General features: G+C 68.4%; 55 protein-coding genes, 1 tRNA gene and 1 riboswitch (1 of these 57 only partly in view). Of the genes, 31 read left to right on the top strand and 25 right to left on the bottom strand.

The genetic code is table 11. The features are described 5' to 3' along the window. Positions 1-857 carry the 5' portion of a catalase gene (locus MKK63_RS09030; protein WP_244000805.1) on the bottom strand. 733 nt of this gene lie to the left of the window's left edge, so only the first 857 of its 1,590 coding nucleotides appear in the window; it begins with the start codon at positions 855-857; its stop codon lies off the left edge, out of view. Between the two features lie 135 nt (positions 858-992). On the opposite strand from MKK63_RS09030, the gene MKK63_RS09025 reads away from it, so the two are divergent. From MKK63_RS09025 to ilvA, 4 genes are all read left to right on the top strand, one after another. Next, entirely contained in the window at positions 993-1,928 is a 936-nt protein-coding gene (locus tag MKK63_RS09025) for a LysR substrate-binding domain-containing protein (RefSeq protein ID WP_244000803.1), read from the top strand. Between the two features lie 146 nt (positions 1,929-2,074). Beyond that, the gene (locus tag MKK63_RS09020) at positions 2,075-3,133 is read left to right on the top strand and encodes an AbrB family transcriptional regulator (protein ID WP_244000801.1); all 1,059 of its coding nucleotides are present in this window, start codon (positions 2,075-2,077) and stop codon (positions 3,131-3,133) included. Beyond that, positions 3,130-3,477 carry a diacylglycerol kinase gene (locus MKK63_RS09015; protein ID WP_243916940.1) on the top strand — a complete coding sequence of 116 codons (348 nt, stop codon included), beginning with the start codon at positions 3,130-3,132 and terminating at the stop codon, positions 3,475-3,477. Before MKK63_RS09020 ends, MKK63_RS09015 begins: the two co-directional genes overlap by 4 nt. Before the next feature lie 10 nt (positions 3,478-3,487). Then, entirely contained in the window at positions 3,488-5,095 is a 1,608-nt protein-coding gene (gene ilvA / locus MKK63_RS09010; protein ID WP_409564493.1) for a threonine ammonia-lyase, biosynthetic, read from the top strand. A gap of 13 nt (positions 5,096-5,108) precedes the next feature. Here the strand turns inward: ilvA and MKK63_RS09005 are convergent, their stop codons facing one another. From MKK63_RS09005 to MKK63_RS08995, 3 genes are all read right to left on the bottom strand, one after another. Then, positions 5,109-5,768 (bottom strand): MgtC/SapB family protein, encoded by a 660-nt coding sequence (locus MKK63_RS09005; protein WP_244000837.1) that lies wholly within the window; start codon positions 5,766-5,768, stop codon positions 5,109-5,111. Between the two features lie 82 nt (positions 5,769-5,850). Further along, entirely contained in the window at positions 5,851-6,792 is a 942-nt protein-coding gene (locus MKK63_RS09000; RefSeq protein ID WP_244000796.1) for an EcsC family protein, read from the bottom strand. 25 nt (positions 6,793-6,817) lie between these two features. Next, the gene (locus MKK63_RS08995; RefSeq protein WP_244000834.1) at positions 6,818-8,206 is read right to left on the bottom strand and encodes an AmpG family muropeptide MFS transporter; all 1,389 of its coding nucleotides are present in this window, start codon (positions 8,204-8,206) and stop codon (positions 6,818-6,820) included. Between the two features lie 270 nt (positions 8,207-8,476). Here MKK63_RS08995 and MKK63_RS08990 point away from each other — a divergent pair, with 270 nt between their 5' ends. Together MKK63_RS08990 and MKK63_RS08985 are read left to right on the top strand one after the other, a co-directional pair. Further along, entirely contained in the window at positions 8,477-9,481 is a 1,005-nt protein-coding gene (locus tag MKK63_RS08990; protein WP_244000832.1) for a histidine kinase dimerization/phosphoacceptor domain -containing protein, read from the top strand. Positions 9,482-9,549: 68 nt separating this feature from the next. Beyond that, the gene (locus MKK63_RS08985) at positions 9,550-9,981 is read left to right on the top strand and encodes a response regulator (protein WP_244000793.1); all 432 of its coding nucleotides are present in this window, start codon (positions 9,550-9,552) and stop codon (positions 9,979-9,981) included. A 238-nt stretch (positions 9,982-10,219) separates the two neighbouring features. Here the strand turns inward: MKK63_RS08985 and mutS are convergent, their stop codons facing one another. The 4 genes from mutS to MKK63_RS08965 all read right to left on the bottom strand — a co-directional run bounded on the left by mutS (position 10,220) and on the right by MKK63_RS08965 (position 16,503). Then, positions 10,220-12,934 carry a DNA mismatch repair protein MutS gene (mutS, locus tag MKK63_RS08980; RefSeq protein ID WP_244000791.1) on the bottom strand — a complete coding sequence of 905 codons (2,715 nt, stop codon included), beginning with the start codon at positions 12,932-12,934 and terminating at the stop codon, positions 10,220-10,222. A 147-nt stretch (positions 12,935-13,081) separates the two neighbouring features. Then, complete coding sequence (locus MKK63_RS08975) at positions 13,082-13,375, bottom strand: hypothetical protein (RefSeq protein WP_244000789.1); 294 nt, start codon at positions 13,373-13,375, stop codon at positions 13,082-13,084. Between the two features lie 218 nt (positions 13,376-13,593). Continuing rightward, entirely contained in the window at positions 13,594-14,451 is an 858-nt protein-coding gene (locus MKK63_RS08970) for an alpha/beta fold hydrolase (protein WP_244000787.1), read from the bottom strand. A 318-nt stretch (positions 14,452-14,769) separates the two neighbouring features. Beyond that, positions 14,770-16,503 (bottom strand): patatin-like phospholipase family protein, encoded by a 1,734-nt coding sequence (locus MKK63_RS08965; protein ID WP_244000785.1) that lies wholly within the window; start codon positions 16,501-16,503, stop codon positions 14,770-14,772. A gap of 327 nt (positions 16,504-16,830) precedes the next feature. Here MKK63_RS08965 and MKK63_RS08960 point away from each other — a divergent pair, with 327 nt between their 5' ends. The 4 genes from MKK63_RS08960 (at position 16,831) to mmsB (ending at position 22,012) form a co-directional block, all read left to right on the top strand. Continuing rightward, positions 16,831-17,580, top strand: coding sequence for an SDR family oxidoreductase (locus MKK63_RS08960; protein ID WP_244000783.1), 750 nt, complete (start codon positions 16,831-16,833; stop codon positions 17,578-17,580). A gap of 408 nt (positions 17,581-17,988) precedes the next feature. Beyond that, positions 17,989-19,059 carry a multiple monosaccharide ABC transporter substrate-binding protein gene (gene chvE / locus MKK63_RS08955; RefSeq protein WP_244000781.1) on the top strand — a complete coding sequence of 357 codons (1,071 nt, stop codon included), beginning with the start codon at positions 17,989-17,991 and terminating at the stop codon, positions 19,057-19,059. A 194-nt stretch (positions 19,060-19,253) separates the two neighbouring features. Further along, positions 19,254-20,789, top strand: coding sequence for a multiple monosaccharide ABC transporter ATP-binding protein (mmsA, locus tag MKK63_RS08950; protein WP_244000779.1), 1,536 nt, complete (start codon positions 19,254-19,256; stop codon positions 20,787-20,789). Next, positions 20,786-22,012, top strand: a complete 1,227-nt coding sequence (mmsB, locus tag MKK63_RS08945; RefSeq protein WP_409564492.1) for a multiple monosaccharide ABC transporter permease — start codon at positions 20,786-20,788, stop codon at positions 22,010-22,012. The genes mmsA and mmsB overlap by 4 nt, the downstream gene beginning before the upstream one ends. A gap of 155 nt (positions 22,013-22,167) precedes the next feature. On the opposite strand, the gene MKK63_RS08940 is transcribed toward mmsB, so the two are convergent. Further along, entirely contained in the window at positions 22,168-23,139 is a 972-nt protein-coding gene (locus MKK63_RS08940; RefSeq protein ID WP_244000775.1) for a polyprenyl synthetase family protein, read from the bottom strand. 156 nt (positions 23,140-23,295) lie between these two features. Between MKK63_RS08940 and mtgA the strand changes: the two genes are divergently transcribed. Together mtgA and MKK63_RS08930 are read left to right on the top strand one after the other, a co-directional pair. Beyond that, on the top strand, positions 23,296-23,946 hold the full coding sequence (mtgA, locus tag MKK63_RS08935; protein ID WP_244000830.1) for a monofunctional biosynthetic peptidoglycan transglycosylase: 651 nt from the start codon (positions 23,296-23,298) through the stop codon (positions 23,944-23,946). 404 nt (positions 23,947-24,350) lie between these two features. Then, entirely contained in the window at positions 24,351-25,001 is a 651-nt protein-coding gene (locus MKK63_RS08930; RefSeq protein WP_244000773.1) for a hypothetical protein, read from the top strand. A gap of 4 nt (positions 25,002-25,005) precedes the next feature. On the opposite strand, the gene MKK63_RS08925 is transcribed toward MKK63_RS08930, so the two are convergent. Beyond that, the gene (locus MKK63_RS08925) at positions 25,006-26,244 is read right to left on the bottom strand and encodes an argininosuccinate synthase (RefSeq protein WP_244000771.1); all 1,239 of its coding nucleotides are present in this window, start codon (positions 26,242-26,244) and stop codon (positions 25,006-25,008) included. Between the two features lie 199 nt (positions 26,245-26,443). Between MKK63_RS08925 and MKK63_RS08920 the strand changes: the two genes are divergently transcribed. The 7 genes from MKK63_RS08920 (at position 26,444) to MKK63_RS08890 (ending at position 33,319) form a co-directional block, all read left to right on the top strand. Next, positions 26,444-27,070: a 2-hydroxychromene-2-carboxylate isomerase gene (locus tag MKK63_RS08920; protein WP_243916988.1), complete on the top strand. Its 627-nt coding sequence runs from the start codon at positions 26,444-26,446 to the stop codon at positions 27,068-27,070. Positions 27,071-27,177: 107 nt separating this feature from the next. Next, positions 27,178-27,867, top strand: a complete 690-nt coding sequence (locus MKK63_RS08915) for a DsbA family protein (protein WP_244000828.1) — start codon at positions 27,178-27,180, stop codon at positions 27,865-27,867. A 217-nt stretch (positions 27,868-28,084) separates the two neighbouring features. Further along, positions 28,085-28,657, top strand: coding sequence for a F0F1 ATP synthase subunit delta (locus MKK63_RS08910; protein ID WP_244000769.1), 573 nt, complete (start codon positions 28,085-28,087; stop codon positions 28,655-28,657). A 54-nt stretch (positions 28,658-28,711) separates the two neighbouring features. Beyond that, complete coding sequence (atpA, locus tag MKK63_RS08905; RefSeq protein ID WP_243916995.1) at positions 28,712-30,244, top strand: F0F1 ATP synthase subunit alpha; 1,533 nt, start codon at positions 28,712-28,714, stop codon at positions 30,242-30,244. Between the two features lie 131 nt (positions 30,245-30,375). Further along, positions 30,376-31,266 carry a F0F1 ATP synthase subunit gamma gene (locus tag MKK63_RS08900; RefSeq protein WP_244000767.1) on the top strand — a complete coding sequence of 297 codons (891 nt, stop codon included), beginning with the start codon at positions 30,376-30,378 and terminating at the stop codon, positions 31,264-31,266. Positions 31,267-31,308: 42 nt separating this feature from the next. Continuing rightward, positions 31,309-32,766: a F0F1 ATP synthase subunit beta gene (atpD, locus tag MKK63_RS08895; protein ID WP_243917010.1), complete on the top strand. Its 1,458-nt coding sequence runs from the start codon at positions 31,309-31,311 to the stop codon at positions 32,764-32,766. Between the two features lie 151 nt (positions 32,767-32,917). Beyond that, entirely contained in the window at positions 32,918-33,319 is a 402-nt protein-coding gene (locus MKK63_RS08890) for a F0F1 ATP synthase subunit epsilon (protein WP_244000765.1), read from the top strand. A gap of 94 nt (positions 33,320-33,413) precedes the next feature. Here MKK63_RS08890 and MKK63_RS08885 read toward each other — a convergent pair whose 3' ends face one another. The 7 genes from MKK63_RS08885 to hrpB all read right to left on the bottom strand — a co-directional run bounded on the left by MKK63_RS08885 (position 33,414) and on the right by hrpB (position 40,481). After that, a complete protein-coding gene (locus tag MKK63_RS08885; protein WP_244000763.1) occupies positions 33,414-34,655 on the bottom strand; it encodes a CCA tRNA nucleotidyltransferase in 1,242 nt (413 codons plus the stop codon). Then, positions 34,652-34,909, bottom strand: coding sequence for a DUF6111 family protein (locus MKK63_RS08880; protein ID WP_244000761.1), 258 nt, complete (start codon positions 34,907-34,909; stop codon positions 34,652-34,654). Before MKK63_RS08880 ends, MKK63_RS08885 begins: the two co-directional genes overlap by 4 nt. 12 nt (positions 34,910-34,921) lie before the next feature. After that, positions 34,922-35,593, bottom strand: coding sequence for a CoA pyrophosphatase (locus MKK63_RS08875; protein ID WP_244000759.1), 672 nt, complete (start codon positions 35,591-35,593; stop codon positions 34,922-34,924). Next, the gene (locus tag MKK63_RS08870; protein ID WP_244000757.1) at positions 35,590-36,168 is read right to left on the bottom strand and encodes a DUF1285 domain-containing protein; all 579 of its coding nucleotides are present in this window, start codon (positions 36,166-36,168) and stop codon (positions 35,590-35,592) included. Before MKK63_RS08870 ends, MKK63_RS08875 begins: the two co-directional genes overlap by 4 nt. An 87-nt stretch (positions 36,169-36,255) precedes the next feature. Continuing rightward, on the bottom strand, positions 36,256-37,479 hold the full coding sequence (locus MKK63_RS08865) for an SMP-30/gluconolactonase/LRE family protein (protein ID WP_244000754.1): 1,224 nt from the start codon (positions 37,477-37,479) through the stop codon (positions 36,256-36,258). Between the two features lie 77 nt (positions 37,480-37,556). Beyond that, positions 37,557-37,982, bottom strand: coding sequence for a PaaI family thioesterase (locus MKK63_RS08860; protein ID WP_244000752.1), 426 nt, complete (start codon positions 37,980-37,982; stop codon positions 37,557-37,559). Between the two features lie 45 nt (positions 37,983-38,027). Further along, the gene (gene hrpB, locus MKK63_RS08855) at positions 38,028-40,481 is read right to left on the bottom strand and encodes an ATP-dependent helicase HrpB (protein ID WP_244000750.1); all 2,454 of its coding nucleotides are present in this window, start codon (positions 40,479-40,481) and stop codon (positions 38,028-38,030) included. A 156-nt stretch (positions 40,482-40,637) separates the two neighbouring features. Here hrpB and MKK63_RS08850 point away from each other — a divergent pair, with 156 nt between their 5' ends. The 4 genes from MKK63_RS08850 (at position 40,638) to MKK63_RS08835 (ending at position 43,033) form a co-directional block, all read left to right on the top strand. Further along, the gene (locus MKK63_RS08850; protein ID WP_244000748.1) at positions 40,638-41,276 is read left to right on the top strand and encodes a carboxymuconolactone decarboxylase family protein; all 639 of its coding nucleotides are present in this window, start codon (positions 40,638-40,640) and stop codon (positions 41,274-41,276) included. Between the two features lie 148 nt (positions 41,277-41,424). Continuing rightward, a complete protein-coding gene (locus tag MKK63_RS08845) occupies positions 41,425-41,658 on the top strand; it encodes a hypothetical protein (RefSeq protein WP_244000746.1) in 234 nt (77 codons plus the stop codon). Between the two features lie 105 nt (positions 41,659-41,763). Further along, entirely contained in the window at positions 41,764-42,153 is a 390-nt protein-coding gene (locus MKK63_RS08840) for a hypothetical protein (RefSeq protein WP_244000744.1), read from the top strand. A gap of 181 nt (positions 42,154-42,334) precedes the next feature. Next, positions 42,335-43,033, top strand: a complete 699-nt coding sequence (locus MKK63_RS08835; RefSeq protein WP_244000742.1) for a YoaK family protein — start codon at positions 42,335-42,337, stop codon at positions 43,031-43,033. Here MKK63_RS08835 and MKK63_RS08830 read toward each other — a convergent pair. From MKK63_RS08830 to MKK63_RS08815, 4 genes are all read right to left on the bottom strand, one after another. Beyond that, positions 43,023-43,271: a flagellar protein gene (locus MKK63_RS08830; protein WP_244000740.1), complete on the bottom strand. Its 249-nt coding sequence runs from the start codon at positions 43,269-43,271 to the stop codon at positions 43,023-43,025. The genes MKK63_RS08835 and MKK63_RS08830 overlap by 11 nt on opposite strands. A 121-nt stretch (positions 43,272-43,392) precedes the next feature. After that, positions 43,393-43,479: transfer RNA gene (locus MKK63_RS08825), tRNA-Leu, on the bottom strand. A gap of 34 nt (positions 43,480-43,513) precedes the next feature. After that, positions 43,514-44,707, bottom strand: a complete 1,194-nt coding sequence (locus MKK63_RS08820; RefSeq protein WP_244000738.1) for an FAD-dependent monooxygenase — start codon at positions 44,705-44,707, stop codon at positions 43,514-43,516. A 13-nt stretch (positions 44,708-44,720) separates the two neighbouring features. After that, the gene (locus MKK63_RS08815; protein WP_243917062.1) at positions 44,721-44,978 is read right to left on the bottom strand and encodes a zinc-finger domain-containing protein; all 258 of its coding nucleotides are present in this window, start codon (positions 44,976-44,978) and stop codon (positions 44,721-44,723) included. Between the two features lie 199 nt (positions 44,979-45,177). Here MKK63_RS08815 and map point away from each other — a divergent pair, with 199 nt between their 5' ends. The 6 genes from map (at position 45,178) to MKK63_RS08785 (ending at position 50,948) form a co-directional block, all read left to right on the top strand. Next, positions 45,178-46,005 (top strand): type I methionyl aminopeptidase, encoded by an 828-nt coding sequence (gene map / locus MKK63_RS08810; protein WP_244000736.1) that lies wholly within the window; start codon positions 45,178-45,180, stop codon positions 46,003-46,005. 6 nt (positions 46,006-46,011) lie between these two features. Beyond that, positions 46,012-46,758, top strand: a complete 747-nt coding sequence (gene radC / locus MKK63_RS08805) for a RadC family protein (RefSeq protein WP_244000734.1) — start codon at positions 46,012-46,014, stop codon at positions 46,756-46,758. Positions 46,759-46,854: 96 nt separating this feature from the next. Then, positions 46,855-48,294: a circularly permuted type 2 ATP-grasp protein gene (locus tag MKK63_RS08800; protein WP_244000732.1), complete on the top strand. Its 1,440-nt coding sequence runs from the start codon at positions 46,855-46,857 to the stop codon at positions 48,292-48,294. A 65-nt stretch (positions 48,295-48,359) separates the two neighbouring features. Continuing rightward, positions 48,360-49,307 carry an alpha-E domain-containing protein gene (locus tag MKK63_RS08795; protein WP_243917070.1) on the top strand — a complete coding sequence of 316 codons (948 nt, stop codon included), beginning with the start codon at positions 48,360-48,362 and terminating at the stop codon, positions 49,305-49,307. A 22-nt stretch (positions 49,308-49,329) separates the two neighbouring features. Beyond that, a complete protein-coding gene (locus MKK63_RS08790; RefSeq protein WP_244000730.1) occupies positions 49,330-50,157 on the top strand; it encodes a transglutaminase family protein in 828 nt (275 codons plus the stop codon). A gap of 41 nt (positions 50,158-50,198) precedes the next feature. Then, positions 50,199-50,948 (top strand): peptidase, encoded by a 750-nt coding sequence (locus MKK63_RS08785; protein WP_244000728.1) that lies wholly within the window; start codon positions 50,199-50,201, stop codon positions 50,946-50,948. 17 nt (positions 50,949-50,965) lie between these two features. Here MKK63_RS08785 and MKK63_RS08780 read toward each other — a convergent pair whose 3' ends face one another. From MKK63_RS08780 to thiO, 4 genes are read right to left on the bottom strand one after another with little or no spacing between them, the layout of a single operon-like run. After that, on the bottom strand, positions 50,966-51,595 hold the full coding sequence (locus MKK63_RS08780) for a thiamine phosphate synthase (RefSeq protein ID WP_244000726.1): 630 nt from the start codon (positions 51,593-51,595) through the stop codon (positions 50,966-50,968). Continuing rightward, positions 51,592-52,395: a thiazole synthase gene (locus MKK63_RS08775; protein WP_244000724.1), complete on the bottom strand. Its 804-nt coding sequence runs from the start codon at positions 52,393-52,395 to the stop codon at positions 51,592-51,594. The genes MKK63_RS08780 and MKK63_RS08775 overlap by 4 nt, the downstream gene beginning before the upstream one ends. Before the next feature lie 2 nt (positions 52,396-52,397). Next, on the bottom strand, positions 52,398-52,610 hold the full coding sequence (gene thiS / locus MKK63_RS08770) for a sulfur carrier protein ThiS (RefSeq protein ID WP_244000722.1): 213 nt from the start codon (positions 52,608-52,610) through the stop codon (positions 52,398-52,400). Beyond that, the gene (gene thiO, locus MKK63_RS08765; protein WP_409564491.1) at positions 52,607-53,824 is read right to left on the bottom strand and encodes a glycine oxidase ThiO; all 1,218 of its coding nucleotides are present in this window, start codon (positions 53,822-53,824) and stop codon (positions 52,607-52,609) included. Before thiO ends, thiS begins: the two co-directional genes overlap by 4 nt. A 70-nt stretch (positions 53,825-53,894) precedes the next feature. Next, positions 53,895-54,023, bottom strand: a riboswitch (TPP riboswitch). 215 nt (positions 54,024-54,238) lie between these two features. Between thiO and MKK63_RS08760 the strand changes: the two genes are divergently transcribed. Together MKK63_RS08760 and MKK63_RS08750 are read left to right on the top strand one after the other, a co-directional pair. Beyond that, positions 54,239-54,748, top strand: a complete 510-nt coding sequence (locus tag MKK63_RS08760; RefSeq protein ID WP_244000720.1) for a TIGR02281 family clan AA aspartic protease — start codon at positions 54,239-54,241, stop codon at positions 54,746-54,748. A 253-nt stretch (positions 54,749-55,001) separates the two neighbouring features. Continuing rightward, on the top strand, positions 55,002-56,174 hold the full coding sequence (locus MKK63_RS08750; protein ID WP_313901760.1) for a glycosyltransferase: 1,173 nt from the start codon (positions 55,002-55,004) through the stop codon (positions 56,172-56,174). Positions 56,175-56,319: the final 145 nt, after the last annotated feature.

Genomic DNA, 56,319 nt, shown 5'->3' with positions numbered 1-56,319 from the left:
GTGTCGTCCAGCGGGTCGAAAGACAGGTGATCGTTCGGGCCGTCCGGCATGATCTGCACCGCAAACTCCCACTCGGGGAAATTGCCGGCCTTGATGTTGTCGTAGAGGTCGCGGGTGGCATGCCCGACATCCTTGCCCTGGATCTCGGCGGCCTGGGCCGAGGTCAGGTTGCGGACGCCCTGCTTCGGGATCCAGTGGAACTTGCAGAGCACCGCCTCGCCCTGGTCGTTGACCAGCTTGTAGGTGTTGACGCCAGAGCCTTCCATCTCGCGGTAATTGGCCGGGATGCCCCAGGGCGACTTCAGGTGTGTCACCATGTGGATCGCTTCGGGGTGCTGGGCCACGAAATCGAAGAAGCGCCACGCCTCCTGACGGTTCGTCACCGGGTCCGGCTTGAACGCGTGGATCATGTCGGGGAACTTGATCGCGTCGCGGATGAAGAAAACCTTGAGGTTGTTGCCTACGAGGTCCCAGTTGCCGTCGACGGTCTTGAACTTCACCGCGAAGCCGCGCGGGTCACGCTCGGTCTCGGGGCTCTCCTTTGCGCCGGCGACGGTCGAGAAGCGCACGAACATCGGCGTCTTCACACCGGTCTCGTTCAGGACACGGGCACGGGTGTACTTGGAAGCGGGCTCGTTGCCGATCTTGCCGTAGGCCTCGAAGTAGCCGTGGGCGCCGGCGCCGCGGGCGTGAACGACGCGCTCCGGGATCCGCTCGCGATCGAAATGGGTGATCTTCTCGATGAACTGGTAGTTCTCAAGCGTCGCCGGCCCGCGCTCACCGACCGTGCGGGTGCTCTGGTTGTCGCGGACCGGATGGCCCTGGCGGGTGGTCAGGATCGGGCGTTGATCGGTCATACGTACCGTCTCTCCGTTTGCGAAGGCTCGTGGCTGACACCGGGGACAACCTGGAACCGTTCTCTTGATCGGTTATGACCCTGCCGTGACCCCGAGGCAAATGCATCGTCACAAACGTCGTGATAGAGGGGGTCTATGAACTTATCGGGCCTGTCCCTGCGCGATTTGGAATACGTCATCGCCGTCGCCGATGAGGGCCATTTCAGCCGGGCGGCGGAGCGCTGTAACATCAGCCAGCCGACGCTGAGCGTGCAGATCCGCAAATTGGAAACCGCCCTCGGGGTGGTTTTGTTCGAGCGCTCGAAGCGCCGGATCCTGCTGACTGAAGCAGGCCAGGTGATCGTGCGGCAGGCGCGCGTCGTCCTGGTCGAGGCACAGCGCCTGCTTGCCTTCGCCAGCGAGGGACGCGGCTCGCCGCTCACCGGGCGCCTGATCCTCGCCGCGATTCAGACCCTCGGTCCCTACCTCTTTCCGCTGGTGCTGCGGCCGCTGCGCGAGGAATATCCGCTGCTGACTCTCTCCCTGCAGGAATCCCGCACCGCCGACATCATCGAGGGCCTGCGTGACGGGCGGATCGACGCGGCCCTGGTCTCGCTGCCGGTGCCCCAGCACGGCTTGACCGCGTCGCCCCTATTCATCGAGCCCTTCTGGCTGGCCTGCCCGGCCGAGCACGCCCTCGCCCGCGGCGGCGCTCTGTCGGCGACCGAGATCGCGGGCCCGGACCTGCTGCTGCTCGACGAGGGCAACTGCCTGCGCGATCAGGCGATCGCGGCCTGTGGCGCCGGCTCCTCGATCGGCCGCCACGCCACGAGCCTGGAGACCCTGCGCTCCATGGTGGCGGCCGGAGCCGGATACACCCTGCTCCCCGCATTAGCGGTGCCGGCCGGACCCGACCCGAGCGGGCTGATCGTCACGCGGGCGTTCGACCTCGACGGTCCGGGCCGGACCATCGCCCTCGTCTGGCGTACCAGCGATCCCCGTGCGCCCGGCCTGTCGAGCTTGGCGGCCTTCTTCCGGGCCCACGCGCCGCCCGGTACGGCGGCCTGCCGCGACGGGACTCCACGGATCTGAGCGGCGTGCGCGAAACCTTGGAGGCGTAAGCCCTGACATCCGCGCGGGGCCGCGATGCCGAATCTTTGCCGTGACAGGGCCAATATTGCCGTGTAGCGCGCGGAGGAAGCCCGACCGTCCGTCCGGGCCCCGCCCCACCGATCGCCTTGCCCTCCCTTCGCTCCATCGGCCTCTGGGCCGCCCTCGTCGCCGTGTCCGCGGCCATCTCGTACGGCTTGACGCACGCGCATTTCCCGGCGGCTTTGCTGCTCGGGCCGATGATCGGTGCGATCGGCTTCGGTGTCGGCGGGTCGCGGCTCCACGTGCCGCGGCCCGCCTTCAACGCCGCTCAGGCGATGATCGGCTGCCTCGTGGCTCACGCCGTCACCGGGCAGATCGCCCAGACCCTGCTGGAGGATGGCCCGCTCATCGTCGCCGTCGTGTTCGTGACGGTGGCGGTCAGCGGCGTCGTCGGCTTGGTCCTGACGCGCCTGCGGGTGTTGCCCGGTACCACCGCGGCCTGGGGCTCCTCACCGGGCGGCGCCTCCGCCATGGTGGCGATGGCCGAGGATTTCGGCGCGGATCCGCGGCTCGTGGCTTTCATGCAGTATGTCCGCGTGGCCGCCGTGGTGTTCTCGGCCTCGCTGGCGGCCCGGTTCCTCATGGAGAACCCGGCTGCCGCCGGTGCATCGGGTGGTGCCGAGGCGGTCGAGCCGCTCTCCCTGCTGGCGACCCTCGCGGTGGCGGTGATCGGCGCGGGGGCGGCCCTCGCCCTGCGGGTGCCGGCCGGCGCTCAGATCGGCCCGATGGTGCTGGGGAGCCTCCTCCACGCCACCGGCGTCGTCCGGATGGCCCTCCCGGTGCCGATCCTCGAACTCGCCTATGCCTGCATCGGCATCTATGTCGGACTGCGCTTCACCCGCGAGACCCTGCGCCGCACCGTCACGGCGCTGCCGGGGATTCTGGTGGCGACCTTCTCGGTGATCGCGCTCTGCGGTGCCTGGGGCTGGGGGCTGACCCTGCTGCTGCCGATCGACCTGCTGACCGCCGTGCTCGCCACCAGCCCGGGGGGGCTCGACTCGGTCGCGATCATCGCGGTCGGCTCGAAGGCCGACGTCTCCTTCGTGCTGGCGGTCCAGACCCTGCGGTTGTTCGTGGTTCTGCTGACCGGCCCGCTGCTCGCCAAGTGGATCAGCCGGTCCGTGCCGGAGGGCGCGGCTCGATGAACGCTCTGGTCCTGGCCTTTCTCAACTCCTGGCGCGGCCTGCGCCATGGCGCGCGCACCGAGCGGGCGGTCCGGCAGGAACTGGTTCTGCTGGCGGTCGGCGTGCCGGTCGCGCTGCTGCTCGGCGCGACCCTGTGGGTGCGTGTCGCGCTGATGGTGAGCCTGCTGCTGATGCTGGCCGCCGAGTTCCTGAATACCGCCGTCGAGAAGCTCTGCGACCACGTCCATCCGAGCCACCATCCGATGATCGGCCGGGTGAAGGATCTCGCCTCGGCCGGGACGTTCATGGCGCAGGTGGCGGCGCTGTTGGTGTGGGTGGCCGCACTGGTCGAGCGGTTGGGCTGACCTGCCCTGCTTGTCCGGCGCTCGCTTCTCTGGCCGTGAGGGTCTATCTGCCGGGCCTATCAAAGCGCGCCGCCTGAGATCCCGCACCGTGACGGACTACATCCGCAAGATCCTCACCGCCCGCGTCTACGACGTGGCGATCGAGAGCCCACTCGATCCGATGCCGCGTATCACGAAGCGGCTCGGTCGACCGGTGCTGCTGAAGCGTGAGGATCTGCAGCCGGTCTTCTCGTTCAAGCTCCGCGGCGCCTACAACAAGATGTCGGGCCTGAGCCCCGAGCAGATCGCCCGCGGCGTGGTCTGCGCCTCGGCGGGCAACCATGCCCAGGGCGTCGCGCTCGCCGCCGCCAAGCTCGGGGCGCGGGCCGTGATCGTGATGCCGCGCACCACGCCGTCGATCAAGGTCGATGCCTGCCGGGCCCGCGGCGCCGAAGTGATGCTGCACGGCGACGCCTTCGACGAGGCGCTGATCCAGGCCAAGATCCTCGAAGCCGAGCAGGGCCTGACCTTCCTGCATCCGTTCGACGATCCGGATGTGATCGCCGGCCAGGGCACGATCGGTAAGGAGATCCTGGAGCAGCACACCGGTCCGATCGAGGCGATCTTCGTGCCGGTGGGCGGCGGCGGGCTCGCCGCCGGCATCGCCACCTTCGTGAAGTACCTGCGCCCGGGCACCAAGGTGATCGGCGTCGAGCCGGAGGACGCCGCCTGCATGGCCGCGGCGCTGGCTGCCGGGACCCGGGTCAGCCTGCCCACGGTCGGGCTGTTCGCCGACGGCGTTGCCGTGCGGCAGGCCGGCGAGGAAACCTTCCGCCTCTGCCGCGAGCACCTCGACGAGGTCATCACCGTCGATACCGACGCCATGTGCGCGGCCGTCAAAGACATCTTCGACGATACCCGCGCGGTGTCGGAACCCTCTGGCGCGCTAAGCCTCGCCGGTGCCAAGCTCTATGCCGAGCGCGAGGGCGGCGACGGAACGCTGATCGCCATCTCGTCGGGGGCCAATCTCAACTTCGACCGTCTGCGCCATATCGCCGAACGGGCGGAGATCGGCGAGCAGCGGGAAGTTTTGATCGGCGTTACGATCCCCGAGCGGCCCGGCGCCTACCGGGCCTTCATCAATGCCCTGGGGCCGCGCGCCGTCACCGAGTTCAACTACCGCCATGCCCCAGGCGCCGAGGCGCAGATCTTCGTCGGCATCAATGTCACCGGCGGCAGGCACGAGAAGCAGGCGCTGATCGGTTCCCTGCGCGAGGCCGGCTACCGCGTCCTCGACATGAGCGACAACGAGATGGCCAAGGTCCACGTCCGCTACATGGTGGGCGGCCGGGCGGTGGGCGTCGCGCACGAGCGGCTGTTCCGCTTCCAGTTCCCGGAGCGGCCCGGTGCGCTGATGAAGTTCCTCGACGTGCTGGGGCCCGACTTCGATATCACGCTGTTCCACTACCGCAATCACGGTGCGGATTACGGCCGCGTGCTGGCCGGCATCGCGGTCCCCCCGGGCGAGCGGGCGCGGTTCGATGCGGTCATTGAGGCGCTGGGATACCCGGCCACCGACGAGACCGAGAACCCGGCCTACCGTCTTTTTCTCGACGGCGAGATGGCCGGGGCGGCGTGAGGCTGGACCCGGTCTATTCGGACTCCTCCTCCACCGCAGTCACGTCCGGCATGGCCCGCAGCTTCTCGGCGATCGCGGCGACGCTCGTCCGCGACAGACGCACGAAGGTGACCGTAACGTCGTCGAAATCCGGGTTCACGCTCGGGCGGACCGCGAAGGTCCGCACCCGGGAGGCGCGCTCGCCCGTCGCCATCTGAAGGGTGTCGATCGACAACCTGCCCGCGCGTGCAGTTAAACGGAGCGTCCGCGCCCGCATCCGGTCGCGCCAGCGCTCTTCGAACGGCTTCACGCCGGCCAGGATACCGACGATCAGCGCCGTCGTGGCGATGGCCGGCACGTAGAGCCCGCTGCCGATCGCGAGTCCGATCGCGGCTACGCCCCAGAGGCTCGCCGCCGTGGTGAGCCCCTTCACCACCTCGCCGCGCAGCAGGATCGTCCCCGCCCCCAGGAAGCCGATCCCCGACACGACCTGGGCTGCGATACGGGACGGATCGAGCACGACATGCTCGGCGCCCAGCACGTCGCCGAAGCCGAAGGCCGAGACCAGCATGATCAGGCAGGAACCGACGCAGACCAGCATGTGGGTCCGCAGGCCTGCCGCCCAGAGCAACCGTTCGCGCTCGAGGCCAATCACGCTGCCGAACAGGGCCGCCAGCGCCAGCCGCGCCACCATCTCACCGTTGCCGATCAAGACCCTCTCCGCTCATCCGCGTGATGCGGAATGCGCCGATCCTGGACGATGATGAGCCGACTTATCAACTCGTTCCCAGCGCCGCCTTCTCGACCTCGTAGGCCGCCCGCACGACGTCCGGACCGTAGGCCCGCTCCAGGCGGCGGACCGTGAAGTGGGCCCGCGCCGTCGCCTGAAAGTGGTTCATGAACGCGGTGTTGACGGCTGCCCCCCCGAACGCCCCGAGGATCGGCACCGCTTGCGCGGCAACCTTCTGCGAGACGACGAGGCCGAAGCGGGCCGCGATCTGCGCGGTGAAGCGGATCAACGCGGGGGCCGACTGGTCGAGAAGGGTCTTGCTTCCGGCGTAGCGCGCGGCCTCTGCCAGTGTCTTGGCCAGGGCTGCACGGACCGCGAAGTAGCCGCTCTCGGTGAGCGCCGAACCCGCCTCCGTGATCGCCGGCGCCCGGCCGCCCAGGGCGAAGACCTGCACGCAGGCCAGCGCGCCTTCGGGCGTTTCCAGGTCTTCGCCCGCCTCACGGGCGATCTCGGCAATCGAGCGGAGCATCAGCGTCGTCGAGACCGGCAGTTCGACCGCCAGCGTCGAGAGGCCGAACGCGCCGCCGATGGCGCCGGACAGCGCCGCATAGGCCTTGTGCTTGGCATCGCCCGAGCCGAGCAGCCGCGTGATCCGGCTCTCTGCCTTGGCGCTCGCCGTGCCGAGGGTCTCGCCCGCCGTCGCCGGCGCGAGTTCCGTGCGGGGCAGCGTCGCCAGGGCGACTCGGAGGGCGCCGCGCATGGCGGCCTCGGTGCTGCGACTCACCACCTCGGTCACGGGTGCCGGCAGCGAGCGTCCGATGATGTCCAGCGGCGCCCCGGCGGCCGCGGAAAGGCGGGCTGCGAGGCTCGGCCGTTCCAGAGCCTGCACGGCCCGGCGCAGGGCGGCGAGATCCGCGTCGCTGAGGATTGTTTCGCCGGTCACCGTCGGCAGCGTCGTATCGGCGCGGGAGATATCGGTCGTGGTCATCCAAGGATCCCTGGATCTGTTCCGGTCACACGGCCCCCGGGGCGCGCGCCGTGGAAGGAAGTTCTGCGCCCGTCGCGCGGTTCCCCACCGCGTTCGGCCCAGATGCGAGCGGAGCCTCCCGGACCGTTTTGCCGCTGCGACGCCCGACGGCGAGGCACAGTGCCAGCACCGGAATGCCGACCAGCGAAGTCAGCACGAAGAAGGCCGGGTAGCCGATGGCCGCGACGATGAAGCCCGAGGCACCCGCGATCAGCTTGCCGGGCAGCGCGTAGAGCGAGGAGAACAGCGCGTATTGCGTTGCTGCGTAGGCCGGACTGGTGAGACTCGACATGTAGGCGATGAGCACGATGCCCGCGAAGGAGCCGCAGAAATTCTCGATCGAGATGGCCACCGTCAAGCGCCAGAGCTCCGGGGCACCGGCCGAGAGCCACGCGAAGGCGAGGTGCGAGGCGGCCGCCAGGAAGGCGCCGAGCAGCAGCGTCGGGAACAGACCGAGCCGAGCGAGCGCCCAGCCCCCCGCGAAGCCGCCCGCAATGCCGACCCAGATGCCGTAGAGCTTGGTAACGGTCGCGATTTCCTTTAGGTCGAAACCGAGCGTCCGGTAGAGCGGGCTCGCCATCACCCCCGAGAGGAAGTCCGGCAGGCGGAACAGCGCCACGAGCAGCAGGATGCCCCACAGGGCGTTCCCGAAGCGGCCCTGCAGCTCGATCAGCGGTTCCAGCACCGCACGGCGCATCGACCAGAGCCGCGAATGGCCGGGCGTGTCGGCCACGGTCGCCCGGGGCGCGTCGAAGGCGGGCGCCAGCAGGGCGGCCACCATGCCGACCAGCATGAGCGCGGCCATGATCAGGTAAGCCAGCATCCAGCCCCCGGACGCGGCGATGAACAGCGCGCCGGCGCCCGCGGTGATCAGTCCGAGGCGGTAGCCGAGGTTCGATGTCGCCGCCAGGATGCCCTGGAAGTCGCTGCCGGCGGCGTCGATGCGCCAGCCGTCGATGACCACGTCCTGGCTCGCCGCGCAGAACGCGACCAGGAAGGCCCCGAACCCGAGCAGCGCGAGGTTGGTCTTCGGATCCGAGAAGGCCATCAGGACGAGGCACAGCGCGACGGCGGCCTGCGTCGTCACCATCCAGGCCCGGCGGCGACCCAGCCGCGCGCCCAGGAACGGTACGTTCAGGCGGTCGATCGCCGGCGCCCAGAGGAACTTCAGGGAGTAGGGCAGCGCCACGTAGCTGAATAGCCCAATGGCGCGCACGTCGATATCCGAGAAGGCGAGCCGGAGCGTGAAGGTCCCCAGCACCAGCAGCAGCGGCAGACCCGACGAGAATCCGAGCGCAAGCATCAGGATAATGCGCCGGTCCTCTACGATGTCGCGGAGGCGGAAGCGGCGCAAAGCCTGTGGCTGGTTGCCCATGGCATGGAACTCCTGAGCGTTCATGGCCTTGATCCCGCGAAATCGTGGCAACTGTGCGCCGCGGTGATGCTCGCTGGATTGTGATGCAGGTCGCCTCGATCTTGATCGAAGCTTGGTTAACGCAATCTCCATGCGCCGTGGATCGGGGCTGGAGGCCGTTGGGCGGACGCGTCGCGTTACACGGTGTGGAATGATGCGGTGAGTGCCCGATTGGAGCCCACTCCGCCACCCGCGATCCTGGTCGACGCGTTCGCACGCAGCCTGTCGCCGATGGTGATCACCGACGCCCGCGCGCCCGATAACCCGATCGCCTGGGCCAACGATGCCTTTCTCCAGGCCACTGGCTACGACGCGACGGAGATCGTCGGGCGTAATTGCCGCATGCTTCAGGGGCCGGCCACGGATCGGGCAACGGTCGAGCGGATTCGCGCGGCCATTGAGGCGGCCGAGCCGATTTCCGTCGAGCTGCTCAATTACAGAAAGAACGGCACGGCGTTCTGGAACGCGATGACGATCACGCCGGTGAGCGACGCGAAGGGTGTGGCATTCTACTACGCCGCCCAGGCGGACATGACCCCCACCCACCAGCTCGAAGACACGATGCGTGGCACCAACGACGAGCTTGAGCGCCTCGTCGATGCCCGCACGCACGCCCTGACCGCGGCGCTGGAGCAGAAGACCGCGCTGCTGCACGAGGTCGATCACCGGGTGAAGAACAATCTCCAGGTGATCTCTTCACTGATGCTGCTGAAGGCCCGTCGTACCCCCGAGGGCGAGGCGCGTGATGCGCTTCAAGGCATGGCGGAACGGATCGGAGCACTGTCGACCGCGCACCGGCTGCTCTACTCGGAGGGGGACTGCGCCCATTTCAATCTCGGCGAATTCGCGTCCGAGTTCCTGTCCGACATGAATGCGGGCCTCGACCCGGAGCGGCATCGGATCGAGGCCGACGTGGAGTCGATCTCGGTGGCGGCCGCGATGGCGGCGCCGCTCGCTCTGTTGATCCATGAACTCACTGCCAACGCCCTGCGCCATGCCTTCCCGGACGCACGCGAGGGACGGGTCTCGATCGCGGCCAAGCGGACCGAGCGAGGGATGCACCTGACGATTCGGGACGACGGGGTCGGCCTCGCGGCGGCGCCGCCGAACCCGGCGGGTTTCGGGCGCAACCTCGTGGAAATGGTGGTGCGGCAGATGCGCGGGACCATCGCCTGGATGGATGCCGTGCCGGGCACGACCGTCGAGATCGACATCCCGCTGCAGCCTGCGTCTTGAGTATTCAGCGCCAACACGCCACGCTCGCCGAAGCGTCTGCGTTCGCGGTGTCGGAGCACGGAGACGGAATGGGGACCGGAAACGCGGGGGCCGCGCTGCGCATCCTCGTGGTCGAGGACGAAGCGTTGATCGCCCTGGAGCTCGAGTGCCTTCTGGACGATCTCGGTCATGTCACGGTGGGCATCGCCGGAACCTCGGCCGAGGCGATCGCGCTCGGCCGCTCCATGGCGCCCGACGTCGCCCTCGTGGATATTCATCTCGTGGATGGCCCGACCGGGGTCGAGGTCGCCCGGGCGCTTTCGAAGGACCAGCGCACCACCGTGGTGTTCATGACCGCCAACGCGAAGCGCATCCCGTCGGATTTCGCGGGCGCCATCGGGGTGATCGCCAAGCCGTATTCCGAGCGGGTGGTCGCCAGTACCCTCGACTACGTGGCCGACCGGCGCGCCGGCCGGAGCGGAGAGGTCTGCCCGGACGGCTTCTTGCCGGCGCCGGTGTGAGGTTTCCTGGGTTTATGGCAGGCCCTCCCCAGCCCCAGCGAAGGCCACACTGTTCACGCATCTCTGACGGAAATCGATGCTCGCGGCAGAGCGTGACCTGCCCCCTCTCCCGTTCGGGATAGAGGGACTTGCGCCCGATTTTGAATGGATGTGACCGGTCCTGATGGCGGATTCCGCAAGCCCGAAGAGGGTGAAGAAAAGACGCGGCGGCGTCTGAGCTTCCTTCGACATTCGCACCTCACCCCCTCCCCGCGCGCGCGCGCTTGAGCCGATAGAGTGCGTCCAGCGCCTCCCGGGGCGTCAACGCGTCCGGATCGATGGCGTCGAGGAGCGCCCCGAGCGGATCCTCGGGCGGGGGCTCCGGCGGCGGGGGTGGTGCGAGGGCAGCGAAGAGCGGCAGGTCGTCGATCCGGGCGCGGGCAGGTCGGCCGCGCTCCGCCTTCTCCAGACTCTTGAGAATTGCCCCGGCCCGCGCCACGACGCTGCCGGGCAGGCCGGCAAGCCGCGCCACCTGCAATCCGTAGCTGCGCTCGGCCACACCGGCCACCACCTCGTGCAGGAACACGACGCCGTCCCGGTGCTCGGCGACCTTCAGTGTCGCATTCTCCAGCCGGGCGAGGCGGTCGCCCAGTGCGGTCAGCTCGTGAAAATGGGTGGCGAACAGCGCACGGCAGGCGTTCACCTCGTGCAGATGCTCCAGGCAGGCCCAGGCAATGGACAGGCCATCGAAGGTCGCCGTGCCGCGGCCGATCTCGTCGAGAATCACCAGGGAGCGGCGGGTGGCCTGATTCAGGATCGCGGCGGTCTCGACCATCTCGACCATGAAGGTCGATTGCCCCCGGGCAAGATCGTCGGCGGCGCCAACCCGGGAGAACAGCCGGTCGAGCCGCCCGATCCGCGCCTCCGCGGCCGGCACGAAGGCCCCCATCTGAGCCAGCACCACGATCAGCGCGTTCTGGCGCAGGAAGGTCGACTTACCCCCCATGTTGGGGCCGGTGATCAGCCGGATCCGGCCCCGCGTGTCGCCCGAGAGATCGCACGCGTTGGCGATGAACGGCTCGCCCGCCCGGCGCAAAGCCGCCTCGACCACCGGATGGCGCCCGCCGACCACGACGAAGCTCAGGGAATCGTCCACGATGGGCCGGCGCCAGTCGAGCTCGACCGCCAGTTCGGCATGGCTGGCCGCCACGTCGAGACCGGCCAGCGCCTCCGCCACCTCCGCGATGTTTTCGGACTGTGCGAGCACGCGCGCCGCGAGATCGTCGAACACGGCTGCTTCGAGGGCCAGCGCCCGGTCGGCGGCCCCCGAGATCTTGGATTCGAGGCCCCCCAATTCGACGCTGGTGAAGCGCATGGCGTCCACCATCGTCTGTCGGTGGACGAACTCACTCTGGAGGCCCTTCAGACAGGCCTCGCCGACGGATTGCGGGACCTCGATGAAATAGCCCAGCAGGTTGTTGTGCTTGATGCGCAGGGTCCGGCACCCGGTCTGCTCGGCGTATCGGGCCTGGAGGGCGGCGATGACCTTGCGGGAATCCTGGCCGAGCGTCCGGGCTTCATCGATCTCCGGGTGATAGCCGGCGCGCACGAAGCCGCCGTCCCGCCGGTTCAGGGGAAGCTCGTCGGCGAGCGCGGCCGACAGCGTGGCGATCAACGCAGCGTCTGCTCGCGCCAGATGGTCGGCCAGTCGGGAGAGATCCTCGGGCAGGTCCGGGGTGTCGAACAATCGTGCACCAAGATCCGCCGCGACGGCCAGACCTGCGCCGATGGCGGCGAGGTCCCGTGGCCCGGCGCGGCCGAGGCCGGTGCGCGACAGGGCGCGGGCGAGGTCGGGCGCCCGGGCAAGCGCATCGCGCAGGCCGGCACGTTGGGAACCGTTCTCGGCGAGGTGCGCCACCGCTTCGTGCCGGCGGGCGATGGCCTCGAGGTCGGTCAGCGGGCCCGCGAGGTGCTCGGCAAGCAACCGTGCCCCGTTGGCCGTCACGGTGCGGTCGATCGTTGCGAGCAGGCTTCCCGTCCGCTCCCCCGACAGGGTGCGGGTGAGTTCGAGATTGGCCCGGGTGGCGGCATCGATGGCGAGCGTCGCGCCTGCATCCTCCCGGGTCGGGACCGCCAGGGTCGGGCGGGCCGCAAGCTGCGTGCGGGCGATGTAGAGGAGCGCCGCCCCGGCCGCCGCAATCTCGGCGCGGGTGAATTGGCCGAAGCCCTCCAGGGTCGAGACGCCGTACTGTTCGCGCAGGCGCCGCTCGGCGGCGGCGGGCTCCAACTCCGCCTGCGCCAGGGGGACGATGGCGGCGCGGCTCTCCTGCCAGATCCGCGCCAGCGCCGGATCGGCGTGGATCGCCTCCGACAGGACGATCTCCCGTGGGTCGTGGCGGGCAATGGCGCCAATCAGGTCGCCGGCCGGAACTTCACTCAGGGAGAAGCGGCCTGTCGAGATATCCACCGCCGCAAGCCCGTAGGCGACCGCGCCCTCCCCCGTCTTGCGGCGTCCGATCGCCAGCAGGAGGTTGGCCTGAGCCGGATCGAGCAGACGGTCCTCGGTGATCGTGCCGGGGGTGACGAGGCGCACGACCTCCCGCCGCACGACCGATTTCGGGCCGCGCTTCTTCGCCTCGGCGGGATCCTCGGTCTGCTCGCACACCGCCACCCGGTGCCCGAGGGCAATGAGGCGGTTGAGGTAGTCGTCGGAGCGCTCGACCGGCACGCCGCACATCGGGATCTCACCGCCCGCATGCTTGCCGCGCTTGGTCAGCACGATGCCCAGAGCCCGGGAGGCGATCTCCGCATCCTCGAAGAACAGCTCGTAGAAGTCGCCCATCCGGTAGAACAGCAGGCAGTCCGGGTTGGCGGCCTTGATCTCGATGTACTGCGCCATCATCGGCGTGGCGCCGACCGGATCGAGGCCCGGGGCGGGCGGTAGCTCTGCGGGGCGGACGGCGGTGCGGGCCATGGCGCGTCTTAGCAGAGCGCAGCCCGCGAATCAGGAGGCGCGCACCGCCGCGGCTGGGGAGAAGCCGCGGCGGCAGTGGATGGCGCTCACTCTTTGATATGGCCTGCGCTCTTGCGCCGGACCGGCATCCCCGTCAGCGGAGATCGCTCAGTAGCGGGGGCCGCCCGTGGTGTTGCCGAGCTGCTGCTGGTAGCCGGGCCGCGACGGGTTTCGGGCGTTCGGGTTACCGTGGCGCATCGTGTTGAGGCGTCGCATCCGGCGTTCGTGTCGGGTGGAATGATGGCGATGCATCCGGTGATGGTGATGCATCACGACGTTCTGGGTCAGGCCGCTATCGGCCAAGCCGGGCTGCGGCATTGCGGGGGCAGCATGAGCCACCGCCGAGCCGGCCAAGAGGCTGCCGGCGAACAGGCCCGCGGTCAGCAGGGTGCGAAACGACATGGTCTCAAATCTCCGATCGGCTTTCAGAAGCCATCCCCCAATCCGGAAACGATCGGACGGTTCCGTCTTAGTGCAGGAAACATTGAAATATACCTTGGAAAGAATATGGATTAAAGCAGTGCCTGCTGCGTGTTAAGGTTTGGCTCCCTGTCGACTTGCAATGACTGTAAAGTGAAATCGTTTTATCAGTGCAATTTTATGGAGCGGACAGCGGCGGCTCAGGCGAGAAAGGCGATGAGATCGGCATTCACCGCGGCCGGCTCCTCGTGTGCGAGCCAGTGACTGGCGCGATCGTACCAGCGAATCCGTCCTTCGTCGCAGATTGCGAGGCTCGCTTCCGCCAGGCCTGCCTGCAGGGCTGTGTCCCGCCGGCCCCAGAGAATCAGGGTGGGCACGCGAACCCGGGGCGGCTTCGCCCGGGGGAGCCGCACCAGGGCTCGGTACCAGTTCAGCATGCCGGTCATCGCCCCGGGCTGACGCCAGGCCTCGACGTAGCGGTCGAGATCGGCGGCTGCGAAGGCGCCGGGACGGCTGGTGGTGGTGAGCGCCCGCCGCAGCGCCCGGCACCGATCCGCGGTGAGCAGGCGTTCCGGCAGACCGGGAAGTTGGAACAGACCAATGTAATAGCTGCGGAGCATCTGGCCCGGATGGTGCCGCATATAGTCACCGACGATGCCGGGATGCGGCGCATTCAGGATCGCCAGTCGCTCGATCCGGTCCGGGTAGTGGCTCGCCACCCACCACGCGACCAGGCCGCCCCAATCGTGCCCGACCAGCCGCACCGTCGGGAAGCCAAAGGCATCCGCGAGCGCGATCACGTCGCCGGCCAAGCGGTCCAGCTGATAGGCTTCGAGGTCCGCCGGCTTGTCGCTGAGGCCATAGCCGCGCTGATCCGGCGCGATGACCCGCAGGCCCGCTGCAGCGAGTGGGCCGATCTGGTGGCGCCAGCCGTACCAGAATTCCGGGAAACCGTGCAGCAGGATGGTCGGCGCGCCGGCATCCGGACCGGCCTCGGCCACGTGCAGGCTGAGTTCCGGGAGCGCGATCCGCCGGAAGGTCACACCCGCAACATCCATCGTCGTCGATGCTCCGCTCCAGCGGGTGGCCTGCTTGGCCGTCAGAAGCCCAGAGTGGCGCAGGCGCCGGCTTCTGGCGAGAGTTGATTACGCAGGCGTTCCGGTGCTGTCCGGGTCCACAGGCAGAGCAGGACGAAGGCCGCTCCCTCGAGCAGACCCCGGGTCGGATCGGCGACGGGCGGGTTTCGGGGAGATTCGGTCATGGCGGGGGTGAGCACGATATTGAACTCCGATAGCGATCCTGTGGGAAAGATCGTTGCCGGGCCGACGGGGTTACAGGGGAGGTCATGCCCTTGTGCGCTGCCGCACGCGGACATCTCAACGCACCGGGTCCACCCAGCGCGCGAGGCTGCCGTTCTCCAGGCCGGCGCGGGTCTCGCGGTAGCCGAGCTCAGCTGATTCGCGGAACCGCGACCATGCCCGCAGGTCGATGCCAGAAAGCTGGGGTTTGAGCACCACCGTAGCATGAGTCGCCGCCATCAGGCTCTGCGCGTCGCCCGAAACGGTGGCGGCGCGCAGCAGCAGCGGCGCGAGGCCCGGCATCGCCAGCGGCGAGCCGATCAGCTTGCGCACGAAGCGGCCGGTCCAGCCGCGCGCGGGCATGTCCTGGAACGCGCGGTCGCTGCCGACATCGACGGCGAGCACCGGTCCGCGTTCCAGGTCGGCAGCGACGTCGGCCGGGAGGTTGTTCATCATGCCGCCATCGACCAGCACGCCCTCGTCGCAGAGCACCGGTGGAAGCAGGCCTGGGATCGCGATGCTGGCGCGCAGAGCCTGCGTCAGGTCGCCGGAGCGATGGATCATCGTGCTGCCGGTGGTGAGGTTCGAGGAGACGCAGAAGAACGGCAGCCACAGATCCTCGATGCGTGCGCCGCCGTAGCGGGCAGCGAGGCCCGCATCGACCTTGGCACCCCGGGTCAGGGCGTGGAGCGGCAGCGTGTAGTCGTTGATCGGGTTGCTGGTGGCGAAGAACGCCTCGATCTGCCTCTGGATCTCGGGGAGGCTCCAGCCCATGGCGACGCTTGCCGCGATGATTGCTCCCATACTCGTCCCGCCGACGAAATCAGGGGCGCACGACACTTCGTCGAGGGCCTTCAGGACGCCAAGATGGGCGAGCCCGCGGGCGCCACCGCCGCCGAGCACGAGGCCCCTGGCCGCGCCGCTGGCGAGCCGGGCGAGCCGGTGCAGATCGGCTTGCTCACCGTCGCGGAGCTGGATCCGCAGGGAAGCGGGCAGCTTGGCGACCGCCGGATGCAGCGGCTTCGGGCGCCGCGCCCCGGGATCCTGCCGGACGACGAAGTCCATGCGGATCCAGTCAGAGCGCACCCGCTCCAGATAGGCTGCCGCCGCGGGCTGCGGCGGGGCTCCGGGCTCGGCCAGCAGCAGCGCATGGTCGCCCCGGCGTTGGCTCTGCCGGCACCACGGGCAATCGATCTCGCGGGCCGCGAAGATCACGCGCGCATGCCGCGCCTCGTAGGCTTGGAACCACGCCTCGTCGGCGCCGTCCGGCCAATCCGTCAGGCAGCCGGTCTCGCCGGGCAACAGAGCGTCGAAGGCGGCGGCGAGCCGATGGGCGAAATCCGCCGGCTCCGGCCCGTCCGTCACCGACAGGATCGTGAAGATCCGGGGCGCGTGATGCACCGAGCGGCCGTCGTAGATGTGACGCAGGCGGTCGGCGAGGATGCGGGACAGGTAAAGGAGTGTCTGCGGATACTCGGCGATCACCGCTTCGAAGGCGCCGCGGGTGAGCTGCAGAAGTTGCGTATCGCGCAGGGCGATCACCGTCGCCGCCCGTGGGGCGTCGGAGAGAAGCGCCATCTCGCCGAAGATCTCCGGAGGGCGCAGCCGCGCGATCCGGGTCGGCATCCCGGTATGGTCGCGGGCCGAGACACCGACGACGCCGGAGACAAGGATGAAAAGCGCATCCCCTGGCGTGCCCTGCTCGAACAGGATCCGGCCGGCCGGCACAGTCACCGGAACCATGCGGGCGAGCACAGCCTCGACGGCCGCTGGGTCGAGCCCGGCCAGGAACGGAATCTCGGTCGCGCTCAAACCCGCCCCGCTCCGTGGATCGCTTCGGGCCGTTCGGCCATCATCCACCGTCTCTTCTTCCCGATCTCCACTGGATTTGACCTGCCTTCGACTGACTTGAGCGCCATTCGAGTGTCTAGCCCCGAAAGGAGGCCGTTAGCGCTCGCGGTCAAGACGACGGGGGCTCGAAACACGGGCGCCGCTGTCCGGTTCCGATGTGCAGCACGTATCCCCGGGCGCGATACCGACCGTCCCACATGTAACCGCGCGCCGCCTCTGACATGCCGATCCCTTCGCGCTGGCGCCGCCATCCGGTACAGCGCCGTGACACAGAAGCGGGAGGCATCCATGGCGGGCAATCGGATCGCAATCGTGACCGGAGCCGGAACCGGAGTCGGCCGGGCCGCCGCCGTGGCGCTCGCCGGCGCCGGGTGGCACGTGGTGCTCTCGGGTCGGCGGCCGGCGCCCCTCGAAGAAGTGGCGGCCGAGATCGGGGGAGACCGGTCGCTGGTGGTGCCCACCGACGTGACCGACCCCGATTCGATCGCCGACCTGTTCGCCCGCACCCGGGCGCAGTACGGCCGCCTCGATCTCCTCTTCAACAATGCCGGCATCGGCGCGCCGCCGGTGCCCCTGGAGGATCTGCCGCTCGAGACGTGGCGCCAGGTGGTCGATACCAATCTCACCGCCCTGTTCCTGTGCACCCAGCACGCCTTCCGGATCATGCGCGACCAGGATCCGCGTGGCGGCCGGATCATCAACAACGGCTCCATCTCGGCGCACGCCCCGCGGCCGAACTCGATCGCCTACACGGCGACCAAGCATGCGGTGACCGGCCTGACCAAGGCGACTTCGCTGGACGGCCGTGCCTACGACATCGCCTGCGGGCAGATCGATATCGGCAATGCCGACACGCCTATGGGCGGCAAGATGAAGGCCGGGGTTCCCCAGGCGGACGGCTCGCTGCGGGCCGAGGCGGTGATGGATCCCGCCCATGTCGGCCAGGCGGTGCTCACCATGGCGAGCCTGCCGCTCGACACCAACGTGCAGTTCATGACGATCATGGCCACCAAGATGCCGTTCGTCGGACGCGGCTGAGCCTGGCGGCCGCAGCCGCCTCTCTGCCATCGCTGTGCATTCCCAGATGCAGCGCAGCCTGCCCCCGCGCACACGATTGACGTCCCGTTCTATAACTCATACAAATTCAGCAACGAAGAACGGATGGGGTCGAACCCGTTCACACGCTGGGATAAGGAATTCCGCCACCTCGGCGTCCACTTCGCGGTGATTCCGCAAACGATCGCTATCCGCGCTCGATAGAATTCAGCACATCGGCAGATTATCAATATCCACTTCAAATACTGGAGATGGATAGCTTCGATCCGTGTCAGATCTATGCTTAAAGCATAATTGGTTATGACTCGGATTCTCCGCCGATGGTGATGGAACGCGGTGGCAAAAGGCGCAAAAAGCCTTGTACTGCCGCACGATAAACAAGGGGGAGTCATGTTCGCCAAGCAGACGTTACGCCAGCTGATCCTCGGGGCCGCGCTCCTCGGGAGTGCCTTATCGTCGGCCCAGGCCGCGGGCGGCGACCCGATCGGGGTTGCCATGCCGACGAAGTCGTCTCAGCGCTGGATCGATGACGGCAACAACATCGTGAAGCTGCTCCAGGCGAAGGGCTACAAGCCGGACCTGCAATACGCGGACGATGACATCCCAACCCAGCTTGCCCAGATCGAGAACATGCTGACGAAGGGCGTGAAGCTCTTGGTCGTTGCATCGATTGATGGGACAACCCTCGGTGACGTCCTGTCGAAAGCGGCCGAGCGCGGCGTGAAGGTGATTGCCTACGATCGCCTGATCAAGGGAACGCCCAACGTTGATTATTACGCCACGTTCGACAACTTCAAGGTTGGGGTGCAGCAGGCGACCTCAATCGTCGATGCGCTGGGCCTCAAGGACGGCAAGGGCCCGTTCAATATCGAGCTGTTCGGCGGATCGCCCGACGACAATAACGCATACTTTTTCTACGACGGCGCCATGTCGGTGCTGAAGCCTTACATCGATTCGAAGAAGCTCGTCGTGCGCTCCGGCCAGTTCGGCATGGACAAGGTCTCGACCCTGCGCTGGGACCCGGCGACCGCCCAGGCCCGGATGGATAACCTGCTCTCCGCCTATTACGGCAACGCCCGCCTCGACGCGGTGCTCTCGCCCTACGACGGTATCTCGACGGCCATCATCTCGTCGGTGAAGAGCGTCGGCTACGGCTCCGGCAATCAGAAGCTGCCCGTGGTCAGCGGTCAGGACGCCGAACTGCAATCGGTCAAGTCGATCATCGCGGGCGAGCAGACCGCGACGATCTTCAAGGACACCCGCGAGCTCGCGAAGGTGACGGTGGCGATGATCGACGCCATCGAGTCCGGCAAGCAGCCCGAGGTCAACGATACGAAGACCTACAACAACGGGAAGAAGGTCGTCCCGTCCTACCTGCTGACGCCGGTGATCGTGACCAAGGACAACTGGAAGCCGGTTCTGGTCGAATCGGGCTACTACACCCCTGACCAGCTGAAGTAAGCGCCGCGGGGCCGGGGATGCCGGTCCTTTCGATCCTGCGCCGGCGTCGCGCCGGTGCGGTCCCATCCGAAGCGCTTTCCGCCGAACCGGACGCCGGTGCGGCGTGAGCGTGCGTCAAATCAAGGATTTCGCGTCGTTCCCATCGCCGCTGCAGGGGGGAACGACGCGACGCAGACCGAGCCGGAAAGAGTCGCATGCAGCCCGTCCTCGAAATGCGGGGGATCTCCAAGTCGTTCCCCGGCGTCAAGGCCCTCAGCGACGTCAACCTCACCGTCGCGCCCGCCGAGATTCATGCCCTTGTCGGCGAGAACGGCGCCGGCAAGTCGACGCTCATGAAGGTGCTGAGCGGCGTCTATCCGCACGGCTCCTATGAGGGCGAGATCGTCTACGAGGGCCGCCCGGGCCACTTCCGGGACATCTCCGACAGCGAGCGCTTGGGGATCGTGATCATCCACCAGGAACTCGCGCTGGTGCCGTTCCTGTCGATCGCCGAGAACATCTTCCTCGGCAACGAGCCGGCCCGCTTCGGCATCATCGACCAGGATCGCGTTTACACCCGATCCCGTGAGGTGATGGCCATCGTGGGGCTCGACGAGAACCCCGATACGCTGGTGACGCATCTGGGCGTCGGCAAGCAGCAACTCGTGGAGATCGCCAAGGCGCTGTCCAAGAAGGTCAAGCTGCTTATTCTCGACGAGCCGACCGCGAGTCTGAGCGAGACCGACAGCGAGGCGCTGCTGCAGCTGCTCCTGCGCTTCAAGGATCAGGGCATCGCGTCGATCTTGATCTCGCACAAGCTCAACGAGATCTCGAAGGTCGCCGACCGGATCACCGTCCTGCGCGACGGCACCACCGTCGAGACACTCGATTGCCGGAGCGAGGCGGTGGACGAGGACCGCATCATCCGCGGCATGGTCGGTCGCACGATGGCGAACCGCTATCCGGTGCGTGAGCCGAAGATCGGCGACGTTCTGATGGAGGTCCGGGACTGGACGGCCCACCACCCGATCCATCCCGACCGGACAATGGTGCGCGGGGTCAACCTGACCGTACGCCGGGGCGAGATCGTCGGGATCGCCGGCCTGATGGGCTCGGGCCGGACCGAGCTCGCCATGAGCCTCTTCGGGCGCTCCTACGGGCAGGGCATCAGTGGTACCGTGCGGATCGACGGCGCGGACGTCGACGTCTCGACGATCGAGAAGGCGATCGCCGCGGGGATCGCCTACGTCACCGAGGACCGCAAGCAGCTTGGTCTCGTCCTGGGCGAAGACATCGCCAAGAACACCACGCTGGCCAACCTGCCGGGCGTATCCAAGGCCACGGTGATCGACGAGGACGCGGAGCACCGGGTCGCCAGCGGCTACCGGAGCAAGATGCGGATCCGCTCCTTCGGCGTGGCGCAGCAGACGGTGAACCTGTCGGGCGGCAATCAGCAGAAGGTCGTGCTGAGCAAGTGGCTGTTCACCCAGCCCAAGGTGCTGATTCTGGACGAGCCGACGCGCGGCATCGATGTCGGCGCCAAGTACGAAATCTACAGCATTATCAATGAGCTGGCCGCCGAGGGACGGGGCGTGCTGGTGATCTCGTCCGAGATGCCCGAGCTGCTCGGCCTGTGCGACCGGATCTACGTGATGAACGAGGGGCGCTTCGTGGGCGAATTCCAGCGCGAGGGGGCCAGCCAGGAGGCGATCATGCGCGCGATCATGCGCTCCAAGGACCTGAACGGATGACCGATATCCCCGCGAGCAAGCCCATGATCCCGGTCACAGAAGGACGTTCCGCCTCCATGTCTGCCAATGCGTCCCGTGTTCAGCGGGGCTTTCTGTCGATGGCGCAGCTGCGCGACTACGGGCTGGTCTTCGCGCTCGCGGTCATCACCCTGTTCTTCGAGTACACGACCGGCGGCGTGCTGTTCCAGCCGCTGAACCTCACCAACCTCATCCTGCAGAACAGCTACGTCGTGGTGATGGCGCTGGGGATGCTCCTCATCATCGTGGCGGGCCATATCGACCTGTCGATCGGCTCGGTGGTCGGCCTTGTCGGCGCGCTCGCGGCCATGTTGATGGTCCGGTTCGGCTTCGATCCGCTCACTGCGACGATCATATGCCTGGCCGTGGGCGCCGCCATCGGCGGCCTGCAGGGCTACTTCGTGGCCTATCTCGGCATCCCGAGCTTCATCGTGACGCTGGCCGGCATGCTGGTGTTTCGCGGCATGACGCTGGCCCTTCTGCAGGGCGCTTCGATCGGCCCGTTCCCGGAGGTATTCCAGCTCCTCTCCAAGGGATTCCTCATTAATTTCGCCGGCCCCTGGACAGCACTGCTGATTGCGGCCGCCCTATCGCTGATCCTGGTCGGCCTGAACTGGCGCCGCCGCGTGGCGCGGGTCCGCAACGGCGGGGAGGCGGATTCCTGGGCCTCGTTCATCTTCCGGAACGGCGTGACCACCATCGTGATCCTGGCCTTCGCCTACCAGATGAGTGCCTATCGCGGCCTGCCGAACGTGCTGCTCGTGATGTTCGTGCTGGTGATGCTCTACCGCTTCGCCACGACGCGGACCACGATCGGGCGGCGGATCTACGCGCTCGGCGGCAACCTCAAGGCGGCGCGGCTCTCCGGTATCAAGACCGAGCGGCTCACCTTCCTGACCTTCGCCAATATGGGCGCGCTGGCGGGCCTCGCCGGGATGATCTTCGCCGCCCGGCTCAACACCGCGACTCCGAAGGCGGGCGTGGGCTTCGAACTCGACGTGATCGCGGCCTGCTTCATCGGCGGCGCCTCGGCCTCCGGCGGCATCGGCAAGGTCTCGGGCGTGGTGATCGGCGCCTTCATCATCGGGGTGATGAACAACGGCATGTCGATTATGGGCATCGGCGTTGACTACCAGCAGGTGATCAAGGGGATCGTGCTGCTCGCCGCCGTCTGTCTCGACGTCTACAACAAGAACAAGGCCTGATCGGGCGGACGCCGGCAAGGTCGGCGCCGCTCGAACGATGATTCCGGGATTCCAAAGGGCTCAGCCCTTTGGCGGGTGCTCAGGGCAGAGCCCTGAGCTATTCTCCAGGGCTCTGCCCTCGACCCGCGAAAAGTTTCGACCTTTCGAAACCATACTCAGGTCTTGCGCGCCACCGTGAACCGGGCGGCGTCCCGCAGGATGCGGGCCTTCTCGCTCCAGGAACCGACCGCGTCCTCGCAGACGCCGACGAGGCGGTCGCATTCGGCCCGCGCGCCGTCGATGCCGAGGCGGTCGACCAGCGTCGCCTTGCCGGCGTCCTTGTCCTTGCCGGTGGCCTTGCCCATCGCCTCGGGGGACGCCTCGCGGTCGAGGATGTCGTCGGCGATCTGGAAGGCCTGCCCGAGGGCGAGGCCGTAGCGCAGCAAGGCCGCGCGCTGGCCCTCGTCGGCGCCGCCCACGATCGCGCCGGCCTCCACCGAGAAGGCCAGGATCGCGCCGGTCTTCATCGCCTGCATCCGCAGGGTGTCGTCCACGTCCATGTTGGCCGCGCCGAACCGGCCCTCGGCGGTCAGGTCGAGGAGCTGGCCGCCCACCATGCCGCCGAGGCCCGAGGCCCGGGCGAGACCGAGCACGAGGTCGGCCCGGATCCGCGCATCCGGCTGCCAGGTCGGGTCGGCCACGATCTCGAAGGCCAGGGTCTGAAGTGAGTCGCCGACCAGGATCGCGGTGGCCTCGTCGTAGGCCTTATGAACCGTCGGCTTGCCGCGGCGCATATCGTCGTCGTCCATGGCGGGCAGGTCGTCGTGGACGAGGCTGTAGCAATGCACCAGCTCGATCCCGGCGCCGGCCGCCAACGCCGCCGCTTCGGAACCGCCGAGCATCCGGGCGGTCTCGATCGCGAGGAACGGGCGCAGGCGCTTGCCGCCGCCCAAAACCGCGTGGCGCATCGCCGCCATCAGGCGGGGCGGCCGGGCGATCTCACCGGGGCCGACCTCCGGGCCGAGGCGCTCCACCAGGAAGGTCTCGACCGTCCCGGCGACCTCAGTCAACCTGTGGGTAAACTCGACGGCTTGCGTGCCAGCCTTGACCGAACCGGTCGGGGCCTGCGTTGAGGATGTCGGGGTCATCGGGCGCTACGTCCGGTCCTGGCCTTGCGAAAACCAATCGCGTGTCAGTTGTACGGGAACGAAATCGCGGTGAGCGGGGTGGGCAGCATGGCGGGGGCGGCGGAACGCAATCTTCCGCGCGCCCGCCCGCGGCGCTCCCGCCGGGTCCGGCAGATCGTGGGGACGCTGCTGCTGCTCCCCGCCATCGGTTTCGTCCTCGTGCTGGGTCTGGCGCTCGTCTATAGCGCGGTGATGCCGCCGTCGACCCTGATGCTGGGTCGGTGGTTGACGCTTCAGCCGGTCAGCCGCGATCCGGTTCCGCTGTCCGGCATCGCCCCGGCCCTGGTGCTGGCTGTGATCGCCTCCGAAGATCAGCGTTTCTGCCTCGATCACGGCGTCGATGTCTCGGCAATCCGCGATGTGGTGGAGGACGAGGATTCGCCGAGCCGCGGCGCCTCGACCATCGCGATGCAGACGGTGAAGAACGTCTTCCTCTGGCCCGGCCGCTCCTACATCCGCAAGGCGGTCGAGATCCCGCTGGCGTTTGCTCTCGACACCCTTTGGGGCAAGCGGCGCATGATGGAGATTTATTTGAATGTTGCCGAGTGGGGCGACGGGATCTACGGCGCCCAGGCTGCGAGCCGGCACTGGTTCGGCAAGGATGCGAGTCGCCTGAGCCGAGGCGAGGCCGCGCTTCTGGCCGCCGTCCTGCCGAACCCGATCCTGCGCAGCGCCGGACGTCCCTCCCCCGGCGTGCGCCGCCGCGCCGCGCGGATCCAGGCCATGATGGGTCAGGTGGAGGGACTTACGGGCTGCCTGCGGCGATGACCTGTCCCGGGCTCGAAGGACGCGCGCTGTCTCGCTTGATCGCGGCGAGCATGCGCCGCCGGATGAGACCGCTCACCGGGCGGACTAGTGCATCGATCCAGACGGGGGCGTCAGCCGAGTCTGGAAAAATTGATGCAAAACCAAAGAACTCGTGCTCACTCGCATGAACGAGGTGAATGCGTCAGAGCACTAGGAGGAGCCAATAGGGCTTGAACGAGAGACGTGCGGGGCGACCGGGAATTCGGTGGCCCGGCTCGGACCGGCACGGCAAACGTCGTCTCAACCCGAGAAACGAAACGCCGGTTGCTGGAAGAACCGCGACGGAAACAACGGCCGGCGGCGGTAGCAGCCGCCGAAACCGGTCTGTAAGACATGCGCCAGAACCGAAGCCAGAGCCGACACCCATGAGCGACGCCGTCTACGACCTGACCCTGGAGCGCATCGCCTTGCTCCGCCGCATGGTCGTAGCCTGGGGCGGCACCGAGCCGGGGGCGCCGACCATCCATCCGGATGCCCCCTACGGCAGCCTCGATCGGGACGGCGACATCGCCAACGTCACCGGCGACGACGAGGGGGCCGCGGATGAGCATCGCGCGCTGGAAAAGGGGCTGGCGGTCTTCGTCCAGAACGCGCAGCTGAAGCCCGGCCGCTACCAGTATCACAACGGTCTGGCGAAACTCGAGCACGGCACGGTCGGCGATGTCTTCCGGGATGCGCAGACGGGCGAGACGCCGGAGCACATCACCTTCGCGGTGACCGCCGAGCACCTCGCACTGATCCCGCATCTCGCCTTCGACTGGGATCCGGCGGGGGATGTACCGCGGGTGGATCCGACCCAGCCCTATGGTGTCGGGGACACCTACACCGCCGCCATGGGCCGCCATCTCGCGGCGGTACCGGAGGTGGCGGCCAACGACGACGAGGACGCGGAGAGGCATTGGGTCCGGCTCCACCGTGAGATGCAGCCGGCCCTCCAGATTTTTTTGCGGTATGCCGATCTCGGGCCGGGCGACTTCCAGTGCGCGGGATCACCCGCGGTCTGGAAGCCGGCCTGACGCCTCAGCCTTCGCGCTTCTTGCGCTGCGCCAGGGTCCGCAACCGCAGCGCGTTGAGCTTGATGAAGCCCGCCGCGTCGCGGTGGTCGTAAGCCACGGCGCCTTCCTCGAAGGTCACGAGATCCTGGTCGTAGAGCGAGTGCGGGCTCTCGCGGCCGATCACGTGGATGCCGCCCTTGTAGAGCTTCAGCCGCACCGTGCCGGTGACCTTCTCCTGGCTCCGGTCGATCAACGCCTGGATCATCTCGCGCTCCGGCGAGAACCAGAAGCCGTTGTAGATCAACTCCGCGTATTGCGGCATGAGCTGATCCTTGAGGTGCGCGGCGCCGCGATCGAGGGTGATCGACTCGATGGCCCGGTGGGCGGGCAGCAGGATCGAGCCGCCCGGCGTCTCGTACATGCCGCGGCTCTTCATGCCGACGAAGCGGTTCTCCACGAGATCGAGCCGGCCGATGCCGTTGGCGTGGCCCAGCTCGTTCAGCTTCGCCAGCAGGTTCGCGGGGGACAGCGCCTCGCCGTCGATCGAAACCGCGTCGCCCCGCTCGAACCCGATCGTGATGACCGTCGGCTGGTCGGGCGCCTCCTCGGGAGAGAGGGTGCGCGAGTAGACGTAATCCGGCACCTCGACCGCTGGATCCTCCAGCACCTTGCCTTCGGATGAGGCATGCAGGAGGTTGGCGTCCACCGAGAACGGACTCTCGCCGCGCTTGTCCTTGGCGATCGGGATCTGGTGCTGCTCGGCGAAGGCGATGAGCTGCTCCCGGGAGCGCAGGTCCCACTCGCGCCAGGGCGCGATCACCGTCACGTCCGGCTTCAGGGCGTAATAGCCGAGCTCGAACCGGACCTGATCGTTGCCCTTGCCGGTGGCGCCGTGGCAGACCGCATCGGCCCCGACGCGCTCGGCGATCTCGATCTGCTTCTTGGCAATCAGCGGCCGGGCGATCGAGGTGCCGAGAAGATAGACGCCCTCGTAGACGGCGTTGGCCCGGAACATCGGGAAGACGTAGTCGCGGACGAATTCCTCGCGCAGGTCCTCGATGTAGATATTCTCGGGCTTGATGCCGAGCAGCTCGGCCTTGCGCCGGGCCGGCTCCAGCTCCTCGCCCTGGCCGAGATCGGCCGTAAAGGTCACGACCTCGCAGCCGTAGGTGGTCTGCAGCCACTTCAGGATGATCGATGTGTCGAGCCCCCCGGAATAGGCCAGCACGACCTTCTTCACGGGGCTCTTCGCGGGAACGGACATGCGGCTTCCGGAACTGGGAGAGGGCTTGTGCCGCTTATCGCGGGTGGGATTGGCCTGCAACCGGCGTGCCGCTTGGCGCGTAGCCTTTGCCGAAGGATCGGCCGCGTTTCGCCTCACGGCGGCCTTGCGGCCGTGGAAGAACGGCGCGGGCGTTGCCTGTGATCACCGCCGCGAAAGTGCATTCGGAGAAGCGAAGTCTATGGCGCGCCAGCCGATTCTGGAGTTCTGGTACGAATTCGCCTCGACCTACTCGTATCTCGCGGCGATGCGCGTCGAGGCGGCGGCCGCGGAGGCCGATGTGGCGATCCGGTGGCGGCCGTTCCTGGTCGGGCCGCTCTTTGCCTCCCAGGGCTGGACCACCTCGCCGTTCAATCTCTACGCGGCCAAGGGCAAGAACATGTGGCGTGACGTGGAGCGCGAGGCCGCGCGCCTCGGCCTGCCGCCGCTGACGAAGCCCGCGCAATTCCCACAGAACAGCCTGAGCGCCGTGCGCGTCGCCGTGCTCGGCCAGGATCAGGACTGGCTGGTGCCCTTCTCGAAGGCGGTGTTCACCGCGAGTTTCGCCGAGGGCCGTTCCATCGCGGAGCCTGCGGCAGTCGCCGAGATCCTCGACACGCTCGGCCTCGACGGCACCCAGACCGTGCGCGCCGCCGCCGCGGAGGCCAACAAGACCAAGCTCCGCGTCAACGTCGAGGAGGCGCGTTCGCGCGGCATCTACGGGGCGCCGACCTTCCTGGTCGACGACGGTGAGCTGTTCTGGGGCAACGACCGGCTGGAGCAGGCCCTGGCCTGGGCGGCGGGTGACCGGCCGAAGGGCTTACGGTAGGCCGCGTATTCACGCGGTTCGGCCATCAAACCGACGCGAGCCCCTGGTTTCCCTCAGGCCTGCCCCGGCAAGGTCCGGGCGGACCCGTGATGCCCTGGACGAACCCCATGCCGGTCTCCCGACGTCTTTTCATCGCAGCCGCTGGTGCCGCGCTGGGTTCCGGTCTCGGCCATGCGGCCGCGCAATCCTATGGGCAGCGCGTCGCCGTCACCGGCGACGACGGACGGGCGGTCGCCAACACGATCCTGCCCGGCGAGATCACCGGCCAGATTTCTGCCCTGCGCGGCGTCACCTATGTCGGACCGCGCGAGGCCGGGACCACGCTCTACGAGTTCTACGATTTCAACTGCCCGTATTGCCGGAAGGCCGCCGCCGACATGGTGGCACTGCACGACAGCGACGGCGAATTGCGGATCGGGCTTTTCCACAATCCGATTCTGTCGCCGCAATCGGCGCAGGCCGCCAAGGTGATGCTGGCGGTCCAGCGCAGGCTGGGTTCGGAGGCCGCCTGGGGCTTCTATCGGACGCTGCTGGGCAAGCCCGGCCGCATCGACGGGCCGGGTGCGCTGACGGCCGCGGCTGCCCTTGGGATCCCGCAGGCGGAAGTCGAGGAGATTGCCGACAGCGAGGAGGTGCGCATGGCGCTCAAGAGCCAGATGCGCATGGCCGCTGATCTCGGGCTCTATGCCACGCCCTCCTACGTACTCGGAAACAGCGGCATCCTCGGTCATCCGGGCGCCCGTGCCCTGGCGAAGATGATCGCCAGCATGCGGCGCTGCGACCGGCTGGCCTGCTGAGACGGGGCCTGCGTCACACTTCTGCCGTCCTCACGCGCTGCGAGACGCGCCTGCCGTGTTGCGCGCGGCCATGCTGGCATGCTAGGCGGTCGCCGCGCCGCGAGGATGGTTCTCGACCCTGTCCGCTGCCGGCGCGATCCCACGTCCCGAACGGTCACGCACCGCGCTCCTGCCGGAGCGCGCGGAGCGGGCGGGCAACCAGAGAAGAGAGCGACGGGTGGCGCAGAACGGTTCCGAGGCTGGTCCCCTGGTCGCAGGCGTGGCGGGCCGGTACGCTTCCGCCCTGTTCGAACTCGCGCGCGACGAGCGCCAGGTCGCCGCGGTCGCCGAATCCCTCAACCAATTCGATCGGCTGCTGAAGGAGAGCGCGGATCTCCGCCGCCTCGTCCGCAGCCCGGTCTTCAGCGCCGAGGAGCAGGCGGCCGCCATCGGCGCCGTGCTCGACAAGGCCGGGATCGGCGGGCTCGCCGGAAACTTCATCCGGCTGGCGGCGTCGAATCGCCGGCTCTTCGCCCTGCCCGACATGATCGCCGCGTTCCGCGCCCTGGTGCAGGATTCGAAGGGCATCGTGCGCGCCGAGGTGCGGGTGGCCGAGAAGCCGTCCGACACCGTGATCGAGGAGATCAAGGCGTCGCTGCGCGACATCGCCAAGGCCGAGGTCGATGTCGACCTCGTGGTCGATCCGAGCCTGATCGGCGGCCTCATCGTGAAGATGGGCTCGCGCATGGTCGACGCCTCGCTCAGGACCAAGCTCAACGGTATCCGCCTCGCGATGCGGGCTGCGCCGTAAGCGCCCCCATCCGACCCGAACACTCATAGACGCTTTAGCGACAGAGGCCCGAGTATGGACATCCGCGCCGCCGAGATCTCCGCGATTCTGAAAGAGCAGATCAAGAACTTCGGTGAGGAAGCCGAGGTCTCCGAGGTCGGGCAGGTCCTGTCCGTCGGCGACGGCATCGCCCGCGCCTACGGTCTCGACAACGTCCAGGCCGGCGAGATGGTCGAGTTCGAGTCGGGCGTCCGGGGCATGGCCCTGAACCTCGAGCAGGACAACGTCGGCATCGTGATCTTCGGCTCCGACCGCGAGATCAAGGAAGGCCAGACCGTCAAGCGCACCGGCGCGATCGTGGACGTGCCAGTCGGCAAGGGACTGCTCGGCCGCGTGGTCGACGGTCTCGGCAACCCAATCGACGGCAAGGGCCCGATCCAGTCCACCGAGCGTCGCCGGGTCGACGTGAAGGCCCCGGGCATCATTCCGCGCAAGTCGGTGCATGAGCCGATGGCCACGGGCCTGAAGGCGATCGACGCCCTGATCCCGGTCGGCCGCGGCCAGCGCGAGCTGATCATCGGCGACCGTCAGACCGGCAAGACCGCCATCGCCCTCGACACGATCCTCAACCAGAAGCCGGGCCACGCCGCAGGCGGCGACGAGAAGGCGAAGCTCTTCTGCATCTACGTCGCCATCGGCCAGAAGCGCTCGACGGTCGCCCAGTTCGTGAAGGTTCTGGAAGATCAGGGTGCGATGGAATACTCCATCGTCATCGCGGCCACCGCCTCGGACGCCGCGCCGATGCAGTTCATCGCGCCGTTCGCCGGCTGCGCCATGGGCGAGTACTTCCGCGACAACGGCATGCACGCGGTGATCGTGTATGACGATCTGTCCAAGCAGGCCGTGGCGTACCGCCAGATGTCGCTGCTGCTGCGGCGCCCGCCGGGCCGCGAGGCTTACCCGGGCGACGTGTTCTACCTCCACAGCCGCCTGCTCGAGCGCGCCGCCAAGATGGGTGATGCCGCCGGCAACGGCTCGCTGACTGCGCTCCCGGTCATCGAGACTCAGGCGAACGACGTCTCGGCCTACATCCCCACCAACGTGATCTCGATCACCGACGGCCAGATCTTCCTCGAGACCGACCTGTTCTACCAGGGCATCCGCCCGGCGGTGAACGTCGGCCTCTCGGTCTCGCGGGTGGGCTCCTCGGCCCAGACCAAGGCGATGAAGAAGGTCGCCGGCAAGATCAAGGGCGAGCTGGCGCAGTACCGCGAGATGGCGGCCTTCGCGCAGTTCGGCTCCGATCTCGACGCCTCGACCCAGCAGCTCCTGAACCGCGGCTCGCGGCTCACCGAGCTCCTGAAGCAGCCGCAATTCTCGCCGCTGAAGATGGAAGAGCAGGTTGCGGTGATCTACGCGGGCGTCAACGGCTACCTGGACAAGCTTCCGGTCGCCAAGATCCGCCCCTTCGAGGACAGCTTGCTGAGCACGCTGCGCACGAAGCATAAGGATCTGCTGGACGCCATCGCCACCTCCAAGGACCTGTCGGACGAGAACGCCGGCAAGCTGAAGAGCGTGGTCGAGGGTGTGGTCAAGTCGATCGCCTGATGTGAGGCCCCTCCCCTCGGGGAGGGATCTTGGGCGGTGCATGGGGCTTCGACCGCCTGCACCGCCCGAACTTCCGGCTCCTTCCCGCTGAGGGAAGGAGAGGCCCATAGAACGGACCTGGACCTCACCCGATGGCGAGTTTGAAGGACCTGCGCAACCGCATCACCTCGGTGAAGGCGACGCAGAAGATCACCAAGGCCATGCAGATGGTCGCCGCCGCCAAGCTGCGCCGGGCGCAGATGGCTGCCGAGGCCGGCCGTCCCTTCGCCGAGAAGATGTCTCAGGTGCTGGGCAACCTCGCGGGCAATCTGGTCGGCGGCGTCGGCGCCCCGAAGCTGCTCTCCGGGACCGGTGCCGAGCAGGTCCACCTCCTGGTCGTCTGCACCGGCGACCGCGGCCTGTGCGGCGCGTTCAACTCCTCGATCGTCCGCTTGGCGGTCCGGGAACACATCCTGAAGCTCACCGCAGCGGGCAAGACCGTCAAGATCATGACGGTCGGCAAGAAGGGCAACGACCAATTGCGGCGCCTGTACCGCGATCAGATCGTCGAGAGCATGGATATCCGCGGCAACCGCCCGGTGGACTACGAATTCGCGGCCGAGATCGCCAACAAGATCCTGACGCGCTTCGAGGCCGGCGAGTTCGATGTCGCAACCCTGTTCTTTTCCGAGTTCCGGTCGGTCATCTCCCAGATTCCGACCGCGCAGCGCCTGATCCCGGCCGAGCTGCCCGCGGCCGATACCTCCGCGAAGGCCACCATCGGCAACGCCGCTCTGGAATTCGAGCCCTCCGAAGAAGCGATCCTGGAGACGCTGCTGCCGAAGAACCTGACGGTGCAGATCTACCGGGCGCTCCTGGAAAACGCCGCCTCCGAGCAGGGCGCGCGCATGAGCGCCATGGATTCGGCCACCCGCAACGCGGGCGAGATGATCAAGAAGCAGACGCTGATCTACAACCGCACGCGTCAGGCCATGATCACCAAAGAACTCATCGAGATCATCTCGGGTGCGGAAGCCCTCTAGGGCGCCGTTTCCCGACCGCACAGCTTGAAGGGTAGGTACACGATGGCGAACACCGCACTCCCCGGCGCCGGCTCCAGCAAGGTCGGCAAGATCATCCAGGTCATCGGCCCCGTGGTCGACGTCCAGTTCAGCGGCCACCTGCCCGAGATCCTGAACGCCCTGGAGACCAAGAACAACGGCGCCCGTCTCGTCCTCGAGGTGGCCCAGCAGCTCGGTGAGAGCACCGTCCGCTGCGTCGCGATGGACACGTCCGAGGGCCTGACCCGCGGCCAGGAATGCACCGATACCGGTGAGCCGATCAAGGTTCCGGTCGGCATGAACACGCTCGGCCGGATCATGAACGTCATCGGCGAGCCGATCGACGAGGCGGGTCCGGTCGTGACCGACACCTACCGCGCCATTCACCAGCCGGCCCCCTCCTACGCCGACCAGTCGACCGAGGCGCAAATTCTCGTCACCGGCATCAAGGTGGTCGACCTGCTCGCCCCCTACGCCAAGGGCGGCAAGATCGGCCTGTTCGGCGGCGCCGGCGTCGGCAAGACCGTGCTGATCATGGAGCTGATCAACAACATCGCCAAGGTGCACTCGGGCTACTCGGTGTTCGCCGGCGTGGGCGAGCGGACCCGTGAGGGCAACGATCTCTACCACGAGATGATCGAGTCCAAGGTGAACCTGGACCCGAAGGAGAATGGCGGCTCGGCCGAGGGTTCCAAGTGCGCCCTGGTGTACGGCCAGATGAACGAGTCGCCCGGCGCCCGCTCACGGGTGGCACTCACCGGCCTGACCATCGCGGAGCAGTTCCGTGACGACGGCCAGGACGTGCTGTTCTTCGTGGACAACATCTTCCGCTTCACGCAGGCGGGCTCCGAGGTGTCGGCGCTTCTCGGCCGCATCCCCTCGGCGGTGGGCTATCAGCCGACGCTGGCCACCGACATGGGCGCCCTGCAGGAGCGCATCACCACCACCAACAAGGGCTCGATCACCTCGGTGCAGGCCATCTACGTGCCGGCCGACGATCTGACCGACCCGGCGCCCGCCGCCTCCTTCGCCCACCTCGACGCGACGACCGTGCTGTCGCGCTCGATCGCCGAGAAGGGCATCTACCCGGCGGTGGATCCGCTGGACTCGACCTCGCGCATGCTCTCGCCCGCGATCCTGGGCGAGGAGCACTACGACGTCGCCCGCCGCGTCCAGCAGACCCTGCAGCGCTACAAGGCGCTTCAGGACATCATCGCGATCCTGGGCATGGATGAGCTGTCCGAGGAGGACAAGCTGACCGTGGCCCGCGCCCGCAAGATCGAGCGCTTCTTCTCGCAGCCCTTCTCGGTCGCCGAGGTGTTCACCGGCTCGCCGGGCGTGCAGGTGCCGCTGGAGGACACCATCAAGGGCTTCAAGGGCTTGGTGAACGGCGACTACGACGACCTGCCCGAGGCCGCCTTCTACATGGTCGGCACGATCGAGCAGGCTCAGGAGAAAGCCAAGAAGCTGAAGGCGGCGTAAGTGCGGGCATCCCCTCCCCCTTGTGGGGAGGGGTCAGGGGTGGGGGTGGCACAGGATTGAGCGATCCGGTTCCTTCTGTACCACCCCCACCTCCAGCTCCTCCCCGCAAGGGGGAGGAGAGCATGTTGCGGATGCGGGAAAGCTTGAGGCCATGGCCACCTTCCACTTCGATTTCGTCGGCCCCGAGCGGACGCTGTATTCTGGCGAGGTGACCGCCGTTCAGCTGCCCGGCACCGAGGGCGAGATGACCGTGATGCCGGGCCACGCGCCCGTGCTGACCTCCCTGCGGGTCGGCGTGATCGTGGTCACCGAGAGTCAGGGCAGCGGCAAACGGATCTACGTCCGCGGCGGCTTCGCCGATATCGGACCGACAGCGGTCACCGTGTTGGCCGAGCGCGCCGCGCCGATCGAGGAGCTGACCCAGGACTCGCTCGACCGCGACATCGAGGCCGTCGAGATCCAGCGCGACGCGACCGAGGATCTGCAGAAGCGCGAGGAGCTGAACGGGCAGATCGTCCAGCTCCGGGAGACCAAGGCGCTCCTGAAGCTCTGAGGCGCGACGCTCCCTTACGGGGCATCTGCATGTAGTTTTGGCTCAGTGCGCAACGTCGGATGGGGCGCCGAGCCATTGCCTTGATGCAGTAAATCTACAGCACGTGTACGCTGGCCAGTGCGGCCTCCATCAATGCCGCTCTCGCATCCGCGCCGGACGGACATCCGCGTTCCAGCCACAGACGCCGGGCAGCTGCTAAAGCGCGGCCGATCGCTGGACCCGGTGAGATCCCGGCGGCGACCAGATCAGCCCCCGCAATCGGAAATGCTGGCGGTCCACCTTCCTCCCGCAAGGCTGTGAGCGCCTGGCGCCCCGCGTCGGTTACGTCGGGCCGTGGCTCGCCTGCGAGAACCGCCAGCGTCTCCGTCACGAGAGACAGGCCATGCTCGGCCGCGCAGGCCCGGGCCGCCGCAGCGTCAACCCAGGTTCGGCCGTGGAGGCCCGCCAGCGCGGCGGCATAGGCGGTGAGCTGGCCGTGCTCCGGATTCGAGAGCCGAAAACGCTCGCGCAGGCGATCCGCATCGTGTCGTGCGCCAACCGCCAGCGCCGCCAGCCGCATCACGGGCGACAAGCCGGCTTCGGCAGCGCGCTTGAGCCGTCCCAGCTCGCCGACGCCACCGGTGATCCGCTGAAGCAGGCCGGTCCCGCTCAAGATCGATATCAACGGCGGGCCGCCGGTCGACGCCAGAAGTTTCAGGAATTCGTCGCGGATCCGTTCCCGCGAGAGCCGGCGCAGGCTGTCCCGCGCGGCCACGCAAGCGGTGAGCGCCGCCGCCTCAGGCGCCTCGCTGCCGAAGCGCGCATGGAAGCGGAAGAAGCGCAGGATCCGCAAGGCGTCTTCCCGGATCCGCGTCGCGGGATCGCCGATGAAGCGCACCCGCCCATCCTCCAGATCCGCCAACCCGCCGACCGTGTCGTGCAGCCGCCCGTCTCGGCCGAGGGACAAGGCGTTGATCGTGAAGTCGCGGCGTTCGGCGTCCCGGGCGAAATCGCTTCCGAACCGAACCACCGCATGGCGGCCGTCGGTCTCGACATCCTCGCGGAGCGTGGTGACTTCGAGCGGCCCATCTTCGGTGATCAGGGTAACGGTGCCGTGCTCGATCCCGGTCGGAACTGCCTTCAGGCCCGCTGCCCGCGCCCGCGCCATGACGATCTCCGGCCGCAGCGTGGTGGTCAGGTCGATGTCGGCGGCACCAATCCCGAGTAGGGCATCGCGGACGCAGCCGCCGACCAGCCGGGTCTCGGCGCCCGCCTCATCCAGGGCCGCGAGGGCCCGGCAGACGCCCGGGCGGTCGAGGAGTGCCACCAAGCCGCCGGAATTGAGAACCCGCTTCACCGGAAGACACCGGGGACCAGCCGCCCGTTCTCCATATGCGTCGGCACGTAGCCGCCGGCGTGGCGGTCCGAGAACAGGCCCTCGTAGACGAGCGTCGCGATCACGATGGTCAATCCGGCGAGCACGAGCCGAAAGAGGTGGGCATCCCAGTGGACGCGACGCAGCGGGTTGCGACCGGCGAGCACGAGGTAGACCAGAAACAGCGCGAAGGGGATGAGGAAGAGGCCGAACTCTTCGAGGACGCGACGCAACATGATGGTTCATCCCTACCCGGCCGAGCGGTGGATCTGGTCCGGTTCCAGATCCGGATAGAGCCGCTCGCGGAGGTTGTTCAGGATCCCGGCGGTGACGCCCCAGATCAGCCGCTCACCGAAGGTCAAAGCGTAGAAGTAGCGGGTGCGGCCCTGCCAGGCGCGGGAGCGCAGACGGTAGTGCTCCCGGTCCATCAGCACTGGCAACGGCACCTCGAACAGGTCGGCCACCTCGGCGGGGTTGGGCCGAAACGTCGCCTCCGGCGCGACGAGGCCGATCACCGGCGTGACCAGGAAACCAGTCCCCGACAGGTAGGGATCGATATAGCCGACGAGACGCACTGCGGCGGGGTCGAGGCCGATCTCTTCCTCGGCCTCGCGCAGGGCCGCGGCGGCGGGACCGGGGTCGGACGGGTCGATCTTGCCGCCCGGAAGCGCGACCTGGCCGGAATGGTCGCGCAGGTTCGCTGCCCGTTGCGTCAGGATCAGGCTCGGCCCCTCCGGCCGAAACACCACGGGCACCAGAACGGCCGCCCGACGATGCGGCGGCGGCGGGATCACGGCCGAGCCGTCCGGATCGAGATTGTGGTCCCCGCGCGGGTTGGAGGTCGGATCGTCCGGCCCAGGCGGATGCGGCGACAGGCCGGCGGCCGCGCGCGCGAGGAACTCGGCGATGGCGTCGCTCACGCGGCGGCCGGCGCGATCGGATGGAACAGGCCGCCGGCCCAGAGCCCGAGCCAGGTCTCCCCGTCGAGGGTGCCCTCCTCGGCCAGTTCCACGAGGTCGTAGGTGAGCGCCCGGGAGACGAGCGCCCACAGACCGCCCCGAACGTGGAGATAGGGCTTCAGGGCCCCGTCCGCCGCCTCCTCGAAGCGCAGGGTGTGCTCGGAATCGACCGGGACGAGGTCGTCGACATTGGTCCGGAAGCTGATGCGCCGGTCCTTGCCGGACCCGTCCACCGCCATCTCGACAGCCACGAAGGGCGCGTCCTCGACGGTGATGCCGACGCATTCAACCGGCGTTACCAGAACGATGCGCCCATCCGGCTCGCGCCGCAGGATGGTGGAGAAGAGCCGGACCAGCTTCGGCCGGCGGATCGGCGTGCCGTCGTGATACCACGTCCCATCCGCCGCGATGCGGATGTCGATGGTTCCGCAATACGGCGGGTTCCAGCGCTCCACCGGCGGCAGCCCCCGGCTCGGCAGGTCGCCGAGGGCGGCGCTGAGGCGGTTCAGGGTCGGGTCGGTCGAATCCTCGCTCATGCCCGCTACAGATAGCGTCCCGAGGGTCCGACAGCCATGGCGGGTACCGGACCGACCCAATGCGAATTTGGCCGTGCGGTCAGGGCCTCACGCGGGACCGGCACCCTGGGTGTTCACCGTCACGGCGTAGAGCGACTGGCTGGCCGCCATGAACAAGCAATTTCGCTTCGGGCCGCCGAAGGTGATGTTGCCGCAGACCTCCGGCAGGCGGATTCGCCCGATCAGTTTGCCCGCCGGGTTCCAGACCGTGACGCCGTTGTAGCCGACGGCCCGGCCCGCGTTGCTCGACGCCCAGACGTTTCCGTCGACATCGGTGCGCAAGCCATCCGGCCCGCATTTGATGCCGTCGATCACGCAATCCGCGAACAGGCGCCGGTCTGAGAGCTTGCCGCCCTCTGCAACGTTGAAGGCGTAGATCTCGCCCTTGCCGCCGGGGCCGGTATCGCCGGGGCCCTTGCCGGTCGAGCAGACATAGAGGACGCTCTGGTCGGGGGAGAAGCACAGGCCATTCGGATCCGGCACCTGCTCGTCCGTGAGCGCCCGGTCAATCCGTCCGGACGGGTCGATCCGGTAGACCGCGTTGGGGAGCTCCCGCCGGAAGGCCACGACCCCGGCCGGCTGGCCGAGGCGCGGGTTCAGATGGCCCTGCGGATTCGAGGGCCCGCCCGCCTCGTCCGGCAGGCCCTCGTAGAGCTGGCCGCCATAGGGCGGATCGGTGAACCAGTACGACCCATCCGCATGCTGGACCACGTCGTTCGGCGAATTGAACGGCTTGCCCTCGAATCGGTCGGCCAGCACCGTCGCCGAGCCGTCGAGCTCGTAGCGGACCACCCGACGGGTGGCGTGCTCGCAGGAGAGCTGCCGGCCCTGCCGGTCGAAGCTGTTGCCGTTCGAATTGTTGCTGGGCGCGCGGAAGGTGGAGACGTGCCCGTCCTCCTCCAGCCAGCGCAGCTGACGGTCGTTGGGAATGTCGCTCCACACCAGGAACCGGCCGACCGCGTTCCAGGCCGGGCCCTCGGCCCAGAGCGCCCCGGTCCAGAGGAGGCGGATCGCGCTGTTGGGCACGATGTAGGTTGCGAAGGACGGATCGACCGCCAGCACGTCGGGATCGGTGAAGTAGGTGGTGGGAGCGGCACTGGGCCGGAAGTCGCGCGGCGGGTTCGTCACCGCTCTGGGCGGTACCGGCTCAGCGGCAGCCAGGCCGACCGAGCCCAGCGCGAGGCCGAACCCGGCGAGGACCGAACGGCGCGAGGGCGGGGCAAACCCGCATGACGGCTCAGATTCGGATTGGTTTATGTCCACCTGACGCATGCGATCCCCCCGGCTCGCGTCCGCACGAGGACTCTGCGCGAACTACGTCCGAACTTGGGACGACTATCCTGCCTCCGTCAATCGGGCCGGCGCCGCAGGATTTTCCAGACCCCGTCCGCGGAGGCCAGCAGCCGGCCTTCCGCGCGCAGGTCGCCGCGCATGAAAACGAGCGAGCCGGTCCGTTTGACCACCTGCGGGTGGATGCTGATCCAGTTGCCCAGGCGGCCGACATCGATGAACTTCATCTCGAGTTGGATCGTCACGCAATTGGCGCCGTCGGCCGCCCGCATGGCAGTCTCGCCGAGTGCGCGGTCGGCGAAGCTCATCAGCATGCCGCCATGGACCACGCCGATCAGGTTGGCGTGCTTCTGCTCCGCCCGGAACGCGTAAGCCCCATCGGAGGCGCGCCGGTGCACCGGGCCGACGAGCGCGATGAAGCCTGCGTCGGCGATGGGCGCCCAACTGGCGTCGGTCGGGTCGAAGGGATCGGTCTCGGTGATCATCGTGCCGTCCGTCTGTACCGTGGCTTTGGAAACCGGCAAGGGCCGTCAGGTTCCCCGCGGCTTGACCCGGCGCGTCGGCGCCTCGGCCAGCGGATCCTCCGGCCAGGGGTGGCGGGGATAGCGCCCACGCATCTCGGCGCGCACCGCGGCCCAGGATCCGCGCCAGAAGCCCGGAAGGTCGCGGGTGATCTGGATCGGCCGTTGGGCTGGTGACAGCAAATGCAGGACGAGTGGCCGTCCGCCGGCCCTGGGGTGCCGGTCGAGGCCGAACAGCTCCTGCACCCGCACCGACAAGGTGGGTTCGTCGGCGTCGTAATTGACCGCGATGCGCGATCCGGTCGGCACCGCCACATGCGTCGGAGCCTCCGTGTCGAGGCGGGCGCGCATTTCCCAGGGCAGCAGGCCCTGAAGGGCGCCGGTGAGGTCGTCGGCGGTGACCGAGGCCAGGGACGCGCGCCCGACCAGGGCGGGGGCGAGCCACGTCTCCGCGGTCTCGGCCAAAGCTGCGTCCGACAGGTCGGGCCACACGCCGCCCTCCGCGGCGTGCAGGAAGCGTATCCGGGCGCGCCACTGCGACAAGGCCGGCGTCCAGGGGAGCCGCTCGATCCCCAGCGCCACGATACCCCGGGCCAGGATCGTCGCGCTGGCGAGGTCGGCCGGGACTGGCAGCGGTTTGGCGCCGAGACTGATGGCGCCGAGCCGCCGCACCGCCCGGGCCCGGAGGGCGGCGGATTGGGGGTCGAAGGTGATCTCGGTGCGCGCTTCGATCCTGTCGGCGAACAGCGCCTCGATGGTCGTCGCCTCGATCGCCGCCGCGGCCAAAATGCGGGCGTTGCCGGCCGAACCCACGAGGTCAGCGACGACGCAATAGGGTTCCTGGGCGAGCGGGCTCGCCGGGTCGAGGCGGCCCGCCCGGCCGCTCGCCATCACGAACTCGCCGTCGCGGCCCCGCGCCCGCGCCACCCGGTCCGGATAGGCGAGCGCCAAAAGGTGGCCGGCTGTTGACGGGCCTGTATCCGGGCCGCCCCGCGCGATCCGCGCCCAGCCCTCGGCGAGCCGGCGCATGTCCGCGGCCCGGCCGCCCCGGTCGCGGCGGAACCGCTCGACCCGCGCGTCGAGATCAACCGTGTCGCCGCCCAGGCCGCGCTCGACCAGCACGGCTGCGAGGTCGGCGGCGGCCTGGGCCTTCCCGGACCGCGCCGCGACCGTCACCATCCGGGCCAGTCGCGGCGGGAGTGGCAGGGCGCGCAGGCGTGCGCCGGTTTCGGTGAGCCGTCCATCCGGATCGAGGGCGGCCAGCTCGGCCAGCAGGGTGCGAGCCTCGGCCAGCGCGGGAGCGGGCGGCGGGTCGAGGAAGGCGAGTGTCCGCGGGTCGGCGAGGCCCCAGGCGGCGCAATCGAGGAGCAGGCCTGCCAGATCGGCCGACAGGATCTCCGGCCGCGAGAACGGTTCGAGGGCGTTGGTGCCGGCCTCCGACCAGAGCCGCCAGCACAGGCCCGGCTCGGTGCGGCCGGCGCGGCCCCGCCGCTGATCCACGGAGGCCCGGGAGGCGCGCGCGGTCACGAGCCGCGTCAGGCCGAGGCCGGGCTCGTAGACCGGCACCCGTGCGAGCCCGGAATCGATCACGATCCGGACGCCTTCGATGGTCAGCGAGGTCTCGGCGATGCTGGTGGCCAGCACAACCTTGCGGGTCCCACGCGGCGCGGGGGCGACGGCCCGGTCCTGTTCGGCCGGCGGGAGGGCGCCGTAGAGCGGGGCCAGCACCACGCCGGGATCGACGCGCCCGGTCAGCAGGTCGGCGGTCCGGCGTATCTCCGCCTGTCCGGGCAGGAACACCAGCACCGAGCCCGGATCCGCCCGGAGGGCGCGCATCGTGACCTCGGCCACGGCCTCCTCGATCCGCCGGTTCGGATCGCGCTCGACGTAGCGGGTCTCCACCGGGAAGGCGCGACCCTCCGACGTGACGACCGGGGCGTCGTTCATCAGCCGCGCGACCCGGGCGCCGTCGAGTGTCGCCGACATGACGAGGAGACGCAGATCCTCGCGCAGGCCGCCCTGTGCGTCCAGCGCCAGGGCGAGGCCGAGATCGGCGTCGAGGGAGCGCTCGTGGAACTCGTCGAACAGCACCGCGCCGATGCCGGACAGTTCCGGATCGTCGAGGATCATCCGCGTGAACACGCCCTCAGTCACCACTTCGATCCGGGTCCGGGCCGTGATCTTCGAGCCGAGCCGCACCCGCAGGCCGACCGTGCCGCCGACCGGCTCGCCCAGTGTCTGCGCCATGCGGGCCGCCGCGGCCCGGGCCGCGAGCCGGCGCGGCTCCAGCAGAATGATCTTACGGCCGTCGAGCCAGGGCGCGTCGAGCAGATCGAGCGGTACGCGCGTGGTCTTGCCGGCCCCCGGCGGCGCCACCAGTACGCCGGCGTTGCGTGCGGCGAGGGCTGCGCGCAGGGCGGGCAGCGCCGCCTCGATCGGCAATGCAGTCTGGAGATCGGGCATCGGTGCCGCTGATGACGCGGAGCGCCGCCGCGCGCAACAGCCCCGCCATCCGGTGACGGCAAGCGGCGTTCGATACCGATCCGGCCGCCGGGTACTGGCCTCCGCGCCGGCCAACCGCGAAGCTGGGGCGAATTTAAGATAATCGGGAGTGAAACGATGCGCTTTCGCCGGACCGTCCTGGCCCTGGCCGCCCTACCCCTCGCTGCCTTGCCCCTCGCGCTCGGCGCTGCCCACGCGCAGGACAGGCTGCCCACGATCCCGCCGCAGGATTACACGCCCGAGCAGAAGCAGGCGGCCGAATCCTTCGCGCAGGCCCGTGGCAAGCCGCCCTTCGGCCCGTTCGAGCCGCTGATGTACTCGCCGGAGGTCATGACGCTGGCGCGCTCGATGGGCGACTACCTGCGCTTCAAGCCCAAGGTCGGCACCACCCTGTCGGAACTGGTGATCCTGATGACGGCGCGGCGCTGGACCCAGGATTACGAATGGTACGTCCACGCCCCGATCGCCGAGAAGGCGGGGATCTCGGCCGAAATCATCGGGGCGATCCGCGATGGGCGCCGGCCGGCCCGGATGAGCGACGACGAGACGATCGTGTACGATTTCACCTCCGAGTTGCAGGACACCAAGCGCGTCTCCGACGCCACCTTCGCCCGAGCCGAGGCCCGCTTCGGCAAGCCGGCGCTCGTCGATCTCGCGGCGATCTCGGGCTACTACACGCTGCTCGCCATGGAGCTGAACGCGGCTCGCAATGCGATCCCCAAGGACGGCCAACCCCTGCCGCGATTGCCGGACTGAGCCGTCCTATCCACAGACCTCAGGGAGGTGAAACCGCGTTGTCCACAGGCTATGGCGATCGCCGACGGGGCTGACGCCGGCGCGTTGACGAAACGTTAACCTTTATGGCTTGTTCTCTTTCTGTTCCCAGCGCGAGGAGGAGAACACGATGCGGATTGCAGCCGATGCCGTGCGCGACGATCACGCCTGTCCCGTCGAGGCGATCAGCAGCGCCTATCTCGGCTTCGCGGGTGGCGATGCCGAAATCGCGCTGCGCTGCGCGATCGCCGACGCATTGTCCGACCTCATGGAGGCCGAGCGACGCACCCGGGAGCGCAGCCGCTTGATCTCCAGGGGGTATGTCCGGGAGGCGCCGAACCCCGCGCGTAGTCCTGCAAGCTGAACCGTTGCTGCAAACGCAGTTCAGGCGCGATGCAGCGCGGCCGTTGCATCGTCTTCTCCACGATCCGGGACGGTTCGAACCGCCCGCTTCACTCGGAGACAGGTCATGAAACGCTTCGCTTTGCTTTCGGCCGCCGCGCTGATCGGCGTGGGCACCCTGGCCTCTTCGACCGCGGAGGCGCGCGGCGGCGGTGCCATCGCGGCCGGCATCATCGGCGGCCTTGCGGCCGGCGCCCTGATCGGCGCCGCGACCCAGGCCCATGCGGCCCCCGCCTACGAGTATGACGAGGGCTACGGCGGCTACGGCTACCCGCCGGCGCCCGTCGTGGTCCGCCCGGCGCCGGCCTACCGCGTCTACGAGGAGGACGCACCGGTCTACGCCACCCGCCGGACCGTCACCTACGAGCGCGTGCCGGTCGGATACGACCGTCACTGGCACCATGACTGGGACGGCGGATACCGCGGCTACGGCCGTCGCGCCTATGACGGCTGGTAAGCGGATGGCTGGTGCCCAGGGCGCCGCTTGAAAGCGCTCGGCGCGGCGACAGGGCGTGCGTGCTGACGAAGGCTTCGAGCGGTTCCCGATTGCACTGTGATTGGAAACCGCTTTAAAGCGCGCTCGGCCGACGCGCCGGACGTGAATGGTCGGTTCAGCGTCCGCGCAGTAAGACGATTCGATGCTGGTCCACGAAGGCGCAACGCGCACCCCCGAAGCCGATCGGAAGCTCGGTCTGTCGCTCGCCGCTGTGGCCGGCGCGCTGAACACGGCGGGGTTCTACGCGGTCGGCCTCTATGCCTCGAACATGACCGGAAACGTCTCGGCGATCTCCGACCGGACGGGCACCGGCGATTTCGCCCTGGCCGGAGAGGCGCTGCTGCTCGTCCTGCTGTTCGTGCTGGGCTCGGCCACCTCGACGCTGCTGATCCGACACCGCCGCCGCAGCTCCGTGCGCGGTTCCCACGCGTACAGCGTCTGCGCGGAGGCGTTCTGCCTCGTCGTCCTCGGGCTCGCGGCGCTGCCGCTCGACGAGCCAACCCGGGGCCACGCTCTCGTACTCGGCCTGAGCTTCACGATGGGCCTTCAGAACGCCGCGGTGACCAAGATTTCCGAGGCGCAAGTGCGCACCACGCACGTCACCGGGATGGTCACCGATATCGGTATCGAGCTCGCGCGCTGGCTCGATCGCGGCGCGCCCGATCGCGTGCCGCTGAAGCGCTACGATCCGGTGCGGCTGCAGCTCCACCTGCTGACGGTCGGGTCGTTCCTCGCGGGCGGGCTGGTGGGCGTCATCGCCTACCGCGCCGTGGGCGTGGCGCTGCTGTTCGCGGCGGCCGCAACTTTGGCCGCCCTGGCGCTGCCGGCACTCAGGCGTTGATGTCGAGGAGCTGGCCGGTCATCCGGTTTGCGGTCCGCGCCACGGCCGCGTTCAGCGCGAAGGCGGATTTGGCACCGAGCAGCTCGACCGCCGCGCCGGACAGGTCGACGCTTGCGGCGGGTTCCAGGGACGTTCCGGAGACGGGTGCTCCGGCGGATGCGATGGTCTGGGCGGCGCTGCCAAGGCGGTCGGTGGCGCGGGCCATGCCGGTGAAGGCGGTCTGAAGGGCGTCGATCATGCGGTACCTCCGGCTGATGATTGTGCCGGACTCACGCTGCGGTTGTGTTGAGAGGATCACTCAAATGCGAGGGATCGCCGATTCCGGGGCAGATGCTTGAGGTTGTGTTCTGGGGGGATGCTGGTGCGGACGGCGGGACTCGAACCCGCACGGCCTTGCGGCCGCAAGATTTTAAGTCTCGTGCGTCTACCGGTTCCGCCACGTCCGCATCGGACCCTCGGTAGCGGCGCCCGGTCCCGCGATCAAGCCGGGGGCGTCCAGCCGTAGAGCCAAGCGTAGCGGTCGCGCATGCCGTCGGGGCCGAGCCGGCCCATCACGGCGTTGCGGGCGAGCGCCACGAGGCCCCGCGCATGGTAGGTGCGGCCGTTGGCGCGGGCTGCCTTCTGCACGCGTCGGACCCGGGCCGACCGCTCCGCCGCGTAGGCATCGAGCGCCGCCGGCACGGTCGGGTGGGCGGCGAGCGCGCGCGTCAGCACCGCGGCATCCTCGATGGCGAGCGCCGACCCCTGCGCCAGATAAGGCAGGACCGGATGCGCCGCGTCACCGAGCAACGCGAAGCGGCCGCGGGCGAGGGGGCGCGCCACCGCCCGGTCGGCCAGCGACCAGACCAGCCAGGAATCCGGCACGGCGAGGAGCTCGCGCAGCGGCTCGGCGCAGGTGCGGAAGAATTTTCGCAGCACCGCGGGCTCACCGAGCCGGCCCCAGCCCTCGTCCCCCACCGCCTCGGGCACGACCGCCACGACGTTGAGGTATTGGGCATCGCGCACCGGGTAATGCACCACATGCCGGTTCCGGCCGAGCCACAGGCCGGTCGCCGGCCCGCGTAAGGCCTCCGGCACGGCGTCGATCGGGACGAGGGCCCGCCACGCCGCCGCATGACCCGGACGGAGCGGCGCCCGATCGAGCCGGTCACGCAGGCGCGAGCGCAGCCCGTCGGCCCCGACCAGAAGATCGAAGGCCAGGTCCTGCGTGCCGCCGGTGCTCTCGGCGACGAGCCGGATCTCGGCATCCGTCTCGGTGAGGCCCGTGGCGGTACGGCCCATCATCAGGCGGATCGCCGGCCGGCCGCGCAGGGCATCGAGCAGCAGGGTCTGCAGATCGGCCCGGTGGATCACGTAGTAGGGCGCGCCGAAGCGTGCGCGCGCATCCGCGCCGAGGGCGACGCCGCCGAGGCTGCGGCCGCTGTCGAGGGCGCGGACCGCCACGCCCGGGGGCTCGCTCGCCGCCCGGTGCAAGGCCGGCGACAGGCCGAGGCCGGCGAGCACCTGGCTGGCGTTGGGCGAGATCTGGATTCCCGCCCCGACTTCGCTGAAGCCGGTGCGGCGCTCGATCACGGTGACGGCATGGCCGGCATCGGACAGCGCAAGGGCCGTCGTCAGGCCGCCGATCCCGGCCCCGACGATTCCGATCCGCAGGGCTCGATTCTCGGATGACACGGAAGCTGCGCGCCTACTCCGCCGCGACCTTGGCGTCGTCCTGCCAGACACAGGCCTGCGGATCCGCCTGGTCCGGCTTCAGGCCGGCGCGATAGCGGTACAGCGTCGAGCAGTACTGGCAGATGATCTCGGTGTCGGCGCCCATGTCGAGGAAGACGTGCGGGTGGTCGAACGGCGGCAGCGCGCCGATGCACATGAACTCCTTCACCCCCACGGCGATCACCGGGACGCCCGGCTCGTTGTGGAAGTGGGGTACCGCCTTGCCTGCCATCCGGCCCTCGCCTGACCCGCAACCGATCGCGCGGCAAATCTGCCCGCGCGCACCCGGGCGCCTCGCGGTCGCTTATGCCGCCAGCCCCGCGGCCGGCGCAAGCCTCGCCCAACCGACCGCGGTGCGCCGCTTGGCCTGCCGCGCCGGGCACCGTACATACGTCGCACGCCCGATTGATGACGCCGCGAAAAGTCTTGAGATGCAGCAGGAACAGGCCACCGCGCAGGGGACGCGCCGCGCCCCCGAGCCCCCGATCCACGGCCCGGAGGGCTTCGAAGGCATGCGCCGCGCGGGGCGCCTCACGGCCGAGGCCCTCGATCTGCTCATGGAGGCGACCCAGCCCGGCGTCACCACCGAGGCGCTCGACAAGCTCGCCTACGACTTCGCCATGGACCACGGGGCCTATCCGGCCTCGCTGCTCTATCGCGGCTATCCGAAGTCGATCTGCACCTCGATCAACCACGTGGTCTGCCACGGCATCCCCAACGACAAGCCGTTGCGCGAGGGCGACATCGTCAACCTCGACATCTGCCTGATTCTCGATGGCTGGCACGGCGATTCGAGCCGCATGGCCTATGTCGGCGAGGTGCCCCGCAAGGCGCAGCGCCTATGCGAGATCACCTACGAGGCCCTGATGCGCGGCGTCGCGGCGGTGAAGCCGGGCGGCTCCACCAACGATATCGGCCGGGCGATCCAGGCCTATGCGGAGAGTGAGCGCTGCTCGGTGGTACGCGACTTCTGCGGCCACGGCCTGGGGCGCACCTACCACGACGCGCCGACGATCCTGCACTACGTCGAGGCGAGCTACGACGTGCCGTTCAAGCCCGGCCAGTTCTTCACGGTCGAGCCGATGATCAACCTCGGCCGTCCGGCCGTGAAGGTGCTGGGCGACGGCTGGACCGCCGTCACCCGCGACCGGTCGCTCTCGGCACAGTTCGAGCACACGGTGGCAGTGACCGAGACGGGCGTGGAGATCTTCACGATCTCACCGAAGGGGCTGCACCAGCCCATCAATCCCGCCGCCTGACCGCCCATGGCGCCGTTGCCGGACGACGCCGCGGCGGGGTTGTTCGCGGAGAGCGCCGAAGCGGCTGCGCTGGGCAGGGAGGCGCCGCACTATCACGGCCACCGCGACCGGCTTCGGGAGAAGTTCGCGGCGGCGGGCAGCGATGCGCTGCCGGATTACGAGCTTCTGGAGCTGGTCCTGTTCCGGGCGATCCCCCGGCGGGACGTGAAGCCGCTCGCCAAGGCCCTGGTCGCCCGGTTCGGCAGTTTCGCCGAAGTGGTGAGCGCCGAGCCGGCGCGGCTGATGGAAGTGCCCGGTGTCAGCGCCGGCGTGGTCTCCGACCTCAAGGTGATCGAGGCGGCCGGGCGGCGACTCGCCCGGGGGGCGATCCGCGAGCGCGAACTGCTCGGCTCGTGGGGCGCGCTGCATGAATACCTGCGCGCCACCATGGCGTTCGCGCCGCGCGAGGAGTTCCGGATCCTGTTCCTCGACAAGCGCAACCACCTCATCGCCGACGAGGTGCAGGGGCGCGGCACCGTCGACCACACCCCGGTCTATCCCCGCGAGGTCGCCCGCCGCGCGCTGGAACTCTCGGCCACCGCCATCATCCTCGCCCACAACCACCCGTCCGGCGATCCGACGCCATCGGCGGCCGACGTGGCGATGACCCGCGAGATCATCGCTGTCCTGACGCCTCTGAAGATCGTCGTGCACGATCACGTCATCCTGGGGCGAAACGGACATGCCAGCTTGAAAGGTTTGAAGCTGATCTGATCCTTCGGCCGCCTTGAGCGTTAATGCGCACGCCTATAGCCGTGGCGGGATGGCGCGCCTCTTGCCTCAAGAGCAGGAGCGTAAGGGAGGAGCGGGATGGCGTTGACGGCCTTCGACGAGATGAACGGACTCGGCACCGGCGCCGCCGATCCGGCCGCCGTCCGAGACGCCTACGGCCAGCTCAAGGCGTGGCTCGATGCGACACCGCCGGAACACTTCAACACCCGACGCAGCCAGGCCGAGCTGCTGTTCCGCCGGATCGGCATCACCTTCGCGGTCTACGGCGACAACGAATCGACCGAACGCCTGATCCCGTTCGACATCATCCCGCGGGTGATCACAAAGCCGGAATGGTCGTTCCTGGAGCGCGGACTGAAGCAGCGGGTCACCGCCATCAACCTGTTCCTGAAGGATATCTACGGCGCACAGGAATGCATCAAGGCCGGCATCATCCCGGCCGACCTCGTCTATCGGAACGCCCATTACCGCATGGAGATGCGCTCGTTCCGGGTGCCGCATGACCTCTACGTCCACATCGCCGGCATCGACATCGTGCGCACCGGCGAGAACGATTTCTTCGTGCTGGAGGACAATGCCCGGATCCCCTCCGGCGTGTCCTACATGCTGGAGAACCGGGAGGTGATGCTGCGCCTGTTCCCGGACCTGTTCTCCAAGCACCGGGTCGCCCCGGTGGAGAATTATCCAGACGCCCTGCTCGCCACCCTGCGCAGCCTCGCGCCGGGAACGGCGACCCGGGACCCCACCGTCGTGCTGCTGACCCCCGGCCGCTACAACTCGGCCTTCTACGAACACTCGTTCCTGGCCGACAAGCTCGGCGTCGAACTGGTGGAGGCGTCCGACCTCTTCACCCGGGACGACGTGGTCTACATGCGCACCACCGAGGGCCCGCGGAAGGTCGACGTGATCTACCGCCGCCTCGACGACGATTTCCTGGATCCCCTGGTCTTCCGCCCGGACTCCGTGCTGGGCGTGCCCGGCCTGATGAACGCCTACGAGCGTGGTACTGTTACCTTGGCCAACGCGGTCGGGACCGGCATCTCGGACGACAAGGCGGTCTACAGCTACATGCCGGAGATCGTGAAGTTCTTCACCGGCGAGGAGCCGATCCTGCACAACGTGCCGACCTACCGCTGCCGCGAGAAGGACGCCTTCGCGTACGTGATGGACAACCTGTCCGAACTCGTCGTGAAGGAGGTCAACGGCTCGGGCGGCTACGGCATGCTGGTCGGGCCGCACGCGAGCAAGCGCGAGATCGACGATTTCGCCAAGAAGCTTAGGCACGCGCCCGACGGCTTCATCGCTCAGCCGACCCTGTCGCTCTCCACCTGCCCGACTTTCGTGGCCTCGGGCGTCGCGCCCCGCCACGTGGATCTGCGGCCGTTCGTGCTATGCGGCGCCGATCAGATCCGCATCGTGCCGGGGGGGCTGACGCGCGTGGCGCTGAAGGAAGGGTCCCTGGTGGTCAATTCCAGCCAGGGCGGTGGCACGAAGGACACTTGGGTGCTCGACGCCTGAGCCCCACGCCATCCGGACGTTCCGAGGCGCGGACATCGTGGTCCGCACGACTTGGCTGAAGACCGATGCTTTCCAGGACCGCCGACAATCTTTTCTGGCTCTCGCGCTACGTCGAGCGCGCCGATTTCGTCGCCCGCATCCTCGACGCGGCGCACCGATTCGCCTCGCTGCCGACGAGCTATGGCGGCGGCGGCACCAACGAATGGGACTCGGCTCTGGCCTCGGCCGGCGACAGGGATGCGTTCAAGGCGCATTACAGCGTGGTCAACGCCGATACGGTCTGTGATTTCCTCGCCTTCAGCCCGCACAATCCGTCCTCGATCCGCTCCTGTATCGAGGCGGCGCGCGAGAATGCCCGTTCGGTGCGCACGGCGCTCACCACCGAGATGTGGGACGCGATTAACGGCGCGTGGCTGGAACTGCGTAACTATTCGGGCAAGGAGCTCAACCGCGACGAGTTCGGCCGCTTCCTCGATTGGGTGAAGACGGTGTCGCTGACCTTTGACGGCTCGGCTTTCCGGACGATGCTGCGCAACGACGGGTTCTGGTTCACCCGGCTCGGCACCGCCATCGAGCGCGCTGACAACACTGCCCGCATTCTCGACGTGAAATACAAGATCCTGCTACCCCAGGACGAGACAGTCGGCGGCAGCCTCGACTACTTCCAGTGGACCACGATCCTACGCGAAGTCTCGGCCTTCAATGCCTACCACTGGGTGTATCGGGAGAGCGTCAAACCGCTCCTGGTGGCAGACCTGCTGATGCTCAACAAGCAGATGCCGCGTTCCTTCGCGAACTGCTACGGCGTGATCGTCGAGTATCTCGACCTGATCGCGGACGCCTATGGCCGCCGGGGACCGAGCCAGCGGCTCGCGGGCAACATGCTGGCCAAGCTCGAAGGCGAGGATATCGACCGGGTCTTCGCCTCGGGCCTGCACGAATTCGTCGAGGCCTTCGTCGCCGAGAACAATAATGTAGGCGAAGCCATCGCCAAGCAGTATCTGGTCGGCTGAAGCGAGACGGACAGGACGGCGCATGCGCATTCGCGTGGTCCACGAGACCATCTACACCTACGAGCAGCCCGCACGCGGGCTCGTGCAGGTCCTGCGCCTCACGCCCAGAGACCATGACGGGCAGTATGTCCGGACCTGGCGGATCGACACCACGGTCGACGGGCGGCTGACCGCCCGCGAGGACGGGTTCGGCAATCTCGTCCATTGGTTCACCCCGGACGAGCCGACCGACGCCCTGATCATCAAGGTGACTGGCGCGGTCGATACCGAGGACACGCAAGGGGTCGTGCGCGGGACGATCGAGCGCCTGCCGGACGCGTTCTACCTGCGCGACACGGATCTCTGCGCGACGAGCGTCGAGCTGCAGGGTTTCGCCGAGCGCGTCGCGACCAATGGGGACGCGTCGCCGCTGGCCTTGCTCCACCGCCTGATGGACGCCGTCCCCGAAGCGGTCGCGTTCGAGCCGGGCCCGGCCGCGAATGCCGTCCCGGCCGGCAAGGCCTTCACGGCGGGACGGGGCATCTGCCAGGATCTGACGCACGTCTTCATCGCGGCGGCCCGGCATATCGGCATCCCGGCGCGCTACGTGGCGGGCTACCGGGCCCGCGACGATGGCGAGGCCGCGGTCGAGGCGCCGCACGGTTGGGCCGAGACATTGGTGCCGGATCTCGGCTGGGTCGCGTTCGATCCGTGCTTCGGGATGAGCCCGTCCGACAGCTACATCCGCGTCGCCACGGGGCTCGACTATCTCGGCGCAGCGCCGATCCGCGGCAGCCGCACCGGTGGCGGCATCGAGACACTGGACGTGAAGCTTCACGTCGAGCAAGGCAGGGCCGCAATCCAATCCTGATTCCCGCGACACCGGCCCCGGCCGCACGAGAGCCCAAGACGATGACCTACTGCGTCGGTGTCCTAGTCGAGGACGGGCTCGTGATGGTCGCCGACACCCGCACCAATGCGGGGCTCGACGACATTTCGACCTATCGCAAGCTGCATCACTTCAACGTCCCGGGCGAGCGGGTGATGATGCTGGCCTCGGCCGGCAACCTGTCGATCACCCAATCGGTACTGAGCCTCCTGCAGGAGGGCGTTCCCGGCGAGGACGATGAGCCGCCGCAGCGACTCGTCGAGGCACCGACGATGTTCCAAGCGGCGCAACTGATCGGGCGCGCGATCCGCCGTGTCCGCATGATCGAGAAGGACGGCTTCGAGGCAGCCAATATCCGGTTTTCGATCTCGCTGCTGTTCGGCGGCCAGATCGGTACCGGCGAGATGCGGCTGTACCTGATCTACTCGGCCGGCAATTTCATCGAGTGCAGCATGGACGCGCCGTTCCTCCAGATCGGCGAGCACAAATACGGCAAGCCGATCCTCGACCGGGCAGTGACCTACCGGACCGACCTGTACGACGCCTTGAAGGTGAGCCTTGTCTCGATGGATTCGACCATGCGTTCGAATCTCGGGGTGGGATTGCCGATCGACATCGCGGTGGCGCGCCGGAACGCCCTCGACCCGGAGGTGAACCACCGGATCGAGGCCGGCGAGGGGTATTTTCACGATCTGCGCGAGCGTTGGTCGGCGGCACTCCGGGCCGCGCACCGGGCGATCCCGCGGCCGCCGTACGGGCCTTCGGAGAAGTAGCGGGGCGTAAGAACGGTTCAGGCGGCGTGCAGAGCCTTCAGCAAGGCCCGCGCTGCTCCAGCGGGATCCCTGGCGCGCATCACCCCGCCCATGATGGCGACGGCTGCCGCCCCAGCCCCCCGGCATGCCGCGACCGAGTCGGGCCCGATACCGCCGAGCGCCACCACCGGCAGGCCTGCTGTCCGCGCGGCGACGATGCCTTCGGGACCAAGGGCAGGTCCGTAGCCCGGCTTGCTCAAGGTCGGAAAAATCGGGCTGAGCGTCACGTAATCGGCACCGTTCCCCGCCGCCTGCGCGACCTCATGCGCTGCATGGGCCGACACACCGATCAGCGCCCCCGCTCCCAGCGCGTCACGCGCCGCCGCGATCGCCTCCGCGTCCGAGCCGCCGCCGAAATGCACGCCGTCGGCGCCGAGCGCCCGGGCCAGGGCGACATCACCGCCGACCGTCAGGACCCCGCCCGCTGTTCGGACGCGCGCCGCCACGGCCTCACCGAGCCGCCGCCGCGCCACAGGCTCCAGGTCGCGGTCGCGGAACCAGATCCAGCGCCCGCCGCCCTTTAGGATCGCTTGGACAGTCTCGGCGAGCGGCCGCGCATGGCCATGCCGGTCCGTCACCGCCAGCAGCGGCGACGGCAGTGCCCTCACGAGCCGACGAGGCCGAGCTGCGGGCTCGACGGCTCGGCCCGGCCGCGCCGCGGGATGCGCCCGGCCAAGTAAGCGTCGCGCCCGGCTGCCACGGCCCGGCCCATGGCACGAGCCATGCGCACCGGGTCGTCGGCCTTGGCGATCGCGGTGTTGATCAGGCATGCGGACGCGCCGAGCTCCATGGCGATCACCGCATCCGATGCGGTGCCGATCCCGGCATCGACCACCACGGGCACCTTGGCCCGGCGGCAGATCAGTTCGAGATTGGCCGGGTTGGCCACCCCCATCCCGGAGCCGATCAGCGAGCCCATCGGCATCACGGCGGCGCAGCCGAGATCCTCCAGGCGCTGGCAGACGATCGGGTCGTCGTTGCAATAGGGCAGGACCACGAAGCCGTCGTCCACGAGGTGGCGGCAGGCCTCCATCAACTCGACGACGTCCGGGTACAGGGTCTCGCGGTCGCCGATCACCTCGACCTTGATCCAGTTGGTGTCCAGCGCCTCGCGGGCGAGTTCGGCGGTCATGATCGCGTCACGGGCGGTCTCGCAGCCGGCCGTGTTCGGCAGGAAGCGCCTGCCCTTCAGCAGCGTCACCGTGTCCGAGCCGTGGCCCTGAAGCGAGACCCGGCGGATCGAGGCGGTCACCACCTCGGCCCAGCTCGCCGCGACGGCGTCGCGCATGATCGCCTGAGTGGGATAGCCGGCGGTACCGATGAACAATCGGGACGACAGGTTCACCCCGGCGATGGTGAAGCTGTCGGGCGTCGGATCGGGGCGCAGCGGCGTAACGCTCTGGTCCATGGTCAACCTCCCTGCATGGCGCGGACGATCTCGACGCGGTCCCCCTCGGCGACCGGGGTCTCGTCCCAGTCCCGGCGGTGGAGCACCCGACCGTTCAGCGCGATGGCGATGCCCTGCGGGCTCTCGATGCCGCTTTCCTCCGCCTCCTGGCGAAACAGGGCGTTCACGGTCCCGGCGTCGCGCTCGCGCGGCTCGCCGTTGATGAAGACCTTCATGCCGAGGCCCTCCAAGGCTCGGCCTGAACAAACCGTGCCCGGGTGAAGGGACGGGCCACCTCGGGCAGCGCGCCGTTCGTCACCAGCTCGGCTACGGCATCGGCGGTGACGGGGGCGAGCAGATAGCCGTTGCGATGATGCCCCGTGGCGGCAACCAGCCCGGGCGCCAGCGTGTCGATGATCGGCGCGTCGTCGTCCGAGGTCGGCCGGTAGCCGCTCCAGACGGCCTCCACGTCCATCTCCTCGATCCCGGGCAGGACCCGCCGCGCACCTTCGAGCAGCGCGTAGAGGCCGCCCGCGGTGACGCCGGGACGGAAGCCGCAATCCTCCACGGTCGCGCCGACGATGAGCTGGCCATCGCTCTTCGGTGCCATGTGGACCTGCTCGGTCCATACCATCCGGCCGAGCGTACCCGTCCGGCGCGTGGTGCGCAGGGCCAGGGACTGGCCCTTCAGGGGCCGCACCGGCAACGACAGGGTCTCCGGCAGCAGCCCACCCTCCCCGCTCCAGGCGCCCGAGGCCAGGATCACGGTGCCGGACCGGATGGCGTGCTCGCCGACGTGGAGTCCCGCGACGCGGACCCCCGACCAGTCGAGGGCCGTCACCGGGGCGTGCTCGATCAGGCTGACGCCGGCCCGACGGCAGGCCTCCGCCAGGGCGGCCATCACGCGGCACGGATCGACCTGATGGTCCATTGGGCAGTGAACGCCGGCGGTGATCGAGGGGCGTAGGCCGGGCTCCAGGCGCCGGACCTCGCTGCCCGAAAGCCACGTCGCGTCGAGCCCGGAGCGGCGTTGGAGATCGTAGCGGAAGCGCAGGCGCTCGACCTCGTCGCGACCGACCGCCAGGACCAGCGTGCCGTCCGGCCGGTAGTCGATCGACAGGCCCGCATCGGCCTCCAGGGCATCGCGGAAGGCCGGCCAGCGCCGGAGCGAGTCCAGGGCGAGCGGCAGCAGCGGATCGGAGCCGGGTTCGTGCTCGGCGGCCGGCGCCAGCATTCCGGTGGCCGCCAGGCTCGCACCCGCGCCGATCGTCTCGCGTTCCAGTACGGTCACGGAATGGCCGGCCCGGGCGAGCCGCCATGCGATCGACAGGCCGATCAGTCCGCCGCCGACGATCGCGATGTCGGTGGTGTCAGGAAGATGGACCTGCTCACGTGCGCCCGCAGGGCCGCGGCGTTGTCCGATCGGTGACGGGGGGCGGTCCAGGGACACGCGTCTCTCCACAGGGTTCGGTCGTGGAGATCGGGCCAAGTGCTTCGGTAAGAAGCTGTGGCCTGCCTTTCGGGCGGCCGCGGTCCAATCCCTACGCCGGTATGAGCCGGATCAGGTTCAAAGGATTTCCGCGCCGCAGGTCCTGACGGACGTGCCAGCGGTTTCTCAGCCCCTTGCCGGGGATCTCCCTGGAACACGCATAGATTTGGTCGCCCGCTTGCCGCCGGTCAACCCCGCCGCCGGGGCGACGACCGGTCTTCGGGCGAAAACAACCGGGTTCCGGTCATGGTCCGGACACCACGCCGCGCGGAAACGGCACCCCACGGCACCGGCGTCAGGTCCCGCGCACGATCCCTTCATGGCTCCGGGGTCTCATCGCCCAACGGCTGCACCCCCACCCACAGGCTGACCCGCGTGCGCACAATCCTGCTCGTCTGCACACTCGGCTTCCTGGGTGTCACGGCTGCGCAGAAGCTGCGAGAGGGCCTGCGCCCGGTGACGGCCGCCCTGCTGGTCGCGTCCCAGCCGAAGCCGGCCCTCGAAGCCGTCGTGACGTCGGGCGTCGCGCTTAAGGCTGGCCGCAACGGCCATTTCTTCGTCCATGCCCTGCTGGACGGCCGTACGCTGCCGATGATGGTGGATACCTGTGCGAGCGCCTGCGCGTTCTCCGAGGAGGATGCGGCGCGCATCGGGATCCGGGTCGGTCCCGCGGATTTCACGCGCGTCTGGAACACGGCGAACGGTCGGGTCCGGGTCGCACCGATCCGGATCGCGGTGGTGCAGATCGGTTCGATCACGGTGCGGGACGTGGAGGCGGTGGTGATCCCGCGGGGGCTCCTCGCGACCAGCCTGCTGGGGATGTCGTTCCTCGGGCGCCTGCGCGAGTTCAGCGTTGCCGGCAGCACGATGACGCTCCGGGGCTAACCGACCGGGCGCTGTGTTCACGTCGCTTCCCGCCTGCATTGGTACGAAGATGCGTATGGTATGCAGCTAAGAAAAACGCACTCGGTTGCAATCTATAGGTCTATGACTGGTTTAAGCGATTCAATCGTCTTTATTTTATAAGTATAAGCAACATCTTAATCGTACCCTCTGGTCGTTTTGCGCGCCTGACGCATCATGTTATGTCCGCGGTCAATTGCGGTCGAGCATCGAAATCGACGTGCGGGACAGTTCGATGACGAAAAAAGCAGGCCCGACGATCTGTCTGTCGATGATCGTCACGGATGAGGCCCACGTTGTCCGTCGATGTCTGGATTCGGTTCGGCCGATCATCGATCATTGGATCATCGTGGATACCGGATCCTCGGACGGGACCCAGGACATCATCCGCACGGCGATGGCCGATATACCGGGCGCCCTCGTCGCGCGGCCCTGGGTCGATTTCGCTACGAACCGAAACGAGGCCCTGAAGCTCGCACGCCGCCACGCGGATTACGTTCTGATCATCGACGCCGATGACACGTTGATCATCCCGGACAACTTCACGATGCCGAAGCTGTCCCAGCCCGGATACCGGTTCGAGATCATCGATACGCAGACGCGGTACTGGCGCAATCAGCTCGTCAGCAGCAGGAAGGATTGGCGCTATCGGGGCGTCCTGCACGAGTTCCTCTCCTGCCCGGGCGTCGAGCGAATGCCGATCCTCCCCCTGGCGATGCGCCGGGGTGATGACGGGGCCCGTCACCGCGACAAGACGGCGGATGCACGTGACATCGCCCTCCTCGAAGGGGCCCTGGCGGGCGAGACGGATTCCTTCATGGTCGCGCGATACACGATGTATCTCGGCAGCACCTATGATGCAGCCGGTGAATACCGGAAGGCGTTCGACTGTTTTCTGAAGCGGGCCGATCTGGGCGGTTGGGACGAAGAAATCTATTTCAGCCTGCTGATGGCCGCGGTGAATGCGGAGCGCGTGGGCGAGCCCGACGACAGGGTGTTGCAGCTCTACGACCGCGCGATCCTCATCCGCCCGGCACGGGCGGAGGCCCGCCATGGGGCCAGTCGGTTATGCAGGCAGAAGAAGCGGTTTGCGGACGGCTATCGCTACGCCGAGGCGGGCCTCGCGCTGGAGCTTCCGAGCGAGGGCATATCGTTGAATCCATGGGTCTATGACTACGGATTGCTCGATGAGTTCGCCGTCAACGCCTTCCACATCGGCCAATACGGCGCCTGCGGATACGCCTGCCTGAAGATCCTCGGGCGACCCGACGTCCCAAGGGACTTCTTTGCCCGCGCCTGTACGATGGCCCGGGAGGTGACGGAGAAGATGGTCGATCCGGTCTGGGGTCTTCAGCCAACCCCTTACAGGTCGGCGTTCGAGCCGGAGTGGGAGAGATTGAGAGCTTAGAGCCGTGCCCGATCGCGTTGCTCACGGTACACGACACAGTGGCGGCGGGCGGCGCGCCGTGGTGGACTGAGGGATTCCTCGCCAAAGGGATCCCCCCATGTCCGCTTGTCTGCGCACCGCCCTGATCGAGAGCCTATCGGCGCAT

It is taken from the genome of Methylobacterium sp. J-088 (genome assembly GCF_022829295.1).
Classification (GTDB): domain Bacteria; phylum Pseudomonadota; class Alphaproteobacteria; order Rhizobiales; family Beijerinckiaceae; genus Methylobacterium.
The sequence above is the reverse complement of the archived record's forward strand: the minus strand, read 5'-3'. Positions and strand labels throughout refer to the sequence as shown.

Coding starts and splice junctions, on each gene's coding strand:
- MKK63_RS09025 (WP_244000803.1), top strand. CDS start 993: ATGAACTTATCGGGCCTGTCCCTGCGCGATTTGGAATACGTCATCGCC.
- MKK63_RS09015 (WP_243916940.1), top strand. CDS start 3,130: ATGAACGCTCTGGTCCTGGCCTTTCTCAACTCCTGGCGCGGCCTGCGC.
- MKK63_RS09005 (WP_244000837.1), bottom strand. CDS start 5,768: ATGGTGGCGCGGCTGGCGCTGGCGGCCCTGTTCGGCAGCGTGATTGGC.
- MKK63_RS09000 (WP_244000796.1), bottom strand. CDS start 6,792: ATGACCACGACCGATATCTCCCGCGCCGATACGACGCTGCCGACGGTG.
- MKK63_RS08995 (WP_244000834.1), bottom strand. CDS start 8,206: ATGGGCAACCAGCCACAGGCTTTGCGCCGCTTCCGCCTCCGCGACATC.
- MKK63_RS08990 (WP_244000832.1), top strand. CDS start 8,477: ATGGTGATCACCGACGCCCGCGCGCCCGATAACCCGATCGCCTGGGCC.
- MKK63_RS08985 (WP_244000793.1), top strand. CDS start 9,550: ATGGGGACCGGAAACGCGGGGGCCGCGCTGCGCATCCTCGTGGTCGAG.
- mutS (WP_244000791.1), bottom strand. CDS start 12,934: ATGGCCCGCACCGCCGTCCGCCCCGCAGAGCTACCGCCCGCCCCGGGC.
- MKK63_RS08975 (WP_244000789.1), bottom strand. CDS start 13,375: ATGTCGTTTCGCACCCTGCTGACCGCGGGCCTGTTCGCCGGCAGCCTC.
- MKK63_RS08970 (WP_244000787.1), bottom strand. CDS start 14,451: ATGGATGTTGCGGGTGTGACCTTCCGGCGGATCGCGCTCCCGGAACTC.
- MKK63_RS08960 (WP_244000783.1), top strand. CDS start 16,831: ATGGCGGGCAATCGGATCGCAATCGTGACCGGAGCCGGAACCGGAGTC.
- chvE (WP_244000781.1), top strand. CDS start 17,989: ATGTTCGCCAAGCAGACGTTACGCCAGCTGATCCTCGGGGCCGCGCTC.
- mmsA (WP_244000779.1), top strand. CDS start 19,254: ATGCAGCCCGTCCTCGAAATGCGGGGGATCTCCAAGTCGTTCCCCGGC.
- mmsB (WP_409564492.1), top strand. CDS start 20,786: ATGACCGATATCCCCGCGAGCAAGCCCATGATCCCGGTCACAGAAGGA.
- MKK63_RS08940 (WP_244000775.1), bottom strand. CDS start 23,139: ATGACCCCGACATCCTCAACGCAGGCCCCGACCGGTTCGGTCAAGGCT.
- MKK63_RS08930 (WP_244000773.1), top strand. CDS start 24,351: ATGAGCGACGCCGTCTACGACCTGACCCTGGAGCGCATCGCCTTGCTC.
- MKK63_RS08925 (WP_244000771.1), bottom strand. CDS start 26,244: ATGTCCGTTCCCGCGAAGAGCCCCGTGAAGAAGGTCGTGCTGGCCTAT.
- MKK63_RS08920 (WP_243916988.1), top strand. CDS start 26,444: ATGGCGCGCCAGCCGATTCTGGAGTTCTGGTACGAATTCGCCTCGACC.
- MKK63_RS08915 (WP_244000828.1), top strand. CDS start 27,178: ATGCCGGTCTCCCGACGTCTTTTCATCGCAGCCGCTGGTGCCGCGCTG.
- atpA (WP_243916995.1), top strand. CDS start 28,712: ATGGACATCCGCGCCGCCGAGATCTCCGCGATTCTGAAAGAGCAGATC.
- MKK63_RS08900 (WP_244000767.1), top strand. CDS start 30,376: ATGGCGAGTTTGAAGGACCTGCGCAACCGCATCACCTCGGTGAAGGCG.
- atpD (WP_243917010.1), top strand. CDS start 31,309: ATGGCGAACACCGCACTCCCCGGCGCCGGCTCCAGCAAGGTCGGCAAG.
- MKK63_RS08890 (WP_244000765.1), top strand. CDS start 32,918: ATGGCCACCTTCCACTTCGATTTCGTCGGCCCCGAGCGGACGCTGTAT.
- MKK63_RS08880 (WP_244000761.1), bottom strand. CDS start 34,909: ATGTTGCGTCGCGTCCTCGAAGAGTTCGGCCTCTTCCTCATCCCCTTC.
- MKK63_RS08870 (WP_244000757.1), bottom strand. CDS start 36,168: ATGAGCGAGGATTCGACCGACCCGACCCTGAACCGCCTCAGCGCCGCC.
- MKK63_RS08865 (WP_244000754.1), bottom strand. CDS start 37,479: ATGCGTCAGGTGGACATAAACCAATCCGAATCTGAGCCGTCATGCGGG.
- MKK63_RS08860 (WP_244000752.1), bottom strand. CDS start 37,982: ATGATCACCGAGACCGATCCCTTCGACCCGACCGACGCCAGTTGGGCG.
- hrpB (WP_244000750.1), bottom strand. CDS start 40,481: ATGCCCGATCTCCAGACTGCATTGCCGATCGAGGCGGCGCTGCCCGCC.
- MKK63_RS08850 (WP_244000748.1), top strand. CDS start 40,638: ATGCGCTTTCGCCGGACCGTCCTGGCCCTGGCCGCCCTACCCCTCGCT.
- MKK63_RS08845 (WP_244000746.1), top strand. CDS start 41,425: ATGCGGATTGCAGCCGATGCCGTGCGCGACGATCACGCCTGTCCCGTC.
- MKK63_RS08840 (WP_244000744.1), top strand. CDS start 41,764: ATGAAACGCTTCGCTTTGCTTTCGGCCGCCGCGCTGATCGGCGTGGGC.
- MKK63_RS08835 (WP_244000742.1), top strand. CDS start 42,335: ATGCTGGTCCACGAAGGCGCAACGCGCACCCCCGAAGCCGATCGGAAG.
- MKK63_RS08830 (WP_244000740.1), bottom strand. CDS start 43,271: ATGATCGACGCCCTTCAGACCGCCTTCACCGGCATGGCCCGCGCCACC.
- MKK63_RS08815 (WP_243917062.1), bottom strand. CDS start 44,978: ATGGCAGGCAAGGCGGTACCCCACTTCCACAACGAGCCGGGCGTCCCG.
- map (WP_244000736.1), top strand. CDS start 45,178: ATGCAGCAGGAACAGGCCACCGCGCAGGGGACGCGCCGCGCCCCCGAG.
- radC (WP_244000734.1), top strand. CDS start 46,012: ATGGCGCCGTTGCCGGACGACGCCGCGGCGGGGTTGTTCGCGGAGAGC.
- MKK63_RS08800 (WP_244000732.1), top strand. CDS start 46,855: ATGGCGTTGACGGCCTTCGACGAGATGAACGGACTCGGCACCGGCGCC.
- MKK63_RS08795 (WP_243917070.1), top strand. CDS start 48,360: ATGCTTTCCAGGACCGCCGACAATCTTTTCTGGCTCTCGCGCTACGTC.
- MKK63_RS08790 (WP_244000730.1), top strand. CDS start 49,330: ATGCGCATTCGCGTGGTCCACGAGACCATCTACACCTACGAGCAGCCC.
- MKK63_RS08785 (WP_244000728.1), top strand. CDS start 50,199: ATGACCTACTGCGTCGGTGTCCTAGTCGAGGACGGGCTCGTGATGGTC.
- MKK63_RS08775 (WP_244000724.1), bottom strand. CDS start 52,395: ATGGACCAGAGCGTTACGCCGCTGCGCCCCGATCCGACGCCCGACAGC.
- thiS (WP_244000722.1), bottom strand. CDS start 52,610: ATGAAGGTCTTCATCAACGGCGAGCCGCGCGAGCGCGACGCCGGGACC.
- MKK63_RS08750 (WP_313901760.1), top strand. CDS start 55,002: ATGACGAAAAAAGCAGGCCCGACGATCTGTCTGTCGATGATCGTCACG.